The 52,049-nt window shown below is 64.2% G+C and carries 67 protein-coding genes and 1 tRNA gene (1 of these 68 only partly in view); 36 read left to right on the top strand and 32 right to left on the bottom strand.

The annotated features are described in order from the left end of the window. Both WN72_RS23810 and WN72_RS23805 read right to left on the bottom strand, forming a co-directional pair. A protein-coding gene (locus WN72_RS23810; RefSeq protein WP_027557955.1) for an HU family DNA-binding protein crosses the window boundary here: on the bottom strand, positions 1 to 278 show its 5' portion. Its footprint begins 19 nt before the window's first position; 278 of the gene's 297 nt are visible here — the first part of the coding sequence; it begins with the start codon at positions 276 to 278; the stop codon falls past the left edge of the window. A 292-nt stretch (positions 279 to 570) separates the two neighbouring features. Continuing rightward, positions 571 to 864, bottom strand: coding sequence for a hypothetical protein (locus tag WN72_RS23805; protein WP_143130602.1), 294 nt, complete (start codon positions 862 to 864; stop codon positions 571 to 573). A 190-nt stretch (positions 865 to 1,054) separates the two neighbouring features. Between WN72_RS23805 and WN72_RS23800 the strand changes: the two genes are divergently transcribed. Continuing rightward, on the top strand, positions 1,055 to 1,357 hold the full coding sequence (locus WN72_RS23800) for a hypothetical protein (protein ID WP_027557953.1): 303 nt from the start codon (positions 1,055 to 1,057) through the stop codon (positions 1,355 to 1,357). A gap of 67 nt (positions 1,358 to 1,424) precedes the next feature. On the opposite strand, the gene WN72_RS23795 is transcribed toward WN72_RS23800, so the two are convergent. Continuing rightward, a complete protein-coding gene (locus WN72_RS23795; protein ID WP_027557952.1) occupies positions 1,425 to 1,760 on the bottom strand; it encodes a GYD domain-containing protein in 336 nt (111 codons plus the stop codon). Between the two features lie 392 nt (positions 1,761 to 2,152). Here WN72_RS23795 and WN72_RS23790 point away from each other — a divergent pair, with 392 nt between their 5' ends. Continuing rightward, positions 2,153 to 2,425, top strand: a complete 273-nt coding sequence (locus WN72_RS23790; protein ID WP_027557951.1) for a hypothetical protein — start codon at positions 2,153 to 2,155, stop codon at positions 2,423 to 2,425. A gap of 174 nt (positions 2,426 to 2,599) precedes the next feature. Beyond that, positions 2,600 to 2,776 carry a hypothetical protein gene (locus tag WN72_RS23785; RefSeq protein ID WP_167336509.1) on the top strand — a complete coding sequence of 59 codons (177 nt, stop codon included), beginning with the start codon at positions 2,600 to 2,602 and terminating at the stop codon, positions 2,774 to 2,776. A gap of 87 nt (positions 2,777 to 2,863) precedes the next feature. Here WN72_RS23785 and WN72_RS23780 read toward each other — a convergent pair whose 3' ends face one another. Genes WN72_RS23780 through WN72_RS23760 form a run of 5 tightly spaced genes read right to left on the bottom strand, consistent with a single transcriptional unit; the run spans position 2,864 to position 4,251 of the window. Then, a complete protein-coding gene (locus tag WN72_RS23780) occupies positions 2,864 to 3,301 on the bottom strand; it encodes a hypothetical protein (RefSeq protein ID WP_092216293.1) in 438 nt (145 codons plus the stop codon). A gap of 12 nt (positions 3,302 to 3,313) precedes the next feature. Next, on the bottom strand, positions 3,314 to 3,478 hold the full coding sequence (locus WN72_RS23775; protein ID WP_167380827.1) for a hypothetical protein: 165 nt from the start codon (positions 3,476 to 3,478) through the stop codon (positions 3,314 to 3,316). 11 nt (positions 3,479 to 3,489) lie between these two features. Next, a complete protein-coding gene (locus WN72_RS23770; protein ID WP_092216292.1) occupies positions 3,490 to 3,753 on the bottom strand; it encodes a hypothetical protein in 264 nt (87 codons plus the stop codon). A 28-nt stretch (positions 3,754 to 3,781) separates the two neighbouring features. Then, positions 3,782 to 4,051 carry a hypothetical protein gene (locus WN72_RS23765; protein ID WP_027557948.1) on the bottom strand — a complete coding sequence of 90 codons (270 nt, stop codon included), beginning with the start codon at positions 4,049 to 4,051 and terminating at the stop codon, positions 3,782 to 3,784. Next, positions 4,051 to 4,251, bottom strand: a complete 201-nt coding sequence (locus WN72_RS23760; protein ID WP_027557947.1) for a hypothetical protein — start codon at positions 4,249 to 4,251, stop codon at positions 4,051 to 4,053. The genes WN72_RS23765 and WN72_RS23760 overlap by 1 nt, the downstream gene beginning before the upstream one ends. A gap of 193 nt (positions 4,252 to 4,444) precedes the next feature. Here WN72_RS23760 and WN72_RS23755 point away from each other — a divergent pair, with 193 nt between their 5' ends. Beyond that, positions 4,445 to 4,912 carry a cupin domain-containing protein gene (locus tag WN72_RS23755; RefSeq protein ID WP_244553755.1) on the top strand — a complete coding sequence of 156 codons (468 nt, stop codon included), beginning with the start codon at positions 4,445 to 4,447 and terminating at the stop codon, positions 4,910 to 4,912. Between the two features lie 403 nt (positions 4,913 to 5,315). Beyond that, the gene (locus WN72_RS23750; RefSeq protein WP_092216291.1) at positions 5,316 to 6,002 is read left to right on the top strand and encodes a hypothetical protein; all 687 of its coding nucleotides are present in this window, start codon (positions 5,316 to 5,318) and stop codon (positions 6,000 to 6,002) included. 223 nt (positions 6,003 to 6,225) lie between these two features. Here the strand turns inward: WN72_RS23750 and WN72_RS23745 are convergent, their stop codons facing one another. Both WN72_RS23745 and WN72_RS23740 read right to left on the bottom strand, forming a co-directional pair. Next, positions 6,226 to 6,999: a hypothetical protein gene (locus WN72_RS23745; protein WP_143130601.1), complete on the bottom strand. Its 774-nt coding sequence runs from the start codon at positions 6,997 to 6,999 to the stop codon at positions 6,226 to 6,228. A 282-nt stretch (positions 7,000 to 7,281) separates the two neighbouring features. Further along, complete coding sequence (locus tag WN72_RS23740) at positions 7,282 to 7,512, bottom strand: hypothetical protein (RefSeq protein ID WP_092216289.1); 231 nt, start codon at positions 7,510 to 7,512, stop codon at positions 7,282 to 7,284. 200 nt (positions 7,513 to 7,712) lie between these two features. On the opposite strand from WN72_RS23740, the gene WN72_RS23735 reads away from it, so the two are divergent. The 4 genes from WN72_RS23735 to WN72_RS23720 all read left to right on the top strand — a co-directional run bounded on the left by WN72_RS23735 (position 7,713) and on the right by WN72_RS23720 (position 9,704). Then, positions 7,713 to 7,931 carry a hypothetical protein gene (locus WN72_RS23735; RefSeq protein ID WP_027557943.1) on the top strand — a complete coding sequence of 73 codons (219 nt, stop codon included), beginning with the start codon at positions 7,713 to 7,715 and terminating at the stop codon, positions 7,929 to 7,931. 62 nt (positions 7,932 to 7,993) lie between these two features. Next, on the top strand, positions 7,994 to 8,224 hold the full coding sequence (locus WN72_RS23730) for a hypothetical protein (RefSeq protein ID WP_036055544.1): 231 nt from the start codon (positions 7,994 to 7,996) through the stop codon (positions 8,222 to 8,224). Between the two features lie 96 nt (positions 8,225 to 8,320). Then, complete coding sequence (locus tag WN72_RS23725) at positions 8,321 to 8,773, top strand: VOC family protein (protein ID WP_027557941.1); 453 nt, start codon at positions 8,321 to 8,323, stop codon at positions 8,771 to 8,773. A gap of 292 nt (positions 8,774 to 9,065) precedes the next feature. After that, positions 9,066 to 9,704, top strand: coding sequence for a glutathione S-transferase family protein (locus tag WN72_RS23720; protein WP_027557940.1), 639 nt, complete (start codon positions 9,066 to 9,068; stop codon positions 9,702 to 9,704). 128 nt (positions 9,705 to 9,832) lie between these two features. Here WN72_RS23720 and WN72_RS23715 read toward each other — a convergent pair whose 3' ends face one another. The 3 genes from WN72_RS23715 to WN72_RS23705 are packed head-to-tail and all read right to left on the bottom strand — an operon-like array spanning position 9,833 to position 10,553. Beyond that, positions 9,833 to 10,000, bottom strand: coding sequence for a hypothetical protein (locus WN72_RS23715; protein WP_035729766.1), 168 nt, complete (start codon positions 9,998 to 10,000; stop codon positions 9,833 to 9,835). Between the two features lie 5 nt (positions 10,001 to 10,005). Continuing rightward, the gene (locus WN72_RS23710; protein ID WP_027557939.1) at positions 10,006 to 10,251 is read right to left on the bottom strand and encodes a hypothetical protein; all 246 of its coding nucleotides are present in this window, start codon (positions 10,249 to 10,251) and stop codon (positions 10,006 to 10,008) included. A 47-nt stretch (positions 10,252 to 10,298) separates the two neighbouring features. Further along, positions 10,299 to 10,553, bottom strand: a complete 255-nt coding sequence (locus WN72_RS23705; RefSeq protein WP_092216288.1) for a PilZ domain-containing protein — start codon at positions 10,551 to 10,553, stop codon at positions 10,299 to 10,301. A 223-nt stretch (positions 10,554 to 10,776) separates the two neighbouring features. Between WN72_RS23705 and WN72_RS23700 the strand changes: the two genes are divergently transcribed. From WN72_RS23700 to WN72_RS23660, 10 genes are all read left to right on the top strand, one after another. Then, positions 10,777 to 10,851 (top strand) — tRNA-Glu (locus WN72_RS23700). Between the two features lie 107 nt (positions 10,852 to 10,958). Beyond that, positions 10,959 to 11,435, top strand: coding sequence for an FkbM family methyltransferase (locus WN72_RS47000; protein ID WP_244553754.1), 477 nt, complete (start codon positions 10,959 to 10,961; stop codon positions 11,433 to 11,435). After that, on the top strand, positions 11,342 to 11,752 hold the full coding sequence (locus WN72_RS46995) for an FkbM family methyltransferase (protein WP_244553759.1): 411 nt from the start codon (positions 11,342 to 11,344) through the stop codon (positions 11,750 to 11,752). Before WN72_RS47000 ends, WN72_RS46995 begins: the two co-directional genes overlap by 94 nt. A 141-nt stretch (positions 11,753 to 11,893) precedes the next feature. Continuing rightward, on the top strand, positions 11,894 to 12,556 hold the full coding sequence (locus tag WN72_RS23690) for a hypothetical protein (protein ID WP_092216372.1): 663 nt from the start codon (positions 11,894 to 11,896) through the stop codon (positions 12,554 to 12,556). A 152-nt stretch (positions 12,557 to 12,708) separates the two neighbouring features. Beyond that, positions 12,709 to 13,335, top strand: a complete 627-nt coding sequence (locus WN72_RS23685; RefSeq protein WP_092216287.1) for a pilus assembly protein PilZ — start codon at positions 12,709 to 12,711, stop codon at positions 13,333 to 13,335. Between the two features lie 112 nt (positions 13,336 to 13,447). Beyond that, positions 13,448 to 13,687 (top strand): hypothetical protein, encoded by a 240-nt coding sequence (locus WN72_RS23680; protein WP_092216286.1) that lies wholly within the window; start codon positions 13,448 to 13,450, stop codon positions 13,685 to 13,687. Positions 13,688 to 13,776: 89 nt separating this feature from the next. Then, positions 13,777 to 13,932 carry a hypothetical protein gene (locus WN72_RS23675; RefSeq protein WP_167380816.1) on the top strand — a complete coding sequence of 52 codons (156 nt, stop codon included), beginning with the start codon at positions 13,777 to 13,779 and terminating at the stop codon, positions 13,930 to 13,932. Positions 13,933 to 14,162: 230 nt separating this feature from the next. After that, complete coding sequence (locus WN72_RS23670; protein WP_027557934.1) at positions 14,163 to 15,203, top strand: PrsW family glutamic-type intramembrane protease; 1,041 nt, start codon at positions 14,163 to 14,165, stop codon at positions 15,201 to 15,203. A 69-nt stretch (positions 15,204 to 15,272) separates the two neighbouring features. Next, positions 15,273 to 15,851 (top strand): HdeD family acid-resistance protein, encoded by a 579-nt coding sequence (locus WN72_RS23665; protein ID WP_092216285.1) that lies wholly within the window; start codon positions 15,273 to 15,275, stop codon positions 15,849 to 15,851. 234 nt (positions 15,852 to 16,085) lie between these two features. Then, the gene (locus WN72_RS23660) at positions 16,086 to 17,171 is read left to right on the top strand and encodes a 3-deoxy-7-phosphoheptulonate synthase (RefSeq protein WP_092216284.1); all 1,086 of its coding nucleotides are present in this window, start codon (positions 16,086 to 16,088) and stop codon (positions 17,169 to 17,171) included. 52 nt (positions 17,172 to 17,223) lie between these two features. Here WN72_RS23660 and WN72_RS23655 read toward each other — a convergent pair whose 3' ends face one another. Genes WN72_RS23655 through epmA form a run of 3 tightly spaced genes read right to left on the bottom strand, consistent with a single transcriptional unit; the run spans position 17,224 to position 19,680 of the window. Continuing rightward, complete coding sequence (locus WN72_RS23655) at positions 17,224 to 17,478, bottom strand: hypothetical protein (protein WP_027557931.1); 255 nt, start codon at positions 17,476 to 17,478, stop codon at positions 17,224 to 17,226. A gap of 46 nt (positions 17,479 to 17,524) precedes the next feature. Beyond that, positions 17,525 to 18,619 carry a lysine-2,3-aminomutase-like protein gene (locus tag WN72_RS23650; protein ID WP_027557930.1) on the bottom strand — a complete coding sequence of 365 codons (1,095 nt, stop codon included), beginning with the start codon at positions 18,617 to 18,619 and terminating at the stop codon, positions 17,525 to 17,527. After that, positions 18,616 to 19,680 carry an EF-P lysine aminoacylase EpmA gene (epmA, locus tag WN72_RS23645; protein WP_027557929.1) on the bottom strand — a complete coding sequence of 355 codons (1,065 nt, stop codon included), beginning with the start codon at positions 19,678 to 19,680 and terminating at the stop codon, positions 18,616 to 18,618. Before epmA ends, WN72_RS23650 begins: the two co-directional genes overlap by 4 nt. A gap of 162 nt (positions 19,681 to 19,842) precedes the next feature. On the opposite strand from epmA, the gene efp reads away from it, so the two are divergent. Beyond that, positions 19,843 to 20,409, top strand: coding sequence for an elongation factor P (gene efp, locus WN72_RS23640; protein ID WP_027557928.1), 567 nt, complete (start codon positions 19,843 to 19,845; stop codon positions 20,407 to 20,409). Between the two features lie 45 nt (positions 20,410 to 20,454). Then, positions 20,455 to 22,056: a peptidase M23 gene (locus WN72_RS23635; protein ID WP_092216283.1), complete on the top strand. Its 1,602-nt coding sequence runs from the start codon at positions 20,455 to 20,457 to the stop codon at positions 22,054 to 22,056. A 19-nt stretch (positions 22,057 to 22,075) separates the two neighbouring features. On the opposite strand, the gene WN72_RS23630 is transcribed toward WN72_RS23635, so the two are convergent. Together WN72_RS23630 and WN72_RS23625 are read right to left on the bottom strand one after the other, a co-directional pair. Next, positions 22,076 to 22,579 (bottom strand): cupin domain-containing protein, encoded by a 504-nt coding sequence (locus WN72_RS23630; RefSeq protein ID WP_027557926.1) that lies wholly within the window; start codon positions 22,577 to 22,579, stop codon positions 22,076 to 22,078. A 21-nt stretch (positions 22,580 to 22,600) separates the two neighbouring features. Further along, positions 22,601 to 23,080: a carboxymuconolactone decarboxylase family protein gene (locus WN72_RS23625; protein ID WP_027557925.1), complete on the bottom strand. Its 480-nt coding sequence runs from the start codon at positions 23,078 to 23,080 to the stop codon at positions 22,601 to 22,603. A gap of 54 nt (positions 23,081 to 23,134) precedes the next feature. On the opposite strand from WN72_RS23625, the gene WN72_RS23620 reads away from it, so the two are divergent. Then, on the top strand, positions 23,135 to 23,665 hold the full coding sequence (locus WN72_RS23620; protein WP_027557924.1) for a MarR family winged helix-turn-helix transcriptional regulator: 531 nt from the start codon (positions 23,135 to 23,137) through the stop codon (positions 23,663 to 23,665). A gap of 33 nt (positions 23,666 to 23,698) precedes the next feature. Here the strand turns inward: WN72_RS23620 and WN72_RS23615 are convergent, their stop codons facing one another. The 3 genes from WN72_RS23615 to WN72_RS23605 all read right to left on the bottom strand — a co-directional run bounded on the left by WN72_RS23615 (position 23,699) and on the right by WN72_RS23605 (position 24,539). Further along, positions 23,699 to 23,887 carry a hypothetical protein gene (locus WN72_RS23615; RefSeq protein ID WP_027557923.1) on the bottom strand — a complete coding sequence of 63 codons (189 nt, stop codon included), beginning with the start codon at positions 23,885 to 23,887 and terminating at the stop codon, positions 23,699 to 23,701. Between the two features lie 84 nt (positions 23,888 to 23,971). After that, the gene (locus tag WN72_RS23610) at positions 23,972 to 24,223 is read right to left on the bottom strand and encodes a hypothetical protein (RefSeq protein WP_027557922.1); all 252 of its coding nucleotides are present in this window, start codon (positions 24,221 to 24,223) and stop codon (positions 23,972 to 23,974) included. Positions 24,224 to 24,284: 61 nt separating this feature from the next. Continuing rightward, positions 24,285 to 24,539: a hypothetical protein gene (locus WN72_RS23605; RefSeq protein ID WP_027557921.1), complete on the bottom strand. Its 255-nt coding sequence runs from the start codon at positions 24,537 to 24,539 to the stop codon at positions 24,285 to 24,287. A gap of 124 nt (positions 24,540 to 24,663) precedes the next feature. On the opposite strand from WN72_RS23605, the gene WN72_RS23600 reads away from it, so the two are divergent. Then, entirely contained in the window at positions 24,664 to 25,893 is a 1,230-nt protein-coding gene (locus WN72_RS23600; protein ID WP_092216282.1) for a lytic murein transglycosylase, read from the top strand. Between the two features lie 6 nt (positions 25,894 to 25,899). Here WN72_RS23600 and WN72_RS23595 read toward each other — a convergent pair whose 3' ends face one another. The 3 genes from WN72_RS23595 to recJ form a co-directional block, all read right to left on the bottom strand. Continuing rightward, entirely contained in the window at positions 25,900 to 26,697 is a 798-nt protein-coding gene (locus tag WN72_RS23595) for an aldolase (RefSeq protein WP_027557919.1), read from the bottom strand. Between the two features lie 96 nt (positions 26,698 to 26,793). After that, positions 26,794 to 27,603, bottom strand: coding sequence for an SDR family NAD(P)-dependent oxidoreductase (locus WN72_RS23590; RefSeq protein WP_167380826.1), 810 nt, complete (start codon positions 27,601 to 27,603; stop codon positions 26,794 to 26,796). 64 nt (positions 27,604 to 27,667) lie between these two features. Beyond that, entirely contained in the window at positions 27,668 to 29,509 is a 1,842-nt protein-coding gene (gene recJ / locus WN72_RS23585; protein WP_027557917.1) for a single-stranded-DNA-specific exonuclease RecJ, read from the bottom strand. A gap of 283 nt (positions 29,510 to 29,792) precedes the next feature. Here recJ and WN72_RS23580 point away from each other — a divergent pair, with 283 nt between their 5' ends. Both WN72_RS23580 and WN72_RS23575 read left to right on the top strand, forming a co-directional pair. Next, complete coding sequence (locus WN72_RS23580) at positions 29,793 to 30,869, top strand: methyl-accepting chemotaxis protein (RefSeq protein WP_028146299.1); 1,077 nt, start codon at positions 29,793 to 29,795, stop codon at positions 30,867 to 30,869. Between the two features lie 260 nt (positions 30,870 to 31,129). Next, positions 31,130 to 31,273, top strand: a complete 144-nt coding sequence (locus tag WN72_RS23575) for a VOC family protein (RefSeq protein ID WP_244553753.1) — start codon at positions 31,130 to 31,132, stop codon at positions 31,271 to 31,273. A gap of 52 nt (positions 31,274 to 31,325) precedes the next feature. On the opposite strand, the gene WN72_RS23570 is transcribed toward WN72_RS23575, so the two are convergent. After that, on the bottom strand, positions 31,326 to 32,312 hold the full coding sequence (locus tag WN72_RS23570) for a helix-turn-helix domain-containing protein (protein ID WP_092216281.1): 987 nt from the start codon (positions 32,310 to 32,312) through the stop codon (positions 31,326 to 31,328). 480 nt (positions 32,313 to 32,792) lie between these two features. Between WN72_RS23570 and WN72_RS23565 the strand changes: the two genes are divergently transcribed. The 11 genes from WN72_RS23565 to WN72_RS23520 all read left to right on the top strand — a co-directional run bounded on the left by WN72_RS23565 (position 32,793) and on the right by WN72_RS23520 (position 44,507). Next, on the top strand, positions 32,793 to 33,806 hold the full coding sequence (locus tag WN72_RS23565; RefSeq protein ID WP_092216280.1) for a formylglycine-generating enzyme family protein: 1,014 nt from the start codon (positions 32,793 to 32,795) through the stop codon (positions 33,804 to 33,806). A gap of 10 nt (positions 33,807 to 33,816) precedes the next feature. Then, on the top strand, positions 33,817 to 35,523 hold the full coding sequence (locus WN72_RS23560) for an arylsulfatase (protein WP_027557914.1): 1,707 nt from the start codon (positions 33,817 to 33,819) through the stop codon (positions 35,521 to 35,523). Positions 35,524 to 35,642: 119 nt separating this feature from the next. Beyond that, positions 35,643 to 36,626: an HAD family hydrolase gene (locus WN72_RS23555; protein ID WP_092216370.1), complete on the top strand. Its 984-nt coding sequence runs from the start codon at positions 35,643 to 35,645 to the stop codon at positions 36,624 to 36,626. A gap of 13 nt (positions 36,627 to 36,639) precedes the next feature. Then, positions 36,640 to 36,879, top strand: coding sequence for a DUF3302 domain-containing protein (locus WN72_RS23550; protein WP_092216279.1), 240 nt, complete (start codon positions 36,640 to 36,642; stop codon positions 36,877 to 36,879). Continuing rightward, complete coding sequence (locus WN72_RS23545; protein WP_092216278.1) at positions 36,879 to 37,820, top strand: HlyD family secretion protein; 942 nt, start codon at positions 36,879 to 36,881, stop codon at positions 37,818 to 37,820. Before WN72_RS23550 ends, WN72_RS23545 begins: the two co-directional genes overlap by 1 nt. 12 nt (positions 37,821 to 37,832) lie before the next feature. After that, positions 37,833 to 38,858, top strand: coding sequence for a DUF1254 domain-containing protein (locus tag WN72_RS23540; protein WP_092216277.1), 1,026 nt, complete (start codon positions 37,833 to 37,835; stop codon positions 38,856 to 38,858). Positions 38,859 to 38,887: 29 nt separating this feature from the next. After that, positions 38,888 to 40,318, top strand: a complete 1,431-nt coding sequence (locus tag WN72_RS23535) for a DUF1254 domain-containing protein (RefSeq protein WP_092216369.1) — start codon at positions 38,888 to 38,890, stop codon at positions 40,316 to 40,318. Between the two features lie 51 nt (positions 40,319 to 40,369). After that, positions 40,370 to 41,386, top strand: a complete 1,017-nt coding sequence (locus WN72_RS23530) for a SphA family protein (RefSeq protein WP_244553752.1) — start codon at positions 40,370 to 40,372, stop codon at positions 41,384 to 41,386. A gap of 21 nt (positions 41,387 to 41,407) precedes the next feature. Beyond that, entirely contained in the window at positions 41,408 to 42,715 is a 1,308-nt protein-coding gene (locus tag WN72_RS46990; RefSeq protein WP_244553751.1) for a cache domain-containing protein, read from the top strand. Continuing rightward, positions 42,655 to 43,503 (top strand): adenylate/guanylate cyclase domain-containing protein, encoded by an 849-nt coding sequence (locus WN72_RS46985; RefSeq protein ID WP_244553750.1) that lies wholly within the window; start codon positions 42,655 to 42,657, stop codon positions 43,501 to 43,503. The genes WN72_RS46990 and WN72_RS46985 overlap by 61 nt, the downstream gene beginning before the upstream one ends. Beyond that, positions 43,500 to 44,507: an ABC transporter substrate-binding protein gene (locus tag WN72_RS23520; protein WP_092216276.1), complete on the top strand. Its 1,008-nt coding sequence runs from the start codon at positions 43,500 to 43,502 to the stop codon at positions 44,505 to 44,507. The genes WN72_RS46985 and WN72_RS23520 overlap by 4 nt, the downstream gene beginning before the upstream one ends. On the opposite strand, the gene WN72_RS23515 is transcribed toward WN72_RS23520, so the two are convergent. The 7 genes from WN72_RS23515 to WN72_RS23485 all read right to left on the bottom strand — a co-directional run bounded on the left by WN72_RS23515 (position 44,486) and on the right by WN72_RS23485 (position 52,036). Further along, entirely contained in the window at positions 44,486 to 45,508 is a 1,023-nt protein-coding gene (locus tag WN72_RS23515) for a L,D-transpeptidase family protein (RefSeq protein ID WP_167380837.1), read from the bottom strand. The genes WN72_RS23520 and WN72_RS23515 overlap by 22 nt on opposite strands. 186 nt (positions 45,509 to 45,694) lie before the next feature. Continuing rightward, positions 45,695 to 46,702 carry a 4-hydroxythreonine-4-phosphate dehydrogenase PdxA gene (locus tag WN72_RS23510; protein ID WP_092216274.1) on the bottom strand — a complete coding sequence of 336 codons (1,008 nt, stop codon included), beginning with the start codon at positions 46,700 to 46,702 and terminating at the stop codon, positions 45,695 to 45,697. Beyond that, positions 46,699 to 48,240 carry a tripartite tricarboxylate transporter permease gene (locus tag WN72_RS23505; RefSeq protein WP_092216273.1) on the bottom strand — a complete coding sequence of 514 codons (1,542 nt, stop codon included), beginning with the start codon at positions 48,238 to 48,240 and terminating at the stop codon, positions 46,699 to 46,701. Before WN72_RS23505 ends, WN72_RS23510 begins: the two co-directional genes overlap by 4 nt. Before the next feature lie 11 nt (positions 48,241 to 48,251). Beyond that, the gene (locus WN72_RS23500) at positions 48,252 to 48,734 is read right to left on the bottom strand and encodes a tripartite tricarboxylate transporter TctB family protein (protein ID WP_028146300.1); all 483 of its coding nucleotides are present in this window, start codon (positions 48,732 to 48,734) and stop codon (positions 48,252 to 48,254) included. A 200-nt stretch (positions 48,735 to 48,934) separates the two neighbouring features. Next, on the bottom strand, positions 48,935 to 49,927 hold the full coding sequence (locus WN72_RS23495) for a Bug family tripartite tricarboxylate transporter substrate binding protein (protein WP_092216272.1): 993 nt from the start codon (positions 49,925 to 49,927) through the stop codon (positions 48,935 to 48,937). A gap of 51 nt (positions 49,928 to 49,978) precedes the next feature. Beyond that, complete coding sequence (locus tag WN72_RS23490; RefSeq protein ID WP_092216271.1) at positions 49,979 to 51,232, bottom strand: CaiB/BaiF CoA transferase family protein; 1,254 nt, start codon at positions 51,230 to 51,232, stop codon at positions 49,979 to 49,981. 9 nt (positions 51,233 to 51,241) lie between these two features. Further along, positions 51,242 to 52,036: an enoyl-CoA hydratase/isomerase family protein gene (locus WN72_RS23485; protein WP_027557900.1), complete on the bottom strand. Its 795-nt coding sequence runs from the start codon at positions 52,034 to 52,036 to the stop codon at positions 51,242 to 51,244. Between the last annotated feature and the right edge of the window lie 13 nt (positions 52,037 to 52,049).

Genomic DNA, 52,049 nt, shown 5'->3' with positions numbered 1-52,049 from the left:
ACCTTCAGCGGCGAGGCCTTCACCGACTTGCTGGCCGGCTTGGCGGCAAACTGCATCGGCTCCTTGGTGAAGGGATTGATGCCCATCCGCGCTTCGGTGGCGGGCTTGTTCACGACCGACATCTTGACGAAGCCGGGAATGACGAACTCGCCGGACTCGTTGAGCTCCTTGTAGCCGACCGTCGCCATGAACTCGATCACCGACTTCACGTCGTTCTTCGAGATCTGCGTGCCTTCCGCAATTGCATCAATCAATTGGGTCTTCGTCATCTTCGCCATGTCTGAATTCCTTTATCTGCGCGCGAGCAACTCTGCTGAGGACGCGGTCGAACCCGCGGCGCGCGCTTCTGATTCATGCCGTTGGTCATGAAGTGACGCGGCTTAGACCCCATCGAGGCCCAAAACGCAAGCCGGGCCTCCCGGGATGAGGCCTCGCTTTGCGGCAAAATCTAGGCTTTCAGGAGGGTGTCAAATGCGCGAGCACGTCAAAAGCGGCCGCATCGCGCCATGACGGCCGCGCACGATCCTGCCTGAAAGGCCGCATCTGCGAAGATCGCGCCGTCAGAGCCCACTACTCTCGTTCGTCGTAGCGGTCGCAGCGTGCATCGCCTCGCTTGACGTCGCTCGCGAGCTCGTCGAGCGGCGGGGTACATCGAAGCAGCGAATATTTGTCGTTGTAAGGCGCGGGCTGACGCCGACACACACTCGCGCCGATCGGGACCTGGATGGCCTGGGTCCCGACGGTGTAGAAGCAATTGTCCGTTTTTGGATCAAGCTTTTTATCATCAGGCGCTTTCGCAGCGTCCTGCGCCAATGCCGGCGTCAGACCGAGCGCCAGGAACGCAACCACGACAACTTTTCGCACGGCCGCCCTCCGCTATTTGCCAGTCGAAAGCATAGCCCAAGATGTATGGGCGAGATATTCAATTCGCACGCTGCCCCCGCGACGCGTCACCTCATCGTGAAACCTGTGACTCGAATAAAATTGTTCAGACTTCAGTAACCTAACGCCTCCAAGCTCCGCGTCAGTATCGTTGCGTTGGAGTACCCCCAAAGTGCTGGATTTTCACGAGCTGCGTGAACTCGCGGCTGACGTTCGCATTTTCGTCGACGTCGCCGAAGACAAGGCCGAAGCGCTCAGAGCCGTCATCGCCGCCTATGACGTGGTGCTGGCGATCTTCCCCACCCGGGAGGGCATGGGCCTGCACGTCATCAAGGGCAAGGAGATCCTCGACAGGATCGCGACATCGCGGACCACCGCGATGTACAGCCACACGGCCATTGCGGTCCCCGACCTCGAGCACGCCGAAGTGCTGAAGCAGCTGACCGCTCCCGCCGAGCAGCGGATTGCGGCGTAACTTCGCAAGGCCGCCGCTCGATGCGACGAACGGCGGTCTCGCATTTGCTAGCGGTAAGCTCGAAAGATCAGCCGCCCGGCGGCTTGTAGGACGAGCGCAGCTTGGCGGCGTTCTGCCGCACCTGCTTGATCTCGTCTTGGGTGAACAGCCGCATCAGCTTGACGTTCTGCAGCGTGCCCGCCGTGACGGTCAGGCCGGAGATGGCCGGTGCCGCACTCGGATCAGGCACATCGAAAATCACGAGAACGCCGGGACCGTCGGCGGCGACGCTGTACATCGAGACCAGCTTGCCGCCGGCCGCTTCGATCAGCTTGGCTGCCGCCTCCTGACGATTGGTCGTCGGGTTTTCCAGAATGGCATTGAGAGCGCGTTGCGTGTATTGCCCCGTAAGACAGAAATGCATGGCTGTCGTCCTTCTGAAATCATGAGAATGCACATCGTGACGAGTTGAACGTCACGACGGTGGAGTCTGAAAATGATGAAGTCATTGCCCGCCGTGGGCACAAACGCCGTCAGGTACTGACGCGGTTTCGGCACACCGCGTTGGCGGCTCGCGCGCAAGCTACATCAGGGTGCGGGCGTGTAAAAGCCGGTTTCGCTCATCGGCCGGTTGCAACGCGGCACCATCGCACCTTCGCATATGTCAACGACGAGGTTCGCAAGACGCCGGTTCTGCAGACGCGCACTCAAATGGTTTCAGAAACTCACCGGTATTTTCTTTCGTGTCGAACGTATCGTTGAGGAACGGGGCTTCCCCGCTCCCGTTGGCCCATGCAAACCAACCAGGAGCTTGAGATGAAGAAGATGATGATCGCCGCTGCTGCGCTCGGTCTGATGTGCGGCTCCGCACTTGCCCAGACCCAGACCGGCCCCGCTGCGCAATCCGACAACATGCAAAAGCCGGGCATGAACAAGATGGACCGCGGTTCGACCAGCACCGGCACGACCGGCATGAGCCGCGACGATATGCGCAGCGGCAGAATGGTGCGGCCTGACGCATCCGGCCAGGGCGGCTCTGGCCCCGGCAGCGATCAGGGCGGCACGAAGACTCGCAGCAACATGAAGTAAGCCGGGTTCCCTGTACGGCTTGCTTCGCGGCCGCGCCGCTTCCCACAAGGTGGCGCGGCCATTCTATTGGCCTGTCGCCGATCGAGTTCCTCGCAAGCGCATTGCTGCAATGAACTGTTCGCGGGAACGCTGAGTTCTCGCGCGAATTGACTCCTCATAGATGAGGAGAATGCGATGAGCGTTGAAGGTAAAGCGAAGGAAGCGGCCGGTTACGTCAAGGAAGAGCTGCACGAGCACGGCAAGTCCCCCGAGAGCCAGAAGAAGGCGCAGGAGGGTCGTGACCTCAGGAATGAAGGCCGCGTCGAGGACGGAAAGCCGCCGAAGACGACGAAGCCAGGCACCGGTCACTAAAGCATGATCCGGAAAAGTGCGAAGCGGTTTTCCGGAAAGTTCATGCGTAAACAACAACCCAAAGCGCGATGACGTTTCATCCAAATCTCATCGCGCTTTAGACTGATTTTCGAAAGCCGCCCCTGGCAATCCCGGGGGCGGATTTTCTTTGGCAAACCTTCTCGTCGCTCGCAGCGGGATCCATGATCCCAGCACGACAAGGATCGCAGTGACTGCGACCAGGACATACTTCACCGGATGCTCCGACGAGTCGATCGAGCCTTCGATTGGAAGGTAGGGAAGCATCATGTCGATGGCAAACGAGATGAAGGTCAGCGCAGCCAGGCCGCCGATAACCGAGGCGATGATGCTGACGATCCAGTTCACCACACCGCGCGGGCCCGACCTCGCCTCGTGAGCCGCCACGGCCCACACGATCAGGACCAGGATCGCCATGACGGTCGTCACGCCGCCGACGCCGGACGCCGGCCCGAAGCGCTCCTCCAGCAGCATGGCCGCAATCGCGTGCAGGATGATCGACGTCACGGCGCTCCCTCTTCAGTGACCAAGCAAATAGGCCGTGAAGCCGATCGCGATGAAGCCGAGGCCGATGACCACCGTCGCGATTTCGACGGCGTTTTCCAGACCGAAGAATTTGACGACGGCGCTCGCTGCGGCAGACAGGAGCATTTCCAGGATCGCGCTGATCAGGCTTTGGATCATTCTGAGCGCCGCTACATCCCGCCGCGCCTGTCGCTGGCCGCCAAGTGGCAACCGAGCGCCACCAGGGCCAGCATGAAGTTCGAGCCGAGCAGGATTTGGAGCGCCAGGTCCGTCCCCGCGCTCACATACCGGACCGAGTGCCGGTGCGCGTAACGTTCGGGATGGGCGGCATCGGGCTGCTGAGGAGAGCTCGCCAAAAGCACCAGCCACGCGACGGTCCCGCAAATCCCCGCGACCGTCGCAATCCTGCCGAGCCTTTCAAGCCAGCGCTTCATGCCGCCCTCGTCATGGCCTCAATCTCCGCTACGCCTTTGCCGGGATCAGCAGCTTGAGAACACTCAGAATGGCGAAAGCACCGAGACCATAGCAGAGCGCATTCACGAGCCAGGAAATGGCGATGCCTGCAGAGGCGGAGCCTCCGACCGCTCCCCAGAACAAATAGGCTGCGGAGACGCCGGGCCACTCCAGCGACAGCAACGCGTAATCGGTGGGCTGCTCGAGAGCAAGGAGCGTCGCCGAGATCAGCGCCCCGACCGCCAATGCGATGATGAGATTCGTCTTCGCGGAGGGCATCACAATCCCAATAGCCCGGTGACAACAGGAATGAGGAAATAAGCGGCGATCCCGAGAAGGACTCCCACGACGACGCGTGCCGTGCGGCCCTGAATTTTCGTCTCGAGCCAGGCACCAACAGCCAGTACGGCCTGTCTCAGCCAGTCACCAATGAGGCTTCTGGCGAGATCAAACAGGAGTTCTGCAACGAGCGCGGCCATGGCGTTTGGTCGCCACCACCTCCGGCGGGGTTCAACCGGCCCGCCATCGTCGGCGAGACATCAGCAAGACCTCTGGACGCGATTGCAGACGATCACGCATGCGCGCTGTGCGCTTGCCTTGACGGCCGGACAGGCTAGCATCCCCTGCAACCACAAGGCGTCAATCCAACCGACGCCGATCAAGGGGGGCCCCATGACGACACGCCGCGCCTTGCGCCTTCTGCTGCTGCCGCTCGCCTTCGTCACCACGCTGAGCATCGGCTCCGCCACCGAGCTAAATCCCGCCGCCGTCACCTATAAAATGCCGGACCAGATCCCCTGGGGCCCGGTCGACGCGCGCGGCGCGCAGACGGCGGTGGTGGTCGGCGACCCCAGCAAGGCGGGCTTCTACATGGTCTACAACAAATGGACCAAGGGCAATCACTTCAGCCGCCCGCACTTCCATCCCAACGACCGCTACATCGTGGTGCTGCAAGGCACCTGGTGGGTCGGCTCAGGCCCGAAATTCGACCCCGACCACGGCACCGTGCCGATGCCACCCGGCAGCTTCGTCACCCACACCGGCAAGCAGGTGCATTGGGACGGCGCCAAGGACGAGGACGCCGTGCTGCTGATCATGGGCGAAGGCCCGGCGACCGCGACTGGGGCGGAGGAAAGGTAGACCCCGTCAATCCGGTCGCGTCGCGTTTCAGCTCCTGAAAAATCCGGAGAGATGAAGCATGGCAATGGCTTCGGCAGCAGCTAAAGTGACGGCGCACTCAACGCGCGCCCTTTGCTGCCATTCGAACCCGTTGTGGCTACACTTCCTTAAGTCGCCAGATTATTGCGCCGGAGATAATTTCCGGCCGAGTGCAGGACTTAGCGCGCTCCATAAGGCGGCGCGCGCAACAGGGCGCCCGGTTCTTTCCGGGTGCGGCGGCAGGTCATCCTTGCAGTGCAGTCGAGCACTGTCACCGTAAATTCGCTAGAGCCTGGGACCGAATGTCGTAAGAGGCTTCTTGGAAATCGGTTGACTAATCTCTACTCAGAGTTGCTATCCTCAACAATAGCTGGGGGAGGACACAATGATGGACTTTTTTTTCGGTACCACTAGTGGGTTGCTGCTTATCGTCGCGGTATATCTCTTTATGTTCTACTCGGCGACGACGATCTTGATGGAGAGACACGCGCACGAGATTAGCCTGATCTGGTACATCAACTCATTCTTCTTCCTGCTTTTCTACGGCCTAGAGGTAATTGCGCTGAAGAAGAATACTCCCCTCGCCAAGCTGTGCGGATCGAGTGAGGTGACGTGCGTAGCCCTTTACGACTATTTGACCAACATGGGCGACGAATTCCGTTTGGTCATCGTCGTTGTGGTGCTCGCGATTGCGCCACAACTGCTGAGCTATGGCCTCAGTGGGATATCGGGTACTGCGTCGTCGCCGAAGTTCGTGTCCCAGATCGGAAAGTTTGCCTTGTGGAGCCTGGCAAAATTCATGGTCACGCTTGGCGGCATCTCAATTGCCCATCCGTTTGCACAATTGACCCTTGGTCAGGCGCCAAACGCCAAGGATTTTGTCCTAGGTTTTGCAATGACGGGTATCGGTTTCGTTTATGCAGGATTCGAAGTCCTGATCAATGAGAAGCTGCCGAAACTATTGAAGGCATATCTTGCGAAAAACACATCAGTTAGCGCGCTCCTGATGAAAGCGCACAAGATAGCTACAAGAAACCTTCCGCGCGGCGAGATTGCTCCGGAATTACAGTGACAGTCCACTAGACTGTGCCGAATACCATGGCTCATGGCCCGTGTTCTCATTCCCGGTCATCCGCACCATGTCACGCCGCGCGGTAATGGCCGGACACGCACGTTCTTCGGCGAGGACGACTATGGCTCTATCGCGGCCGGCTCGCGGCCAAATGCGAGGCGGTGCATTATCCCGTTTGAGCAGCGTCATTCAAGCTCATCGCCCCTCAATGCGATCCTGGCTGTCACCAATCCACTGTTTTGAGATTGTCCATAGCCGAGGCAATCAAGCGGTCGGCGATAGAGTTTACCGCAGCGTCGTCGAGCGTGAATAGATTCGGCCATTGGATTGGCCCTCTGACGGGCCAGAGGCGCATCATCCCCGGCGGATCGTTGGCATGATCAAACTGCCAAATGGACGCAACCGTCGAGCTTGTGACATGCATGAACAATTCGCCGATCTGGAGCGAGCTGACCTGGTGATTGGGCGGATGAGGACCAGCGGCGAGATAGTCCGTCGAGAATAGCTCCCTCGTCACAGCGTGGGCGCCATGATGCCGATACCGCGTTTGCCATTCGGTGCCCCGATAGTTCCCGATCCACATCGACCACTGCGGCGGAGCTTGCCGCAGACCATGTATGTATTTCCTGTCTGCTTCTGGGATGGCCCTGGTGGAATCATCGCTATATTCAAAAACAGTGCAGGCAATTGCGAGCCATAGCGCGAACTTTTGCTGCGCTTCCTCGGTGAGCGTGAAGAATTCGCCATTGATAAGCGGAATCAGAAACTCCTTCGTCTGATTTTCAGCGCGGCTGATCCACCCATTGTTGCAGTGGTACTCGCAGACAATACGCAGCTGGCGGGTCTTGATGTCGCCCTGGTGCACCTTCTCATATGGGCGGAGCTCGACCCCTTTGCCCGGAAGCAAATTGTGCCTGAGTCGAGATTGGACGTGGGTGTCATTTGTTTTCGGAAACGGCGTCTGCATCCATTTCGGCCAAAGATGTTGACGGCTCATGGAGACAGTAACGCTTCCATCCTTTGTGCCTGCAACCCGGCCGCAGAAGATGCATACTCCCGGACCCTTCAAGTTTAACCGCCTCGGCGATTTAGTCATCAATTTCCCCCATCCTACGGCGCACCAGCGGCGCCAGCAGCTTCACCATCGCCGCTCCCTGCGCTTCCCCATTGAGCGCGCCATGGTCGGGACCGGATTGCCGTGACAGTGCACTCAACTCGCTGTCGTTTGCGGTTGAACGCGCCGTCACCGCAATCCCGCCGCTGAACCTTTCAAGTTTTGTCAGAATGACGGCCTGCCGATTGGCGCTTCCGGATCAAGGCAGCTGTGCATGATGACAGCAAATACCGACACGATCCAAAAGTGCACGATGAAGTAGACGACGCGATAGGCAATCTCGATCAGATAGTATCCTGCCAAAAGAATTGCACCGAAAACGATCTGCAGGAGATCCACTCTGTCGCTCCCTTCGAGTTCGAAATGGGATGATAGCAGGCGGATGTTCTCGCTCAAGTAGCCCCTCACTCACACTACCCGCGCAATTGCAGTCCAGTGCACTAAACTCGCAGCATCGCCGCCATACTGCGCGTCGCGGAAAGCGCCAATCGAGTGCACCCGCGATCACAAACAGAAGAGGCGAGCCCCCCATCGACCACCCGCTCGGGAACACCAACGCCCGTGCGGGCGTTTCCCCTGATCGGAAAGGCACTCCCATGCTTCGATCAATCCTCGCGATCTCTCTCCTGCTGTACGCGACCTCCGCCTTCGCCCAGCAGCAGCAACGACGCCCCCGCCCTGCGCAGGGCGGGCACTGCTGCGCCGTGGCGACGCAGCCCAGCAACAATCCGTTCAGCAATCCGATCGGGCAAGGCGTGCCTCCGGCCGCCTCGGCTCAACCCTATTGGAACGGGCAGCCGCAGCGACGGCGCTAGCCCTTCAACGGACCGCACCAAACTAAATCGGACAGCGTGGGCTGAACGTGTTAACGGCAGGGATGAAAATATCCCTCACGATGCTACTCGTCGTCTGGTCGGCGGCCGTCACGGCGCAGACCGCGGCTCCTCCGCAAAGCGACCTGTCCGTTCGCGACCAGATCAAGGCCGCGCGCGCAAAGGACAAGGCCGACGAGGAAGCCGACCAGACCAAACGCGCCTGGGACCGCAACGGCGATGGGCGGCGGCCGTGGGAGACGTCGGTTGCGCCCGAGCGGAAGCCGAAGCCCTGAGAGCGGCCCCCTGCCCTTTGTCGCATTTTGCTGCTAATTGATGCTCCCGCCGGTCCGGCCCAAAGCAAAACCCTCCAACGTCAGGGAGCAACAACCATGCGATACCTCCACACCATGCTGCGCGTGCGCAATCTCGATGTCGCGCTGAAGTTCTACCAGGATGCGCTGGGGCTGAAGGAGGTGCGGCGGATCGAGAACGACAAGGGCCGCTTCACGCTGGTGTTCCTGTGCTCGGCAGACGATCTCGACGCGCTGAACAACCAGCCCAAGACGCGCGGCGCGCCGCTGGTCGAGCTCACCTACAATTGGGACGAGGAGACTTACGGCGAGGACCGCTTCTTCGGCCACCTCGCCTATGAGGTCGATGATATCTACGCGACCTGCGAGAAGCTGCAGAAGGCCGGCGTCACCATCAACCGTCCACCGCGCGACGGCAACATGGCCTTCGTCCGCTCGCCCGACCTACACTCGATCGAGCTCTTGCAGAAGGGCGAGCCGAAGCCGCCGCAGGAACCCTGGGCCTCGATGCCCAACACCGGCCATTGGTAAGGCGCCTCTCCCAGGAACAAGCCCTCGCGCCCGGGATTGTCCCTCCGACAAAGCAATCGGAGGAGAACGCGATGGGACGAGGAATCCTGCTGTGGCTGCTGGGCGTGCCGATCCCGGTGATCATTCTGTTATGGCTGTTCTTCGGCCATTAAAGCGCGATGAGACTTTGCCAACGAAAGCTCCGCCTCAGGCGGAGCTTTTTGCATGAGGGGCGCGCCGCAATCGCCGTGCTCCGCGATCCGAAATTCCGCTATCACCCGCGCAAATCGACCACGCCGCGGGAGGAAGCCTGATGCCCGACCAACAATTGACGATCTGGGGCCGCGCCAATTCGGTCAACGTGCAGAAGGTGCTGTGGGGCCTCGCCGAACTCGGCCTGCCCTTCGAGCGCATCGACGCCGGCATGGCGTTCGGCAAGACCCGCGAGGCCGACTATCTCGCGATGAATCCCAATGCGCGGATCCCGACGCTGGTCGAGGGTGACTTCGTGCTGTGGGAGTCCAACTCGATCCTGCGCTATCTCTGTCTCGCGCATGGGCGCGGCACGCCTCTCTACCCCGAGGCACCGAAGAGCCGCGCCAGCGTCGACCGCTGGCTCGACTGGACGCTGTCGACCGTGCAGCCGGTCGATCGCCCGGTGTTCTGGGGTATCGTGCGCACGCCGCCCGCCGAGCGGGACATGATCCAGGTGCAGCGGGATGCCGATGCCGCCGCCGAGGTCTGGGTGATCGCCGACCGCCACCTCGCCACGCGCCGCTTCATGGAGGGCGACCAGTTCACGATCGCCGATATCGCGATCGGCTGCTATGCGCGGCGCTGGCTCGGCGTCGAGGGCATCACCCGCCCGGCCCAGCCGCACCTGACCCGCTGGCTCGCCGAGCTCGGCAAGCGCAGCGGATTTGCACAATTCGTCGCACCGCCGATGTCGTGAGGCGGCAGCGCAGCTCAAAGCCTGCTGGCGCCGCGCTGAATCGGCATTCCCGCGCGTGCCGAAGGGAGTCACGCTGAGGCTTGACGGCTACTGTGCGTGGGGTTGTTTTCGCCGGTTTTGTTTGACGCCTAGCGCCAGCCGCGCTCGACCAGCACCACGCAGATGATCAGCGCCAGCGTCACCACGGCGGTGGCAAGCTTCGCCGGCCAGCTCAGGCCGCGTCCGACCCACCACAAGAGCGCGCAATACATCACGAACGGGAAGATGATCTCGGGCCGCAGCAGATCCGGCACCATGCGAGCTACCGCCGGACCGTTGTCTCGACGCTGACCGCGCCGCCGATCTTCACGCAGGTCCCGGTCGCCTCGACCATATGGAAGCCACGGCCATAGGAGGCGCACGAGCCCGCCTTCGCGGTCCCGCCGTTGCTCTTCAGAGGCAAGGTCTTGCCAGCCTGCGGCGGCTCGGCGGTCGGCAGGCGCAAGCCCTCCGCCGCGGCTGCGGACGAGATTAGGGCCGAGATCAGGACGAGGAGCGGCGTGCGCATGGCACCGTTCTAGCCCGGACCGGCGCCGCGCGCCATCCGGGCGGGGGTCAGAGGAACCGGACGCCGGCCGACTTGCCGCGGCGCCAGACCACCTGGCAGCTCCGCCCGGTGCGCGCATCACGTGCGAACGCCATTCGGATCACGCCCGGCAGCTGGCTCGCATCGTCGTCCATCGTGATCTTCGCGCCCGACTCCGAGATGTCCTGGACCAGGCAGTGCCGCGCGGCGAATCCACCGTCGAGCGTGATCCAGGCATGCTGCGACAGCAGCTTGCGGGCGGCGCGCTTCTTCGGCTGAGGCATCGGCTTTAAGATCTCCCATTCCAGCGCTATCTCAGGGAACCTTAAGAAACCGTTGAAATCGGTCCCGAATGATCCCGGGGCGGCGCTATCCACCGCCCCCGAGATCCCGTTCCCGAACGGCTTGCCCGGAGGCTCAAAGGCCACTATACGTTCGCCCGCTGCACGCCGCCGGGCCTGACTCGGGCGGCCAGCGGCCGTGCCGCGAAAAGCGGCGGGGCACTTTGCTCCCTTCGTCTATCGGTTAGGACGCCACCCTTTCACGGTGGAGAGAGCGGTTCGATTCCGCTAGGGAGCGCCACCGGGCCACCGCCCGGGACATCCGATTGCTGCATCGCATCCCAAAATAGCACTTTGAGCGCGACGATCGCGAAGCGTAGCCTCGCCTCGTTTCAGAGGCTGCGCGCAATGAATTTTGAAGACGTGCATTTCCTGGTCCGGTGCCTGCGCTACCGCTGGCGCACCGAGAAGCTTCCCCTGAAGACCCTGATGCGCCTCGACCTCAAGGGAGCGACCGTCATCGATATCGGCGCCAACAAGGGCATCTACAGCTTCTGGCTGGCGCGCGCCGTCGGCCCGTCCGGCAAGGTCTTGGCGTTCGAGCCTCAGCCCGAGATGATCCGCTATATCCAGCGGCGCAAGCAGTGCTTTGGCCTTGCCAATGTCGAGACCATCGAAGCCGCCTTGTCCGATAGCTGCGGCACCGCGCAGCTGACGCGCCAGCGCGCAGCGCCTCCTTGTGCATGGCGCGCGACAGATCAGGCAATGAGACGGTCGCGGTCCCTCTCGCCATTCTCGACGATCTCGCGCTGGCAAATCCGCGCTTCATCAAATGCGATGTCGAAGGCCATGAGCTCAGCGTCTTCACCGGCGCAAGGCGGCTGATCGAGCGCTGTCGCCCCGTGGTGCAGTTCGAAAGCGTGTCGGCGGACGCCGGCCAGCTGTTCGCGTTTTTCGAAGAGCTCGGCTATCTCGGCACGATGTTCCTGGGAAACGACTATCGTCCGTACACCATGGGCTGGCAGGTCCCCCACCCGAAATTCGGCCTCGGCGGACACCGCGACTTCCTGTTCTTCCCCGAGAGCGCGATCGGATCCACCATCCCGCTGCCGCTATACGAGCGGATCAGGACCTCCGCGGCGGCGTCGGCAGTTGCGGGCTGCCCGGCCTCCTCCATGCCTCGCGCGCGGCCTGCCGGCTAAAGCATGATCCGGAAAAGTGCGAAGCGGTTTTCCGAAGAGATCATGCTCAAACAATAACCTAATGTGATTTCGGCCCGTACCGCATGAACCTGCCTACGGCTCGCGAACGACCAATGCCGGAACCGCGAGACGATGCAGGTCATGGAGTTCCCCAAAACCACGCCGGAAGACCAGTCCGGCCCCGCCCCGACAAAGTCGGTGCCACGCTGGATGCACCGCGCGAGGCCATACGCGCCGGAGCGGCGCGCCAGGATGCTGGAGCACATGGCCCGCGCCAGATCGCTGCCGCAGCGCCAGGCCGCCACTGCGCCGGAACGGTCAGCCAAGAGCGGTCAGGACCTCCTCCACGATCTCCTCGGCCATATCGTCCTGTCCGGCTTGCTCGCGCTCATCTTCATGTCGCGCGTTCCCCTCTATATCGGCGCCTTTCTGTTCCTCACCGACGGCGAGCGCATCGAGGCCCTGCTCGGAACGCTCGGCATTCGGCTCGAGCCGGACACGATCGGCCCTGACATCATCAAGGGCTCGGCATCCTGGTTCGGTTGGTTCGCATTGCTTGCCGTCCTGAAGGGCTCGGCTCCGGCATGGCTCGTGCCGTGGATGCCACCATCCGAGTCATGGTCGTTCATCGCCGGCATCGCCCTTGCGCTCGCGACGGTCGAAGCCTGTGGAGCGTTCGCGATGCGGCGCGCCTCGCAATGGTTCGGATGGGGAAGCTGGCCGGATAGCCTGACCTGGGCAACGATCAAATTCGTGATCGTCATCGCCGTCCTCGCGCTGCTGGTGCTGCTCGGATCGCCCTGAGCGATGACGCGGTTGTGAATTCACCCACAGCCTCGGCGGCCCCGCGCATTTACCGGAAATTTACCCCTGCTCGCGAGTGCCGGTATCATTTGCTTAGAATCTGATTGCTACCGTGAATCTACGGAAGCCCTCCCAAATCCCGATCATCGCTCATGTCCGTCGCAGAGTTCCTCAGGCAGCGCGCAGTGGAAGTTGCCGTGAGCGGCAGCTACTCGCTGTCGCGCTGGTATGATTGCGAGGGGCAGCTCCGCACCTTCGCCTGCCGCACCAAGCGCGTCTCGCCGTTCCGCATGATCGTGGACGTGCCGGTCGTCGGCAAGATCGGCGAGCGCGTGACCTCCTATTTCCAGGATTTCGGCGAATTCCAGTGCACGATCAGCGCGACGCTGAAGTCGGGCTTCCTGATGGAGCTCGACATGCCGCGGGCGCGGCGCGCCTGGATGTCGGAAAAGCTGACCTGGCTGGAGAAGAAGCAGAAGGACGCCAGCATTCAGGAACTGCGGAATGACGCGCGCTTCGTCCCGCAGGTCTCGCACACCTTCCTGACGCTCGCCGACGGCAGCATCCACCCCTGCTTCATCATCGACGTCTCCACGGCCGGCGTTGCGATATCCTGCGAGTACGACCCGCCGGTCGGAACCGCGCTGGCGGTCGGCGCCTGCGTCGGGCGCGTGATCCGCAAATTCGACCACGGCTTTGCGGTCAAGTTCGCCGAGAAGCAGCAGCGGGACGACCTGGTCCGGCTGATCGTCCGTTCGCCCTTGCAGCAATCGGCCTGAGCGCCGGTTTACGGCTACGGCTTGCCCTAGAGCGGCCCCAATGCGGGATCAGCTTTTTGGAGGTCTGCGCCTTGGGCGGACGACATTTGCGGACTTGCGATCGGGGGACCGGATGGCAGTCAACAAGATCACCTGGGACAGGGTCGGCCGGGTCACCGAGCCGGGCCGCTACATGTACACCTTCGGCTGGCTCACCATCACCGCCGGCGATCTCGCGATCTGGCAGCAATATCCGCAGGCCGCGTTCACGCTGCTCGCGCAACCGTCCGGGCCGCCCGAGGCGGTTGGCGAGGAATTCCATCTCGGCGCCTTCGACATAGCGCCCGAGGCGCCGCCGTTCACCACGCATTGAGCGCGGGGAACGTCGGTCGCCGCGGATTAGCGCATCTGCAAGCGCACGCGGACGGCAGCGGGAACGCGTGGCACGGGCGTTGCTTTATTATGGTCATGATCCAGATCCCCGCCGTCGACCAGGCCTTCCTGCTGCTGCTCATCGTCTCCTGCCTCGGCACGTGCCTCGTGCGCGCCTTCTGGGAGCTGGAGCAGGTGCGGGCCCGCCGGATTGCGTCGCCCTCCCGCAAGCGCGACGAAGCGTGAATGGGCCGGCCTGCCGGGCCGCCCGTCCTCCGAAAGAGGACCAACCTCTTGCCGCAGCTGACGAACAGGCTCTGTCATGCAATTGATTACGCTTGCATTCTAAACCCTCGCGGCGGCACGTATGAACGTAAGTTGCAGCTGTCGTTAAGCGAGGCGACAGCAAACGCATGACACATGGTCGCATCGGTGGACGTAGCTAAGCGGATCAAGGGAACCTATTTTCGGCGCCGATGTACCTGATTGAAGCGTTACCCACCGTCATCGGAACGGCCGCCATTGCCCCGGCGCTGCTGATGCTATGGCTCGTCATTGCCGCCGAGGAGCGGCCGGGACCGCCGGCCCAGGTCTGGACCGCGTTCCTGCTTGGCGCGGCCAGCATTTCGCTGCTCGGCGTTGCCCGCGCGCCCTTCGCCAAGATGGTCGCGGCGCCCGACAATCCCTGGGCGGCGCTGGCCATGCATTCGGTGTTCGGCGTGGCGTTGCCCGAGGAGGCCGTCAAGGTCATCGCCATCGTGCTGGTATCCTCGACCAAGCGGCGGACCTTTGCCAATCCGATGGACACGGTGGTCTATGGTGCCGCGGTCGGTCTCGGCTTCGCCGCCTACGAGAACCTCGCTTACCTCGTGCAGCACGCCGAGATGTGGCGCTCGCTCGCAGCCTTGCGCAGTGTCCTGACCGTGCCGTTCCACGGCGCGCTCGGCATCATCGCCGGCGCCTATCTCACCATCGCCCGCGCCGGCACGGCGCTGGGCGCGAACCGCCATCATCGCGACTGGGCCCGCCTCTCCAGCCGCCTCTTGATCTTCGCCGGGCCCCTGGCGCTGCATTCGGCTTTCGACTTTCCGCTGCTCACGCTCCAGCGCATGCCCGACCTTGATCCCACCTTGCGGATGTGGCTGGGCGGCGCGAGCCTTCTGATCGGCTTCAGCTCGATCGCCTTTGCCATCCGCCTCGTCCGCCGGGTTGCACGCCATCATGCGCCCCGAACCGACATCGCGCGGGAGCGGCTCAGCCAGTTGCGGCGGATGTGGGCGCTGCTGCTCGCCGGCGGCGGCGTGGGCTTCCTTGGCCTCGCCTTCGTGCTGACCTCGATCCACCACTGGCTGATCAACCCCGAGCGCAATCTGACGCTGGCGCTGATCCCGATCGGCTTCGTCTCGATCCTGCTCGGCCTTGCGCTTCTGGTTGTCACAACGGCGATCTACATTCTCGGCCGCAACCGCATCCGCACCAGCGGCGAGGGCTTTTCGTCAGCGCACGGCGGCGGGTAAGCCGCGGGATGGCAAGCACGGTGTGCGCATCCTAGATTGTGCGCACAGCTTTCAGTCTGGAGCCTGCCGATGACATCGCCCGAAGACCTTTCACGGCTGCAATCCGCCATGAGCCGGACGGTGAAGGCGCATTGGAAGGCCTTCCTGTTCGAAGGCATCCTGCTCGCCGTCCTCGGTATCGCCGCGCTGATCGTCCCGCCGCTCGCGAGCCTTGCGATCGCGATTGTCCTCGGCTGGATGTTCCTGATCAGCGGCATCGGCGGGCTGATCGTGACCTATTGGGCGCGCAGCTCGCCGGGCTTCTGGTGGTCGCTGATCTCGGCCGCACTCGCCGTGCTCGCCGGCATGCTGCTCTTGGCGCGCCCGATGCAGGCGGTGCTGACGCTGACCATCGTGCTCGGCGCCTATTTCCTCGCCGAAGGCGTCGCCACCATCATGTACGCGTTGGAGCACCGCCGCGAACCCGGCGGCCGCTGGTCGTGGCTGCTGATCTCCGGCCTCGTCGACATCGCGATCTCGTTCATGGTGATCACGGGACTGCCGAGCTCGGCGGAATGGGCCATCGGCATCCTTGTCGGTATCAATTTGCTGTTCGGCGGCGCCACCCTGATCGGCATGGCGCTGGCGGCACGCAAGAGCAACACCTGAGACGCCTCGTTGCGCCAGCGCCGTTTTGGGGGGTGACAACCCGCCGGTGGCGCGCTATATGCCGATACATGATCACCGTCGCCACCAGCTATTTTTGGTACTTTAGCTACGACAGCTCGCTGGCGGCAGGAGGATCGCGCTCAATCTGAATATTGAAGCAAACGTCCGAACAAGCCGCCAGACCTGGCGGCTTTTTTATTGGCCGGCAGGTTCTAGAACAGACAGGAGCCTGCCGTGCTGAGCACGACTGACGATCTTCGTATCCGCGAACTGAAAGAGCTGAGCACGCCGGAAGAGGTGATGCGGGAAGTCCCGCGCACGCTCACCGCAACGCGTGTGGTGATGGCGGCGCGCAACGCCATCCATGCCATCCTCACCGGCCAGGACGACCGCCTGCTGGTCGTGGTCGGCCCCTGCTCCGTCCACGATCCCAAGGCCGCGCTCGAATATGCCGAGCGGCTTGCAGCCTTGCGCGAGGATCTCGCCGACCAGCTCGAGATCGTGATGCGGGTCTATTTCGAGAAGCCGCGCACCACCGTCGGCTGGAAGGGCCTGATCAACGACCCTGACCTCGACGGCAGCTTCGACATCAACAAGGGCCTGCGGCTGGCGCGCAACGTGCTGTCGGCGGTCAACAATCTCGGCCTGCCCGCCGGCGCCGAATTCCTCGACATGACGACGCCGCAATACATCGCGGACCTCGTGTCCTGGGCCGCGATCGGCGCGCGCACCACCGAGAGCCAGATCCACCGCGAGCTGGCCTCGGGGCTATCCTGCCCGGTCGGCTTCAAGAACGGCACCGACGGCAATGTGCGCATCGCGGCGGACGCCGTGAAGTCGGCCTCGCATCCGCATCATTTCATGGCGGTGACGAAGCTCGGCCGCTCGGCGATCGCCTCGACCGCAGGCAACGAGGACTGCCACATCATCCTGCGCGGCGGAGCTAAGCCGAACTATGACGCCGCAAGCGTCGCGGCCGCCTGCAACGAACTGGCGAAATCCGGCGTCGCGCCGCTGGTGATGGTGGATGCGAGCCACGCCAATTCGAGCAAGAAGCCGGAGAACCAGCCGCTGGTGATGGCCGACATTGCCGGCCAGATTTCCGGCGGCGAAAACCGCATCATGGGCGTGATGATCGAGAGCAATCTCGTCGCCGGCCGTCAGGACGTGGTGCCGGGCAAGCCGCTCACCTACGGCCAGAGCATCACCGATGGCTGCATCGACTGGGAGACCACGGCAACCGTGCTCGAGCAGCTCGCCGACGCGGTCGAGATCCGCCGCAACACCCAGCGCGCGGGCCTGCACGAACGGACGGCGTAAGGGCCAAAGCAAATGCGGGCGGGGCGAGCTGTCGCGCCCCGCCTGCAACGGCTCAGCAGCCGCGGCAGATGCTCTTGATCTTCTTGTCGAGCGCTGCGTCTTCCTTGTTCACGGGATTGTTCGGATCGCTCAGATTCTTCTCGCTCGGCACGTCGCTCGCGCGCGGCTGCCTGTGACCGACCGGCGCGGGCAGTACGCCGGATCCTGCCGATTGTCCCGACGTCCCGGTACCCTTGCTCCCGGTCTGCGCAAAGCCTGCGCTGCCGAACGCCACCAGGAGCGACATTGCCACGACGATCTTTCTCATTTCCGCCTCCAATCCTAAAGTCCCGCGCGGCTCGCATCTCACCTGCTCAGGTTTCGGGCGGATAGAGATGAACGTCGCCACAATAGTCCACGATACGATAGCGCGTTTCGGCTCCCGCATCACCCGCGTCGGGTGCGGTATTTTGTGCCGCCAACACGTAATTCGGTCCGACCGGAGACTTACCCGCGCCGCCGGGAATATCGATGACATAGTCGGGCTGACACAGTCCCGACACCCGTCCGCGCAACTGCCGCATCAAAGCCTGCCCCTCTGCCAGCGTCGTTCGCAAATGCACGGTGCCCGGCGCGAGATCGCCGTGATGCAGGTAGTAGGGCTTGATCCGGCATTCGACGAAAGCTCGCATCAAATCCGACAAAGCGGCCACGTTGTCGTTGACGCCGCGCAAGAGCACGGACTGGCTGACCATGGGAATGCCGGCGTCGACGAGCCGCGCGCAGGCGGCACGGGCGTCTTCCGTGAGCTCGCGCGCATGATTGGCATGGAGCGCGACCCAGGTGATCGCCCCCGGAACCTTCAGCGCTGCGACCATCTCCTCGCTGATGCGTGCGGGATCAGCCACCGGCACGCGGGTGTGGAGGCGGATGATCTTGACGTGATCGATGGCGGCAAGATCCGCCATGATCTCACTCATCCGGCGCGGCGACAGCATCAAGGGGTCGCCGCCGGTCAGGATCACTTCCCAGATATCGTTATGCGCGCGGATGTAATCGATTGCCGCGCGATAGGCGCTGTCCGACAGCGCGTTCTCCTTGCCGGGCCCGACCATCTCGCGGCGGAAACAGAAGCGACAATAGACCGCGCAGACATGGACGAGCTTGAACAGCACGCGATCGGGATAGCGATGCACGATGCCGGGAACCGGCGAGTGCGGGTGATCGCCGATCGGATCGGCGTTCTCGCCCGGCTGCACTTCGAGCTCTGCGGCGGTCGGCACGAACTGCCGCGCAATGGGATCGTCGGGATCGGCCGGGTCGATCAACTCGACCAACGCCGGCGTGATTGCGACCGCATAGCGCGCGGCAACGCGCTCGAGCGCTGGCAGCGCGGCTGCGGGCGCGAGGCCCTCGGCCACGAGCTCGGCCGGCTCGCGCAAGGTACGTGCAAGACTGGTCTTCGTCATCTCTCGCTTAACGCTTCTTCTGCAGGCGGCGTCCACACCACCTGATCAATCCGTGTTGCGCCGCTCGCCAGCATCACCAGCCGGTCGAAGCCGAGCGCGACGCCGCTCGCCTCCGGCATTGCGGCAACCGCAGCCAGAAAATCCTCATCCAGCGGATAGGCCTCGCCGTAGCGGCGCTGCTTCTCCGCCATCGATTCCGTGAAGCGCTTGCGCTGCTCCTCGGCATCGGTCAGCTCGCCAAAACCGTTGGCGAGCTCGACGCCGCAGGCATAGACCTCGAACCGCTCCGCGACCCTCGGATCTTCCGCTTTCACCCGCGCCAGCGCCGCTTCTGGAGATGGGTATTCGAACAGGATGGTCAAACGCCCCTGCCCCAGATGCGGCTCGACGTGCTCGACCAGGACCTTGCTGAAGATGTCCGACCAGGTGTCGTCCTCGGCTATGCGGACCTTGCCGGCCGCCGCCTGGGCGAGCGTGGCACGGTTACCCTCTGCGCCCGAGATTGTCGACAGCAGGTCGATGCCGGCGAAACGCTCGAAAGCGGCCGCAACCGTCAGCAACTCAGGCTCGGAAAACGGATCGGCGGTCCGCCCCCGGAACGAGAAGGTCCCGATCCCGGTGGCCTGGGCCGCGCGGTCGATAACGACAACGGTGTCGGCCATGATGGCGTCATAGGGGGCACTGGCCCGGTACCATTCCAGCATGGTGAATTCGGGCAAATGGAGGTCGCCGCGCTCCCGGTCGCGGAATACCCGGGCGAGCTCGAAGATTCGGGGCTCCCCGGCCGCCAGGAGCTTCTTGCAGGCAAATTCCGGCGAGGTCCGCAAATACCGGCTGGCCCGGCTGCCGTCGGGGCGCATGATCTCGGTCCGGGGGGCATGCAGATGGGTCTCATTGCCCGGCGAGACCTGGAGGACGGAGGTTTCGACCTCGACGAAGCCCTGCTCGGCGAAAAAGCCCCGTATTGCTCCGGTAATGGCGCCCCGTGCCTGGAGGAAGGGCCGTCGGTCGAGGTGCCGCTCGGGCGACCAAAACGGCGAGATCGGCTTGTCCCCAGCCATCAGCCGGCCACCTTGGCCGCCAGCAAAAGGCTGGCATCGAACGGCAAAATCAGTATGTTGCGGCCCGAAACGGGCGCCGAGGTCCGATTTGAGGCCCCAAGTCCCCCATCGATTTGACCACGTCCTGGCCGATGCCGGGCCAAGCAAGCAGGAAATACAGCTTTGAGAGTCATCGCCAGTTCTATTCGCAAGGGCAACGTGATCGAGCAAGACGGCAAGCTTTATGTCGTCGTCAGCGCCGAGAACATCCATCCCGGCAAGGGCACCCCGGTCAGCCAGATCGAAATGCGCCGAATCTCGGACGGGGTAAAGATCTCCGAACGGTACAAGACCACCGACCAGGTCGAAAAGGCCACCATCGAAGAGCGCAACTACACGTTCCTCTATGAAGATGGCGACGGCTTCCACTTCATGAACCCCGAGACCTACGATCAGGTCCAGGTTTCCAAGGACGTCGTCGGCGACGCGGCCGCGTATCTTCAGCCGGATATGACCGTCAAGCTGTCGACCCACGACGTCAACGTGGTCTCGCTCGCGCTGCCGCAGCGCGTGACGCTGGAAGTGGTCGAGACCGAGCCCGTGACCAAGGGCCAGACCGCTTCGTCCTCCTACAAGCCCGCGGTGCTGTCCAACGGCGTCCGCACCACCGTGCCGCCGCACATCTCGGTCGGCACCCGCATCGTGGTGATGACCGAAGACGGCTCCTACTCCGAGCGCGCCAAGGACTAAGCGACGGGCCGGGGATCGGAATGGGTACCGCCGGGGGGCGAGGCAGTGGGTAGGAAGAGCTTCCGCTTCGTCTCGCTTCTTCTGGCGCCGCTTTCGCTCCCCATCGCCTCTCCGCTGGCGGCGGACGAATTCCGGAGCCCCTCGCTCACGGCCCTGCGCGTCGACTGGCGCGCAACGCTCGACCAGCTCCGCACCGAGATCAACAGTCGCCCCCAGATCGCGGGCGACTTCATCTTCGCACCTCGCCGCTCGGTGCCGCGCTATGACCCGCGCGCGATGCCGGCGCTGGTGCAGCTCAACGCGGTCTCCTCGCAGTTCTTCACCGGCATCGCCCGCAGCTCCGTGCCAGTGCTGCTGCCGTTCGATACAGCGGCTTATCTCGAGACGCAGCGGAGCGGCGCGCCTGCGAGCCTGTCGCTGTCGCGCTTCCAGGCCGATTTCAATTCCGTCGACCTGTTCGATGCCGGCCCCGCCGGTTACAGCGCGACGTTCTCGCTTGAGCCCGGCGCCGGCGACGGCATGCCCAGCCGCGTGTTTGCAAGGCCCGTCGAGGTGCAGATCACGGGCTCGGCCCTAATCTACGACATCGCCGATCCCTCAGGCGGCAAGGGCGAGCCGGTCAAGCCGCTCGCAGCAACCTATCCGGACCTGCGCAGGTTCATCCGGGAAGGTTACGTGCGTTACGCCTTCACGCGCTTCGGCGTCGCCTATGTGGTGTCGATCCAGTGCCTGGACAGCGTCGCCAAGCCGCGGCGGCTGGCCTGCAAGGAAGCCTATCCGGTCGCCGAGCGTTTCCTGAAGGCGCTGCGGATCGCCGGCGGCCAGCGCATGCGGCCGCTGACGGACATGGCCTCAGGCATCATTGATCGTCCCTCGGAGCGTTCGGCGGACTTCAGCTATCGGCCGAGCGGCGACATCATCCCGAACACAGGCTATCGCAACAGGGGTGGCCATCCCGACGTGATGGCCTATGCCCAGATCCGTTTTCCGCTGGAGAAGGCGCCCGCCTTCGTGCGCTCGCAATCCTACGCCAAGCGCGACAGGAACGAAGGTCCGATCGGTTATCCCTGGCGTGACAATTTCTGCGAGTCCCGCAGTTTCGAGGTCTGGCAATGCGCCGGCGGTTACGGCCACCAGGGCGAGGACATCCGCGCGGCCGACTGCCCGCCTCCCGGCGAAGGCCGCGCGCCCTGCGATCCCAAACAGCGCGGCGTCGTCGCGGTGCGCGACGCCATCGTGATCCGCGGCGCCAAGGATCAGGCGGTAACGCTCGAGGTCAACAGCCGCACTGAGCACATCCGCTTCCGCTACATGCACATGAACCCGCAGGTGCTGACCGCCGACGGCGTTCTCAATGGCCGCACGGTCACGGAAGGCGAGAAGATCGGTGTGGTCTCGAACTATCTCGACCATCCCGCCGGCACCTCGATGCATTTGCATTTCGACGTGCAGCTATTCACCCGCGACGGCTGGATCTGGGTCAGCCCCTACGTCACGCTGGTCTCAGCGTATGAACGCCTGATCCACGCCCGCGGCCGCGAGGTCGGCCCGGAGATCGCGGGTACGCCGCAGCCCGTGGCCCATGCGCTGCCGGAGGACGTGGTCAAGCCTGATTTGCGCGAGGGCTCGAGCGGCGAGGAGAATTGAGCGGCCGAGCCCTTACCAATCACTCCAGATACGTCGTCAGCTGCGCGCCCTCGTCCGCGACGAACACCGCGATCAACTCCGCCGGCTCCGTTGCGCTGGCATTGGCCGAGACCAGGTGCGTGGAGCCCGGCGGCTCGAAGAAGGACTGGCCGACGCCGAACGTCTCGACCGGGCCGCCGCCGAGCTGGGAGCGGATCTCTCCCTTGGTGATGTAGGCCGTGACGGACCCCGCGTGGCGATGCGGCCGCGAGAACCCGCCGGGGCCGTAGAACACGCGCACGATCGTCACACGCTTGCCCGGCACGTTGGGCAGCGCGTAGGAGCCGATCGGCTCGACCTTGTCGAGCGGCGAGCTCCCCGCGGCGGTGGCGCAGAGCGGCGCCAGGGCGCTGGAAACGGTGTCCATCGTCACCGGCAGCGCCTTGCCGATCGCAAGCGCGCAGGCAAGTCCGCCGACGACGGCCAGCGCCGTCGCGCGCGATGGCACCGGGCGCAGCGTGGTGGCCAAATCCATTGCTGACATGACAGTCTCTCCTCGTTGCGTTCAGGATGCCGCGGCATGCGCCGCGACCGGCCGCTTCGCCGGCGTCCAGCGAAATGCCGCGCCAAAACGGTTCCAGACGTTGATCGAGGCGACCGCCGAGGTGAGATACGTCAACTCCGTCTCGGAGAACTCGCGGCTCGCCTCCGCGTAGACGTCTTCGCCGACGCCGTCCGGCAGCAGGGTCAGCGCCTCAGCCCAGGCGAGCGCCGCCCGCTCACGCGCGGAAAAGATAGGTGCCTCGCGCCAGACCGCGACCAGATGGAGCTTGTCGGCGGGCACGCCGATCCGCTCCGACAACAAGACATGATGCTGCACGCAGAAGGCACAGCCATTGATCTGTGAGGCGCGCAGCTTGACCAGCTCGAGCAGCTGTTTGTCGAGGCCAGCCTTGGCCGCCACCTGGCCCAGTGCGAGCACCAGATCATACGCATCGGGCGCGATCCGCTTGAAATCCTCGTATTCACTGCGGGCGTGAGACATTGCCGTTCACCTCGTGTTATTGTAATAGCACTTACATCTTATAAGAGCTCTTACATGTCACGCAAGTCTGCCGGCATCACAAGATCGAAAACCGCGCGCAAGACGCCCATGTCTGCCGACGAAGGCACCGTTCGCGTGCCCGCTCCCGGCGAGGGCAAGCGCGGCGAGCAAGGCTATCTCGGTTATCTCCTGCGCCAGGCTCACGCCGCGGTCCGCCTGACGATGGAGCGGACGCTGGCGGACCTCGGCGTGACATCGCCCCAATTTGCGGTGCTGACGATGCTCAACGCGTACCCGGGCCTGTCGGGGGCAGACGTCGCCCGCCTCACCTTCCTGACCCCGCAGACGGTCGGCGTGATCATTCGCAACCTGGAACGCGACGGCGCCATTGAGATGACGCCGCATCCCGTCCACGGCCGTATCCAGCAGTGGATGCTGACGTCGCGCGGCGCGACGCTGCTGAAGGCGTGTCGGGAACGCGTGATCGCGCTGGAGAAGCGCCTTGCCGGCGGCCTCGATGCCAAGACCGAGGCAAGCATTCGCCGGTGGCTCGCAGGGATCGCAGCGGATTTGCAGGAGGGCTAGCTGCGCAATGCTCACAGCATCACGGGGCGAGACCTAGTCGCCGCCTCCTCCATCGCCACCGCCGCCGTCACATCCGCCGGCATCCGAAAAATCGCCGCCGATGCCGCCATCACCCTGAATGCCGCGGCCAAAGTTCTCGGCAATGATCATCAGGACCACGACCAGCAGCCCGGCGCCGAATGGCCAGGGGGTGGCGTAGATGATGCTGAACAGCTCCCGCATGCGGGTATCTTGCACAGACGGAAACGAACCGACCGTAAAGCGACAGTCCAAAAGTTGGGGGTATCCTGACCGCGCAAGGACGGCCTAGTCGCCCTTCAACACTTTCTTAACCTCGCCGTCGGGCCAGGTCTCGTGCGCCGCGATCACCCGCACGCGGCTTTGGTCGGCGCCATTCACCAGCACATGCGAACTCACCCGGTCGCGGCATCGCTCCAGGTGCAAATCCGTCTCGGGCTTCCAGCTCAGCGTCGTCGCGAGATCGCCGGGGAAAATCTGCCACTGCGATCCGTCATCCAGTTCGACGACATGGCTTTCCGCATGCGCGCGTATCTTCATTCCACCCCGAATGCTCGATGAACAGATTGTGGCCCCGGCGTTGCGCCGGGGCCTTGCGCCGTCAGTCGTTGTCGTGATGAATCACGGTCTTGCTGCGATTGCCGAATTCATCTTCCTTCTTGATCACAGTGGTGCGATCGGCGGGCGCACGCTCCTTGATGACGGTTGTACGGTCGCGATCACGGTCGCGGTATTCATGGGACTGGCCCACCGTCACACCGGCGCCAACCGGACCGACGTGAACGCCGACTTCATCGGCGAATGCGGGGGCCGCGATCGCAGTGACCATGGCGGCAGCAAACAGATACTTCCTCATCTTCTCCTCCTCATTATCGTGCGGAGGGAATGCGGTAGTGCGACAGTTTGTTCCGGGCCAATGGGCTGTTCCCGGCGTTCCAGGAACCGACTCACCTGCGCGATTTTCCGGCTAGAATGGCACCATGAAACAAGCTGATTCCTCGTCCCTTCGTAGCCGCCGCACCCTGCTGAAATCCGCGCTCGGAGCAGCCGCTCTGCTCGCCTCGCCCGCGGATGTGCTTGCGGCACCTCCGGGCTTCGACGAGTGGCGCGAGAGCTTTCGCGCTCGCGCCATGGCCAAGGGCATTTCGGCCACGACATGGCAGCGCGCGATGGGACGCGTCGAGCCTGACATGAGCGTGTTCAAGCAGATGCGCAACCAGCCTGAATTTCACGAGCAGGTCTGGCAATACATCAACCGCCGCGTCTCGGACTGGCGCATCATCAACGGCAAGATCGCGCTGAAGAACAACGAGGCGCTGCTCGCGCGGATCGAGCGCGATTTCGGCGTCGAGCGCGGCACGCTGCTGGCGCTGTGGGGCGTCGAGTCCGCCTATGGCGATCCGCTGGTGCAGCAGAACCACATGACGCCGGTGTTTCCCTCCCTCGCCGCGCTCGCCTGGAACGAGCCACGCCGCAAGGCCTATTGGGAGACCGAGCTGATCAACGCCCTGCGCATCGTCGACAAGGGCTGGAGCACGCCCGAGGAGATGAAGGGCTCATGGGCCGGCGCGATGGGACATTCGCAATGGATGCCGGAGGTCTGGCTCAATGTCGGCATCGACTATGACGGCGACGGCAAGGTCTCGCCGTTCGGCAAGCCCGACGACGCGCTGGGCTCGACCGCAAAATATCTGGTCAATCGCGGCAAATGGCATCGCGGCGAGCACTGGGGCTACGAGGTGCGCGCGTCCGGCGAGGCAAGCGGCAGCCGCACCTACGCGGCGTGGCAGTCGGCCGGCGTCACCCGCGCCGACGGCCAGCCGTTCCCGCAGCCGAACGCCTCCGCACAGATGTGGACGCCGGTCGCGGGCGGGCCAACGTTCCTGCTCGGACCGAACTTCTATTCGGTGAAGAGCTACAATCCCTCGATGAACTACGCGCTGGCGATCTGCCATCTCGGCGACCGCTGTCTCGGCGCGCCGCCCTTCATCCAGCCCTTCCCCGGTTCCGAGCGCGCGCTGACGCTCGCCGAGGTGCAGGAGATGCAGACGCGCCTGACCAAGGCCGGTTTCGATACCGGCGGCACTGACGGCCGCGTCGGCAACGACACCATGAAGGCGATCAAGGATTTTCAGCAGCGCGCGGGGATCACGCCGGCAGATGGCTATGGCGGGCTGAAGGTGCTGGCCAAGTTGCGGCAGGGGTCGTAGGCGACCTCAGTGCCGGTACTGCGGCTCCTCCGCATCCAGCTGCCGCCGGATCGCGGCGAGGTGCAGCCGCGCGGATTCGGAATCGCCCTCGCGCATCTGCCTGTAGGTCTCGGCCGCAATCGCGGGATCGACCGGCAGCACCTTGCGTCCGGTCGACATCGCGAGCACCTGCACTTCGGCAGCGCGCTCGAGATAATAGAGATCGTCCCAGGCTTCCGCGATGGTCGGCGCCAACACCATCACGCCGTGATGCTTCATGAAGACGATGTCAGCATCGCCAACTGCGGACGCGATGCGCGCGCCCTCGCGGTTATCGAGGGCAAGGCCGTTATAGTCGCGGTCGACCGCGGTGCGGCCGTAGAATTTCAGCGCGGTCTGGCCGGCCCAGATCAGCGGATCGCCCTCGGTCATCGAGAGCGCGGTGGCGTAGGGCATGTGGGTGTGGAAGGCGACCTTGGCGCGCGGTAGGCGCTTGTGCATCTCGGCGTGGATGTAGAAGGCGGTCGCCTCGGGAACGCCTTCACCGTCGAGCACGTTGCCGTGGAAGTCGCAGATCAGCAGCTTCGAGGCGCTCAGCTCGCGGAACGCGTAGCCATAGGGGTTGACGAGGAAGAGATCGTCATGGCCCGGCACGACGGCCGAGAAGTGGTTGCAGATGCCCTCCTCAAAGCCGTTGCGGGCGGCCATGCGGAAACAGGCGGCGAGATCCTCGCGCGCGGTGCGGATCGCATCGGTGGCAAGGTCCGGCCGGTTCGAGCGGACGGGCTCGGGCGCGGAAGACGGCGAATGAAGGCTGTGCGCCATGGCGAAGGACACCTCTGTCGGTCGGAAGCTGTCAGCGTTCTACAGGGGCCGCGCCTGCACGTCAGCCCCCGCGACCGCCACCCTGCCCTGCGCGTCTCACGCTCGACGCGGCACTCCGCCGGCATTCATGCCGCCGTCGATGACGAGCTCGCTGCCGGTGACGTAGCGCGAGGCATCGGAAGCCAGATACAACACGCCGGAGGCGATCTCCGCGGCCTGGCCGGCGCGCCCGAGCGGAGTTGCGACCTTGGCACGCTCCTCCGGATCGATCGGCGCATTCTGGCCGGCGCCGGCCGCACCGGTCGGAATCTTGCCCCAGATCGGCGTGTCGATGATGCCGGGATGCACGGAGTTGACGCGGATGCCGTCACCTGCTGCCGCGCACTCCATCGCGATCGACTTGGCGAACAGCCGCACGCCGCCCTTGGTCAGCGAATAGGCCGAGAGCCCCGGCGCACCGCGCAAGCCCGCGAGCGAAGACATCATCACGATCGAGCCGCCGCCGGTCTTGCGCATCAAGGGCAGGCAGTGCTTGACCGAGAGAAACACCCCATCGAGGTTGATCGCGTTCTGCTTGCGCCAGTCGGAGAGCGTCATGTCGACGATCGAGGGCACGGCAATGCCGATGCCCGCATTGGAGACCATGATGTCGAGCCGGCCGTAGCGCTTCGCGATCTCGGCGACGATCTCGATCCAGCGCTCCTCGCTGGTGACGTCCTGCTCCAGGAAGATCGCCTTGCCGGCTGCCTTGGTGACGCGCTTTTCGAGCTCGGGGCCTCGCAGCTCGTCGATATCGGTGATGACAACAGTGGCGCCCTCGCGCGCGAACAGCTCGACAATGGCCTCGCCAATACCTGACGCGCCGCCCGTCACCAGCGCGACCTTGCCCTCAACCTGCCCTGCCATGTTCACTCCCTTCATTTTTGTCGTTGCGGCATGATCTTGCCGGAAAATCGCGCCGGGTCTTGCGTTATCTGATCACGGATGGCCCCTGGTCCGGTAGCGCGACATCGAGGACGCGGAATTGCACGCGCTCGGCGCCCTGGTAGCGGTCGACCGACAATGATCCCGCGACATGTAGTTGCTGGCCGCGATTGGCGAGTAGCGCATTGCCGAGCTTCTGGCCGACTGCGCGGAATGCGATGCCGTTGACGATCGAACCGTCGCCCGACTTAAAACGCAGCCTCAAATGCGCCTGCCCGACCTCGTCGGCAAAGACGAGCTGATGCCCCGGCAGCGCCAGCACCGGCTCCGGGTTGCCGCTGCCGAACGGCCCCGCGCGATTGAGCGTCGTCGCCAGCTCCGTCGTTACCGCACGCGCGGAGACCGCGCCGTCGATATCGAGCTCATTGACGTGGCGCGCCTCGGCGACGTCCTGCGCCAGCGCGGTCTCGAGATAGGCACGGAATTCGGCGAGCTTCTCTTTCCGCAGCGTGACGCCGGCGGCCATCGCGTGGCCGCCGCCCTTCAGCAAGATGCCGTCGGCCACAGCCTGCCGCACCGCCTTGCCGAGATCGACGCCGGCGATCGAGCGGCCCGAGCCGGTGCCGATGCCGCCGGGCTCGAGCGCGATGGCGAAAGCGGGCCGCGAAAACTTCTCCTTCAGGCGCGAGGCGACGAGGCCGACCACGCCGGGATGCCACCCTTCAGACGCCGTGACGATGACGCCGAGCTTATCCTCCAGCCCGATCGAGGCCAGCGCCTCGGCTTCCGCCTGCGCTTCCGCGGCCTGCTCGATGATGCGGCGCTCGCTGTTGAGGCGATCGAGCTCGGCGGCGATCCGCGCGGCCTCGACGCTGTCGCCTTCCAGCAAAAGCCGCACGCCGAGATCGGCGCGGCCGATGCGGCCGCCAGCATTGACGCGCGGACCCAGCATGAAGCCGAGATGCCAAGCCTCCGGCGGGCCGTTGAGCCGCGCCACGTCCATCAGCGCGGTATGGCCGACATGGTCGCGACGTCGCATCGCGATCAGACCCTTGGCGACGAAGGCGCGATTGAGGCCGATCAGCGGCGCCACATCGGCGACCGTGCCCAGCGCGACGTGATGCAGCATGCCCAGCAGATCGGGCTCTGGCATCTCGGAATTCCAGAAGCCGCGCTGGCGCAGCTCGCGATTGACCGCGACCAGCGTCACCAGCACGAGGCCGACGGCGGCGAGATGGCCGAGACCCGAGAGATCATCGAGCCGGTTCGGATTGACTAGCGCATCGACCTCCGGCAGCTCGTCACCGGCCTGGTGATGGTCGATCACGACCACGGACATGCCGAGGCGTTTTGCTTCGGCGAGCGGCTCGATGCTGGTGGTGCCGCAATCGACAGTGACGAGCAGCGTGGCGCCCTTGGCCGCCAGTCCGCGAACCGCTTCGGTGTTGGGGCCGTAGCCCTCGAAAATGCGGTCAGGGATATGGATCAGCGGATCGAGCCCGCAATGGCGCAGATGCCAGGCCAGCAGCGCCGCCGAGGTGGCGCCATCGACGTCGTAGTCGCCGAAGATCGCGACCTTCTCGCCCCTCGCCGCCGCGTCCGCGATCCGCTTCGCCGCGGCCTCCATCTCAGTCACGGTGAACGGATCCGGCATCAGCTTCCGGATGGTCGGATCGAGAAAGTCGGCGACCGCGTCAATGTCGACGCCGCGGCCCGCCAGCACCCGCGCCAGCAGCTCCGGCAGTTGGTGCCGCTGCACGATGGCGAGCGCCTTGGCCGCCCCGCGCGCGTCCAGCCGGTCGCGCCAGAGCTTGTCGGTGAGCGAGCGCGCGACGCCCAGGAACGCCTGGGGCATCTCGGTCGGCAAGGTGGTGGCGGGCGGTGTCATGGATCGAAACTGGCTTGAGGAACGCGGACCCGATACAGGGCGATGCGGCGATCGGCCGACAATGACGATTGACCGGGAATCCCCTGGTGTTTGCAATGTCCCCGCCGCACAAAGCGGTGGATTGCCGCTTTGCTGCGCGGACTGACTATCATTTGGGCAATCCGCAAAACAGCAAATTAAGCAGGCGTTAGGCGGAATCCTCGAAAAAGAATCGTATTCGATCTGTGAGTTGTTGTTCCGGGTTCATTGCAGATCAGGCCTCATTGCCAAGGGAAGCTCCCCGATGTCTGCTGCGCTGGGTCTCAAAGCCAAGCCCGTTTCCAACGAACCCGCCGACGACGATTCCGACATTTCCGCGCTGATCAACCGCCTCACCGCGGAGGTCAACCAGATCGCGGTCGACAAGACCAAGGCGATCCAGCAGATCACCAACCAGATGAAGATGCTGGCGCTGAACGCGCTGATCGAGAGCTCGCGCGCCGGCGCGCAAGGCGCCGGCTTTGCCGTGGTGGCGCAGGAGGTGCGCGGCGTCGGCCAGCAGGTCGAGACCATCGCACGCGAGCTCGAGACCCAGTTGACGAAACGCACCGGCGATCTCGTCGCCTCGATCGACCGCATGAGCCAGCGCTCGCGCGGCGAGCGCATGGTCGATCTGTCGCTCAACGCGGTCGAGCTGATCGACCGCAACCTCTATGAGCGCACCTGCGACGTGCGCTGGTGGGCGACCGATTCCGCCGTGGTCGATTGCGCGGCCTCCCCTGCTCCGGCCGCGGTCACCTACGCCTCGCAGCGGCTCGGCGTCATCCTCGGCGCCTACACCGTCTATCTCGACCTCTGGCTTTGCGACCTCGACGGCAACGTCATCGCCAACGGCCGCACCGACCGCTTTCGTGTCGTCGGCCAGAACGTCGCCCACACCAAGTGGTTTCGCGAGGCGCGCACCCTTCGCTCCGGCGACGATTATGTCGCCGGCGATGTCGAGAACCAGCCGCTGCTCGGCAACGCGCAGGTCGCGACCTACTGCGCCAGCGTCCGTGCCGGCGGAGAGGCCCACGGCGCGCCGATCGGCGTGCTCGCCATCCATTTCGACTGGGAGCCGCAGGCCCGTGCGATCGTGCAAGGGGTCCGCGTCGGCGACAGCGACAAGGCCCGCGTGCTGCTGGTCGACTCCAATTTCCGCGTGATCGCCGCCTCCGACGGCCAGGGCATCCTCAGCGAGCGCATCTCGCTCTCGCTGAACGGCCAGCGCTCCGGCTTTTACCACGACCGGACCGGCACGATGATCGCCTTCCACGCGACGCCTGGCTATGAGACCTATCGCGGGCTCGGCTGGTACGGCGTGATCGTCTGCGGGGTGTGAGCCTGTTCAACCCAGATCGTGAAAACAACCCCATGCACAGTAGCGGAAGGGTCGTTTTCATGACGATTTTTCATTTGCCATTTGAGAGGTCGGGCAAGGCCGTTTGACACGTCGGGCAAAACACCGGCATGATGCGATGATGGCGCCGTTGGCAGCCGAGGCTGTTCGCGTCTGATGACCAAGCCACCCCTTCTCGACCCTGTCGCCCGCGCCACCTCCGAGAGCAAGGGAACGCACCTCGTGACGGCGTTGCCGATCTGGTGCCCGAACTCGGCATCTCGAACATTCACGTCAGCCTGTCGTTCTGGCAGGACCTGCTCGGGTTCGAGATCGCCTATGATCGGTCGGCAACGACGAAATCGGGCAGCGCGAATTCCTGGTCCAGGATCCCGATGGCTATTTGATCCGCCTCGTCGAACGCTTAGGCACGCGCGCGCCGAAGTAGCCGCGGCAGCGCTATGCCCTGGCGATCCCGGCTCGTTGTGCCCGCAACGCGGCAATTCCGAGCGTCTGCGACGGGCGCTCGCCAAACACTGCAAAGTAATATTGCGCGAACCGGCCGAGCTCGTAAAAGCCCTGCTCCATCGCGACGGCCGCCACGGTGGTTGAGCCGGGCGCGCTCTCGCGCAGGATGGAATGAACGGCGCATAGCCGCTTGTGCCGGAGGAAACTGACCGGACCGAGGCCGAATACCTCCTGAAAGGCACGGTGCAAGGTGCGCCGCGATACGCTCAATGCCGCGCAGATCTCCGACACATGCACCGGGCGCGTGCCGGCTTCGTCGAGATAATCCTCAACCCTGCGGATCAGCCGTCGCGCCGAAGGCAGCCAGCTGCTGTGGTCAGGCGGCAGTGACGACATGACATTGGCCGCCATGCATTCCACAATCGCCCGTTTCCAGAACTCGGCGGTCGAGGGCGTCAAGCCCTCCGTGTTCGTCCGCAGATGCGACATGATCCGGACCAGGCGACGCGAGGCAATCGCACCGCTCTCGGGATCCGCCTTAAAATGGCTGCGGCTGCGCCAGGTGTCGGGATCGCTCAGCCGCGCCTCGCCGCCGAACAGCGAGGCAACTCCATCGAGGTCGAAGCGCATCGCGGCGTAAGCGGACGCGCCATGGAAGACGCCGTCATGCTCGAGCAGCGGCGGGATCACGAGCACGTCGTTGAGCTGCATGTCGAACGACCAGTGCGCAACGCGCTCCTCAGCCGCGAGCAGCATCCCGATGATCAGCTTGTCGTCGCTGGAGACGCGCTGCGTGCGCATGCCGACGTTGAAGGTGCCGATGCTCAGCGAGAAGTCGCCGATACCAACATGCGACAACGTTCCCCGCAGCCGCCCGCGTCCGAGCTGCATCACGTCGACATGCGAGCCGTGGACGGCCTGGTGAAGTCCTTCGAAACCGTCGAGCTTACGCGAATCAACCAGAAGGAACTGCCCCATGGCTGCACTCTGTTACTCAAGCGCGACAATTCTGCGGCAGGCGGCCGCGAAATACCACCACAACGCGAGATGGGTGCGACAACCCGCCTGCGCGTTTTGATACAAACGCTATCGAAATCCGGCGAGCGAGATTGCCGTATTCAGCGCGAGTTGCTGCGATTTGTGACATGGGGCGTTAAGTCTCAGCCGCTGCTTCAGCGTACTGGCACAAACTGCACATCACAGCCTCCCATTCTTCGGATACCGTTTGCAACCTCAGCGATCTCAATCGGAAGCGCTCTGTCGATGGCAGGGCGCACGCGGTGGCGTTTTGCCGCGTGGTGGAAGCCCTGCGCGCAAAGGAAAGAGATCTTGACGCAATGACGCGTCTTCGTCTCCCCGAGCGTCGAGAAAGAGGGGACCAGACAATGCGTCCAGCGTACCGGACAACGCGCCGTCGTCGGCACCTGCCAAAACCTTCGCCGTAGCGTCAGCTCCACCATGTTGCGGGCGGACCTCGATCATCGCGAGTGGTTGCCGGACGATGCAAAGACCGGCGAGATGCTCTTCATTCCCGGCGGAACCTTTCGCATGGGATCCGACCATCATTACCCCGAGGAGGCGCCGAGCCATCGGGTCGCCGTCGACGGTTTCTGGATCGATCGCACGCCGGTCACCAACCGGCAGTTCAAGCAATTCGTCAACGCGACACGCCATGTCACTGAAGCCCAGATCGTTCCGGATCCGAAGGACTATCCAGGCGCCCTGAAGGAGATGCTCTACGCGGGATCACTGGTTTTCTCTCCGCTGCCGCGCATCACCGATCTCACCGACTGGAGCCAGTGGTGGTCATTCATGCGCGGCGCCAATTGGCGTCATCCTTACGGTCCCGGCAGCAACATCAGGGGCCTCGACGATCATCCGGTCGTGCACGTCTCCTACAGCGATGCGGCGGCCTATGCCCGTTGGGCCGGCAAGGAGCTGCCGACGGAAGCCGAATGGGAGTTTGCCGCGCGGGGCGGCCTTGAGGGCGAGGAATTCGCCTGGGGCGATGCGCTGATGCCGGGCGGTAAGCACATGGCCAATATCTGGCAGGGAAACTTCCCCGTCCAGAATCTCGGCGAGGATGGGTACGCACGTACCTCGCCGGTCATGGCCTTCCCGCCCAACGGCTACGGCCTCTACGACATGATCGGCAATGTCTGGGAGTGGACATCCGACTGGTGGTCGGCGCGGCACACGGCCGAGGCTGCAAAACCCTGCTGCATCCCAAGCAATCCGCGCGGCGGCCGCGAGGATGCGAGCTTTGATCCATGTCAACCGGACATCCGCATTCCGCGCAAGGTTCTGAAGGGCGGCTCGCATCTCTGCGCGCCGAACTATTGCCGCCGTTATCGTCCCGCCGCGCGGCATGCCGAGCCGATCGACACCTCGACCAGCCATGTCGGCTTCCGCTGCGTGGTGCGGATGCCTCCCGTCACTCACCGCGAACAAGAAGGATCTGCTGCAACATAGGGAGCATCGCATGAGCAGCGAGTTGAAGAACAAGAACAACCAGTCCAGTCAACCGATCGATCGCAGACATCTGCTGCTTGGAACATCCTCCATCGTCGCCGCCGCGGCCCTGACGTCCGAGGCCATGGCGCAGGCCCAGAAAGCAGCCCCAGCGCCCAACCCGTCGCAGACGTCGTCCGGCCGCAAGCCGAACATCCTCGTGATCTTCGGTGACGATATCGGCCAGACCAATATCTCCGCCTATTCTTTCGGCGTGATGGGATATCGCACCCCGAACATCGATCGCATCGCCAAAGAAGGCATGATGTTCACCGACTATTATGCCGAGCAGAGCTGCACCGCCGGGCGATCGTCGTTCATCACCGGCCAGTGCACGCTGCGGACGGGATTGTCGAAGGTCGGCATTCCCGGCGCCGCCGTCGGCCTCCAGTCACGCGACGTGACGATCGCCGAATTGCTCAAGCCGCTTGGCTACGCCACGGGCCAGTTCGGCAAGAACCATCTCGGCGACCGCAACGAGTACCTGCCGACCGTACACGGCTTCGACGAGTTCTACGGCAATCTGTATCACCTCAACGCCGAGGAAGATCCGGAGAACCGGTTCTATCCGCGCGATCCCGGCTTCCTGGAGAAATTCGGACCGCGCGGCGTCCTGCGCTGCAAGGCCAGCGACCGCGACGATCCGACCGAGCACCCACGCTTCGGACGGGTTGGCAAGCAGACCATCGAGGATACCGGCCCGCTGAACAAGAAGCGGATGGAGACGATCGACGACGAGACCTCGGCTGCCGCGATCGATTTCATCAAGCGGCAGACCCAGGCCAACACGCCGTTCTTCTGCTGGTTCAACTCCACCCGCATGCATTTCCGCACGCACGTCCGGCCCGAGCATCGCGACAAGCCCGGGCTGACGTCCCGGACAGAATATGCGGATGGAATGATCGAGCACGACGCGACGATCGGAACGATCCTGAAGGCGCTGGACGATCTCGGCATCGCCAACGACACCATCCTGATCTACACGACCGACAACGGACCGCACCAGAATTCCTGGCCGGATGCCGGCACGACCCCGTTCCGCAGCGAGAAGAACACCAATTGGGAAGGCGCGTTCCGCGTTCCCTGCATGATCCGATGGCCCGGCCGCATCGCTGCCGGCACCGTGTCGAACGAGATCGTCAGCGGTCTCGACTGGATGCCGACGCTGCTCGCCGCAGCAGGCGATGCCGACGTCAAGCAGAAGCTGCTGACCGGTTATCAGATCGGCGGCGAGACCTACAAGGTCCATCTCGACGGCTACAGCCAGCTCGCCTACCTCACCGGTCAACAGCCGAACAGCGCCCGCAAGGAATTCGTCTACTTCAACGATGACGGCGACCTCGTCGCGGCGCGCATCGAGAACTGGAAGGTCGTTTTCGAGGAACAGCGTGCGACGGGAACGATGCGAATCTGGGCCGAGCCGTTCACGAAGCTCCGTGTCCCGAAATTCTTTAACCTGCGGTCCGATCCTTACGAACGCGCCGATATCACGTCCAATACCTACTATGACTGGCTGATGTCGGACGCTGCCGGCGTCCTCATTGCCGGCCCTGCAATCGTCGGTCAATTCCTTGCAACCTTCAAGGAGTTTCCGCCCAGCCAGCGGCCTTCGAGCTTTAGCATCGATCAACTCCAGGAGAAGATGCAACGTAGCTTCGAAGCCGCGCAGAGTAACTGACGGTGGCGGAATGGCGGGAGATGCAACGGTCGGATCGTGAAGAGCGCATCCGGCCGTCTTGGTCGCAATGGCGCGCCATCGCGTCGCGAAAGTCATACCGCGTCGTCCTGGCCGTCGTCATGCTCGTCTCGGTCGGAGCATCGCGCGCATCGGCCCAGACCGATCCCTTGCCATCCTGGAACGACGGCGCGGCGAAGCAGGCCATCACCGATTTCGTCACGCGCGTGACGTTGCAAGGCGGCGCGGATTTCGTGCCACCTGCCGAGCGTATTGCTGTGTTCGACAATGACGGCACGTTGTGGTGCGAGCAGCCGGTTTACTTCCAGCTCGCCTTTGGCCTCGACAGTGTCAAGGCGTTGGCGCCGAAGCATCCTGAATGGAGGCATCAGCAACCGTTCAAGGCATTCCTCTCGGGTGACAAGGAAGGCCTCGCCTCGCAGGGCGAGAAGGGCTTGCTGGGGTTGATCGCGGCCGCACATAGCGGCATGACGACGGATGACTATGCCGTATCGGTAGCCGGCTGGCTCGCGCAGGCCAGGCACCCGCGCTTTGACCGTCCCTACAACGAACTGGTCTATCAGCCGATGGTCGAGCTGCTCGCCTATCTGCGCGCGAACGGTTTCAAGACTTTCATCGTCTCCGGCGGTGGTGTCGAATTCATGCGGGTGTGGGCCGAGAAAGCCTATGGCATTCCGCCGGAGCAAGTCGTCGGCTCGTCCGGCGTCACGCAATTCAAGATCGGCGCCGACGGACGTCCTCTCCTGACGAAGCTGCCCAAGGTCGAATTCATCGATGACGGCCCCGGCAAGCCGTCAGGCATCAACCGCTTCATTGGTCGTCGCCCGATCCTCGCCTTCGGCAATTCGGACGGCGACCAGCAGATGCTGCAATGGACCGCGGCCGAGCCTGGCGCTCGTTTCCTCGGCATCGTCCATCACACCGATTCAGCCCGCGAATATGCCTACGACCGGCGATCCAAAATCGGAAAGCTAGACAAGGCCTGGGATGAAGCGGTGCAGCGTGGCTGGACCGTGGTCGATATGGCCAAGGACTGGAAGACGGTGTTCGCGTTCGAGCATAGCAACACAGGGGCCTTGCAATGACGAGGCGGCCGTCATGAGCGGCTACGACATCTTCGCCTGGATCGTGCTGGTGATCCTGCTCGCCAGCGCCATCGGCGTCGTCTGCATCGCCGGCTGGCTGCCAGGGCACATTGCCAAGTCGCGCAACCATCCGCATGCGCAGGCCGTGACCGTCGCAGGCTGGATCACGCTGTTCTTCGGCTTCGCGCTGTGGCCGATCGCCTTCATCTGGGCCTATCTCGACGTGCCCGCGCGCAAGGCGGGAGATGCGTGATGGCCGTCGCGATCCTCAACACCTACCTGGTGCTGCTGTTTCTTCTGGTGCACTTCGGCGTCGTGCGCTTCAACCTGTTCTGGAAGGCGTCGCCCTTCATCGTCATGGCGATCGTGCTGATCTGTCTCTTCATCCCGATGGGATGGGGCGCGCCGCAAGGCAATGCGCTGGTCGTGCGCAATGCGGTCTCGATCGTGCCTGACGTCGCCGGCGAAGTGACCGACGTCCCTGTCGCCGCCAACGTGCCGCTCCGATCCGGCGACGTGCTGTTCAAGATCGATCCGACGCCCTACGCCGCCCAGGTCAAGGCGATCGACGCCCAGTTCAAGCTCGCCAAGACGCGGCTCGGCCAGATGACGCAACTTTACGAGCGCGACGCCGGCCGCGGCTTCGATGTCGAGCAGCGCCAGTCCGAGGCGGACCAGCTCTCCGGCCAACTCGAGGCCGCGCAGTGGAACCTCGACAAGACCGTGGTGCGTGCGCCCACCGACGGCTACGTCACCAACCTTGCGCTGCGCAAGGGCGCGCGCGTCGCCAATTTGCCGCTGTCGCCGGTGATGGCCTTCATCGACACCTCCTCCACCATCATCGGCGTCGAGATCAACCAGATCGATGCGCGTTACGTCGCGCCGGACCAGGAGGTCGAGGCGACCTTCAAATTCGCGCCCGGGCAGATTTTTGCCGGCAAGGTCGAGAGCGTGCTCCAGGCGATTGCGCCGGGACAGACCCAGACGTCGGGCACGGCCGTCATGCCGAAAGCGATCGAGGCCGCGCCTTTCGTCGTTCGCGTCAAGCTCGACGATGCCGATTTCGTCAGACGTTTGCCGGCCGGCAGCGCCGGCACGGCCGCGATCTATACCGACCACGTCAAGCCGACCCATGTCGTGCGTCGCGTGATCCTGCGGCAGGTCGCGATACTGAATTACGTCAATCCGTTCTGAGCGAGAGGCGCCATGAAAAGAGCATTGATGACGGCTTCATTCCTTCTCCTCACGCCTGCCGCGCATGCGCAATCGCAAGTCCCGGTGACGGTCGACAATTTTGGCCGCGCAGAGAGCGATCTCTATTTCGGCAACGGCGTCAAGGATGCCGGCGGGATCGGAAAGCTGTTTCACCATCGCGAACCGATTCAGATCAACAAGCAGATGGTGATCCGGTCCAACCGCGACACGTTGTACTCGACCGTCGTCCTCGACCTCGACGCCGGCCCCGCGACGATCACGTTACCGGATGCAGGCAAGCGATTCCGGTCGATGCAGGTGATCAACGAGGACAACTACGTCGTCGGCAAGGTCGAATATGGCGCGGGGAGCTACACATTCGACAAGAACAAGGTCGGCACGCGCTACGTCATGATCGCGCTGCGGACGCTGGTTGACCCCAACGATCCCAAGGACATCGAAAAAGTCCACGCCTTGCAGGACGCGGTTAGGATCAGCCAGAAGTCTCCGGGCAAATTCGACATTCCGAACTGGGATGCCGGCAGCCAGAAGAAGGTCCGGGATGCCCTTCTGGTGCTGGCTGCAACGACGGGTGGGTTCAAGAATGCGTTCGGATCGAAGGAGCAGGTCGATCCGGTCAAGCATCTGATCGGGACCGCAGCCGGATGGGGCGGCAATCCCGACAAGGAAGCCACCTATCTCAGCTTCAATCCGGAAAGGAACGACGGCACCACGGTCTACAAACTGACCGTTCCCGGCAACGTGCCGGTTGACGGTTTCTGGTCGATCAGCCTCTACAATGCCGAGGGCTACTTCGAGAAGAACCCATACGGCGCGTATTCGCTCAACAACATCACCGCGGCGAAATCTGCTGACGGCTCCGTCGCTGTGCAGTTCGGCGGCTGCGACGGCAAGATCCCGAACTGCCTGCCGATCATGAAGGGCTGGAACTACACGGTGCGGCTCTACCGGCCGCGGCCCGAAATCCTGAACAGCAAGTGGAAATTCCCCGAACCGCAGGCGGTGGGCGGATCATGAGCGACATTATGCATACCCTGGAGGCTGTCATGAAGCGTGCAATCGTTGCCGCTTTCGCCGTCATGTTGACCATGGGCACGAATGCGCAGTCGAACTCCTTGGATGAACTCACTGCGCACCGGGCTCAAGCCCGCGCCGTCGAGGCCGTCATCTGGGGAATGCCGATCGTCAACTACGACCTCATGCTTCAGGAGATGCTGACCAAGACGCCGGGCAAGGTGAACCAGGTGATCTATTGGGGCAAGCCGCTGGACTGGAAGAACCAGACGCTGACGCCGAACCCAGATACGCTCTACTTGATGGCGTTCCTCAACACGAAGGATGCTGGTCCGATCGTGATCGAGATTCCGCCGGCAGGCGCTGCGGGCTCCCTCAATGCCAACATCGTCAATGCCTGGCAGCAGCCGCTGGAAGACGCAGGCCTGCTCGGCGTCGACAAGGGGGCCGGCGTCAAGCTCGTGATGCTGCCGCCCGGCTTCACGGGCCAGGTGCCCGCAGGCTTCGAGCCGCTTCAGCCCAACACGTTTGGAAGCTACGCCCTGTTCCGCTCGAACATGAAAAGCCATGGCGATGCCGACGTGGCGAACTCCATCGCTTACGGCAAGCAGATCAAGATCTATCCGATTTCCCAGGCATCCAGCCCGCCACAGACGGTCTTTACCGATGTCAAGGACGTCGTGTTCGACTCGACGATCCGCTACGACGACAGCTTCTTCGTCAATCTCCACCGCGCTGTGCAGAGCGAGCCGTGGCTTCCACGCGACCGCGCGATGATCGATCAGTTGCGCGCGATCGGTATCGAGAAAGGCAAGGCGTTCGCGCCCGATGCGAAGGTGAAGCAGGCCCTCGCAGCCGGTATCGTCGAAGCGCGTGCATGGATGGCGGCGAAATACGACGCCGGTCTGCCTCCGTTCTTCGAGGGAACGCACTGGACCGTTCCGGCGCATCCCGACTTGCTCAAGGCGGCGGCGGCTGAATTCGAGGAGCCGGACGCCTATCCGGTCGATTGGCGGGGCATTACCTATACGTACGCCTATATCGGCATCAAACGGCTCGGTGCAGGCCAGTTCTACCTGATCAACATCAAGGACAGAGACGGCCAGAGCTACGACGGCGCGACGACGTATCGCCTGCACGTTCCGCCTGATGTGCCGGTCGAGCAGTATTGGTCGCTGACGGCCTATGATCGCGACACGCACGCGCTCATCAAGAACGTCGACCGCGCGAGTCGCGCTTCGAACAATGCCAACGTGAACAGAAATGCTGACGGGTCCGTCGATCTCTATCTCGGGCCGAAGCCGCCCGCCGGCCAGGAGGCTAACTGGATCCCGACCGACCCCGCCCGCAAGTTCGAGCTGATGTTCCGCCTTTACGGGCCGAAGCAGGAACTCTTCGCGAAGAGCTGGAAGCTACCTGACGTCGAACGGTTCGCGACGACCGTCGGAGGCGCCACGAAGTAGCGGGACCGTGGGACGTGGATTGGTGGCTACGACAAGCGTGAGGGGAATGACATGACGGGACAGCTTCGCAGCGCCACGCTTGGCATCGCAATGGCGTTCACCGGCTTCGCCGCCCAGCCTGCCCTCGCCGATTCCGGCGGCGTCAGCTTCTGGCTTCCAGGCATCTTCGGCAGCCTCGCCGCCGTGCCGGTGACGCCGGGATGGGCCTATTCGACGATGTACATTCACCTCAACGAAAAAGCCGGGGCCGGGCAGAACTTCGTCACCAGCGGCGGCATCCCGGGATCGGTGACCGCCGGCCTCAAGGCTCATGCCGACGTGCTCGTGATGGGTATCACCTACACCTCGGCGATGCCGGTGCTCGGCGGCCAGGCCGGCTTCACCGTGCTCACCGCGCCGGGAAACATCGGCGTCGGCATCGATGCGACGCTGACCGGGCCACGCGGCAATGCCATCTCGGGCAGCGCCACGGACAACCGCACCACGCTGACCGACGTGTTCTACCAGGGCACGCTGAAATGGAACCAGGGCGTCCACAACGAGCTGGTCTACATCACCGGCAACATCCCGAGCGGCACCTATGATTCCAGCCGGCTCGCGAATCTGAGTTTTGGCTTCCCGGCGATCGATGCGGGCGCCGGCTACACCTATCTCGATCCGAAGACCGGCCACGAATTCTCTGTCGTCGGCGGCCTCACCTATAGTTTCATGAACGGCGCGCTGCAGTACCAGAATGGCATCGACTTCCATCTCGACTGGGCCGCCTCGCAGTTCGTCAGCAAGAACGTCCATGTCGGGCTCACCGGCTACTACTTCCAGCAGATCACCGACGACAGCGGCCCCGGCGCCAAGCTCGGCGGTTTCAGGGGCATGTCGGTCGGCATCGGCCCGCAGATCGGCTTCATGATCCCGATGTCCGACGGCTATCAGGGCTATCTCAACATCCGCGGCTACAAGGACCTCGAGACCGAGAACCGGCCAAACAGCTGGTCGACCTGGGTCACCTTCTCGGTCTCGCCGGCAGCGCCCGCGCCGGCCGCGACGAAGCCGATCGTTCGAAAATACTGACGGAGGCGTCACGCAGCTCCGATGACGGGAGAGAAGACAAAGCGGCAGTTTCGCATCGGCTTCCAGACATCGATCATCACGGTGTTCGTGGGCGTGGTGCTGCTCGTGGGCCTGACGCTGGTCTATCTCAGCTTCGAGCGCGTGACCTCGATCACGCGGACGGCCGCCTCCGGCTTCATCGAGAAGGTGGCGCAGCTCGGTGCCGACCATGTCGACGAGCAGTTCAAGAATGTCCGCGACAATCTCGACGTCCTGTCCGGCATGCCGCCGATCCAGGAGGCCGACATCGCGGACAATTCGCGGCTATACAGCCTGATGGCGGCGATGCTGCGCAACAACCCGCAGCTCTTCAATCTCTATGTCGGCTACGAGGACGGCTCTTTCATCGAGATGGACGTGATCGACCGCGCCAAGCCGGCGTTCCGGGCGGGCCTGAAGGTCGATGAGGATGCGAAATTCCGGCTGGTCGTGATCTCGCGCACGGCCGGCAGCGCCCCGGTCACGCAATATCTGTCCGAAAACCTCATCGAGGTCGCGGAGGTCCCCGGCCCTGCCGGCTACGACCCACGGCAGCGGCCCTGGTATGTCGAGGCGTTCAGGAACGACAAGACGCTGCTGACGGGGCCTTACGTCTTCTACGCCACCGGCGAGCCCGGCTACACGCTGCGAACGCCGCTGAAGGAAGGCCGCCGCGGCGTCGTCGCGGGCGACGTGCTGCTGAACCGGTTCGAGGACATGCTGGCGGAGCAGAAGCTCGGCCAATCCGGGCTCGCCTTCCTGTTCAACGATGCCGACCGCATCGTCGGCCATCCCGAGATGAACCGCCTGATGGCGGAGATCCCGGAGCGTCAGGACGACCTGCCGCAGATCGGCGCGCTCAGGCTTCCTGCATTGGTGCCGATCATCCGCTCCTGGCGCGGCGGCGGGCCGGCCCAGCAATTCTTCACGGATGCCGCGGGCCGGACCTATATCGCTGCGGTTCACCGGCTCGATACGACCGGCTCGGCCAATGTGCGGCTCGCGATGTTCGCGCCGCTCGATGAATTCTACGCCCGGATCATCAATGAGCGGCGCACGCTGTTCGCGCTGGCGCTGGCTTTCGTCGGCGCGACGCTGCCGTTCGCGTTCTGGCTGGGGTCGCGGATGGCGCAGCCGCTGCGCAAGCTGGTCGAGGAGACCGATGCGATCCAGCGTTTCGACATCGCGGAACGGCCTCGCATCCACTCCGCCATTGCCGAGTCGAGGAGCTCGGCCGCTCGGTCTTCACCATGCGCAGCGTGGTCCGCAGCTTTGCGAGCTTCATTCCGCGGCCGATCGTGCGGCAGCTGATCGAGACCGGCTCATCACTCCGCCTCGGCGGCTCCAGGCGCGAGGTCACCGTGCTGTTCACTGACGTCGCCGACTTCACGGCCAAGACCGAACGCGCGGACCCGTCGCAGGTGATGATCTACACCTCGCGCTATTTCGCGGTGCTGTCGGACGAGATCATGCGGCACCAGGGCACGGTCGACAAATATATCGGCGATGCCGTGATGGCGTTCTGGAATGCGCCCGCGGATGATCCTGATCATACCGCCAATGCCTGCCGCGCGGTTCTCGCCTGCCTCGCGGCGAACGAGGCCCTCAACAAGGACTTTAGGCGCGAGGGCTGGCCGCCCTATGACACGCGCTTCGGCCTGCATGTCGGCGATGCCGTGGTCGGCAATGTCGGCTCGAGCGACCGGATGAACTATACCGCGCTCGGCGCCACCGTGAACCTGGCGTCACGGCTGGAAGGCCTCAACAAGAGCTACGGCACGCGCGTGCTGGTCAGCTCGGCTGTTCGTGCCCGCGTGGGCCATGCGTTCCTGTTCCGCAGCGTCGACAACATCACCCCGAAGGGGTTTGCCGAACCGATCGAGGTCAGCGAGCTGCGCGGGGAGCTGGCGCAGGCGGGCGAGGCCGAGATTGCGATGTGCCGCCGCTGGGACGAGGTGTTCGCGTCAATCGCCCAGGACGGTTCGGCCGAGACGGCCCGGGTCCGGCTCTCCGGATTCCTGCACGACTATCCCAAGGACTCCGTCGCGCTGCTTCATGCCCAGCGAATACGGTCCTCGGCCCAGGGGGCGGCGGCATGAGCATTCGCGAGCCCAGTCGCCGGCAATTGTTGCGCCGGGGCGCCGCGCTGGCGGTCGCGTCGGTCGGGCTCGCGGCACCGGCCATTGCGCAGGCCCGCACGAAACTCCGGCTCGGCTATCTCCACGTGGTCGCGGTGGACGGTCATATCTGGACCGGCCTCGATCGCGGCTCGTTCGACCGCGAGGGCATCGATTTCGAGCTGCACGAGTTCAACACCGGCCCCGAGGTCTTCGAGGCGATGATGCGCGGAGAGCTCGAGGTCGTCTCGGCCGGCGGTGTCATCTCCAATTATCTTGCGCTCGGTCGCGGCCGGGGTTTTCTCATCAACGACATCGAGGTTGCGACCGCGCAGCTCTGGGGCCGGCCGTCGCTCGGGGTGACCAAGCTCGCCGATCTCAGGGGCAAGCGGATCGCGACGACCATGAAGACCACGGCGCACATCTTCCTCGACCGGGCGCTGCGCGCCAACAGCATCAATCCGTCCGAGGTGGAGATCGTCAATTCGAGCATGCCGGATGCGGTCGGGGCGTTCATCGCCGGCGAGGTGCCAGCCGTCGCGCTCTGGGTGCCGTTCAACGTCGCCGTGCGCGAAGCGCTGCCCGAGGCGGTCAAGCTGGTGGATGCCTCTGCGTTCTATCCACAATCGGCCGTGCTCGGCGGCTGGGCGGCGCGGACCGATTATTATGCCGGAAACAAGGAGGTCCTGAGCCGGATCATCCGTGGCTGGGTCGATGCGAACGACCACATGGTGCGCAACCCGGCCGCCGCGGCCGAAGCGCTCCAGGCCCACTACAGGCGGTCGCGTCCGGCCGATCTCACCGAGGCCTTCAAGGCGCAAAAACTCTACTCCGCGCGTGAATGGCGGCGGCTCTACGCGGACGGAACCGTCGCGAAATGGTTGCAGCAGGTCAGCGACTTCTTCATGACGGACGCCGGTGTCACCAATGCCGTGCGCGCGTCGGATTATTTCGATACGCAGCTCTACCTGGCAGCGGTCGGATAGTGATCATCCACGAACGCGACCGGCGTTCCTTTCGCGACGCGCCCGGCAACGCGTTCGGCATCCCAATTGGTGAGGCGCACGCAGCCGTGGGATTCGGCCTTGGAGATCTTGTCCGGCGACGGCGTGCCGTGAATGCCGTAGCCTTCGGCGGAGAGGTTGATCCAGACCGTGCCGACCGGGTTGTTCGGGCCGGGCTTGATGGTGAAGGGCTTACTGGAATGGACGCCCTTGAAGCGGTAAGCGGGATTGTAGCGATAGAACGGATTCTTGCTGACTTCCGTGACCTTGAGCGTACCTGAAGGCGACGGCTTCTCCTCGCTCCCGACGGTTGCCGGATAGAACCCGATCAGCGCATTCGACTTGTCGAACAGCTTGACGGTCTGCCTGACCTTGTCGATCTCGACCCTGTCGGCCTTGGCGGGTGCCTCCTCGCTTGCGCTCGCAGTGTCGACGACGACGATGGTGTCGCCGGCCCGGTCGAACTGTCGCCCGGGGTTGAGCGCGGCAAGGAGCCGCTCGCTCATGTGGAACTTCTCGGCGAGGGCTTCGCGCGGACTGGTGTAGCCAAGCTTCGGGATGTCCTTCATGTCCTCCATCTTCGACGGCAGCTTGTTCAGGAACGGGCCCGCCATGTCCTGCTCGGTGATGGTGTAGGTCAGCGTCACCGGCCGGTCGTCCGCCCGCAGTGCCTTCCAGACCTCCTCGGTCGGGTTGTCCGAGCTCGGCAGTTGCCGGGCTTCGGCATAGGCCCGCAGCGCCTTCTTCGCGTTCTCGCCGAACCTGCCGTCGATCTCGCCTGGCGAGAAATGCGCCCTGTCGAGCAGGACCTGCAGACGCACGCCCGCCGGCGTCGGCTTCTCGTTCGAGAGACTCTTCTTCGAGGGCTCGGCAGAATCGATGGCGGCGGGGTTGATCTCGGCCGCGAATGCAGGCGCCGTGCTCAGCGCAAGGGCCAGAACAAGGCAGATTTCGCGGGCGCGGCCGGCCGACCAGGCGCCCATCACTGTCCTTCGCAACACGCGACCGCCCATCTGCCAGCTCCGGGATGGAGACACTCACCGAAATGGCAACTCGGCGCGAGGGCAGAAGTTTCCGGTTTTTCCCGGGCGGAGTTATCTGCGGCGCATCCTTCGAGACGCCCGCCCACGGCGGGCCCTCAGGATGAGGTCGCGTCCTGCGGCGAGATATCAGAGCGCCGCGCGGCGCGCCGCCATCTCGACCGCGAGCAGCAATGCGGCGCGGCTGGCGCCGATCGATGCGATGCCCTGGCCTGCGATGTCGTAGGCGGTGCCGTGCGCGGGCGTGCAGATCGGGAATGGGAAGCCGCCGAGCAGGGTCACGCCGCGATCGAACCCCATCAGCTTCATCGCGATCTGGCCCTGGTCGTGATACATCGTCAGCACCGCGTCGAAGGCGCCGGCCTTGGCGCGCAGGAATACCGTATCGGCCGGGAACGGTCCCTCGGCGGCAATGCCCTCGGCCTGCCCGGCCGCGACCACGGGCGCGATCACATCGATCTCCTCGCGGCCGAAATTGCCGCCGTCGCCGGCGTGCGGATTGAGACCGGCGACCGCGATGCGCGGCCGCGCGAAACCGGCGTTGCGCATGCAGGCATCGGTCAGCTTGAGCGCACGGTGGATGCGCTCGCTGGACAGGTTTGCGGCGACGTCCTTCAGCGGAATGTGCGAGGTGACGCGTGCGTTCCAGAGCCGGTCCAGCACGTTGAATTCGCTTGCAGGCGTCCTGAGCCCGACAACCTCTGCGGAAAACGCGATCTCGTCGTCATACTCGGCGCGGGCAAGCCGCATCGCCTGCTTGTTGAAGGGAGTGAAGCAGACGGCATCGACATGGCCGTCGCGGCCAAGCTCGAGCGCGTGCCGGTAATTGGCGAGCGCGAATTTGCCGCCGGCAAGGGTCGCGGTCTTCGGCTCGACATTTCTGGGATCGAGATGGCGGAGGTCAAGGAACAGTGCATCGCCCTGTGTCGCGCGAAAGTTGGCGCCCTGCTCCACTCCGGTCAGCTCCGGTGTGACGCCCGCGACGCGCGCGCCCTCGTCGAAGATGCGGCGGTCGCCGATCACGACCAGGCGGCAGCGGGCGCGGATATCGTCCTGAGCCACCAGCTTCGCAGTCAGCTCTGGGCTGATGCCGGCGGGATCTCCCATTGCCAGCGCGATGAGCGGCTTTGCGGTCATATGATCACCTTCTCCTGAGCAGTCGTCGTCTCATTGGCGGATAGCGCAGGCTTGCGAAACAGGCGCGCGAGCTGCAAGGCAAGCGGAAGCAGGAGCAGCGCAATGCCGCCCACGATCAGGCAGGTCACCAGCTTGTTGGCGAAGAAGATCCCGAGCGATCCCTTCGACATCAGCATCGATTGCCGGAACGCATCCTCGGCCTTGTCGCCGATGACGATCGCGAGCACCAGCGGCGCCAAGGGATAGAACAGCTTCTTGAAGAGATAGCCGACAATGCCGAAGCCGAGCATCATGACTACGTCGAGATAGGAGTTCGACACCGAATAGGCGCCAACGACGCAGATGATGACGATCAGCGGCGCGATCACCACGAAGGGAATCCGCATCAAGGCGGCGAACACAGGCACGGTCAGCAGCACCAGCGCGACGGCGACGATGTTGCCGACATACATCGAGGCGATCAGGCCCCAGACGAAGTCTTTCTGGTCCACGAACAGCATCGGGCCGGGATTGAGGCCCCAGATCATCAGGCCGCCCATCATGACGGCGGCGGTGGCGGAGCCGGGAATGCCGAGCGAGAGCATCGGCAGCAGCGCGCTGGTGCCGGCGGCGTGGTCGGCCGTCTCCGGCGAGATGATGCCTTCGACCTCGCCGGTGCCGAAATATCGACCGCGGCGCGAGAAGCGGCGGGCGATGCCGTAGCTCATGAAGGACGCCGCGGTCGGGCCGCCCGGCGTGATCCCCATCCAGCAGCCGATCGCGGCGCTGCGCAGCAGCGCAACGCTGTGGCGCGGCAGCCGGCCGACCGCACGGAACACCTCGCGCCAGTCGATCTTGGAGGAGACCGCGCGGGCATGGAACTCCTCCTCGACCGCGACCAAGAGCTCGCCAATGCCGAACAGGCCCATCACCGCGACAACGAAGTTCACGCCCTTCACCAGCTCGTCCACGCCCATGGTGAGGCGCACGCTGCCGGAGACGGTGTCGATGCCGATCGCAGCGATGGCAAAGCCGATCGCCAGCGCCACGACGGTCTTGATCGGCGCCGCGCCGCCCATGCCGACGAAGCTGGCGAAGGCCAGGAAATAGACCGCGAAATATTCCGGCGGCCCGAAGGCGAGCGCGACCTGCGCCACCCAGGACGCGAGGAAGGTGATCAGGATGACGCCGATCAGCGCGCCGAACGCCGCCGAGCCGAAGGCGGTCGCGAGCGCCGTGGTCGGCCGGCCGTCGCGCGCCATGGGGTAGCCGTCGAAGGTGGTTGCGACGGAGGACGGCTCGCCGGGGATGTTGAACAGGATCGAGGTGACGGAGCCGCCGAACAGCGCGCCCCAATACATGCTGGAGAGCAGGATGATCGCCGACACCGGCTGCATGCCGAAGGTGAGCGGCAGCAGCAGTGACACACCGTTGGGCGCGCCCAGTCCCGGCAGCACACCGACGAGAATGCCGAGCAGCACGCCGACCGCCATCAGGAGCAGATGCGGCATGGTGACCGCGATGGTGAAGCCGTGGAGGAGCTCCTGGAGATTGTCCATCCGCCCCTCCGTCAGAAGCCGAGCGCGACGGCGAGCGCGCCGTGCGGCAGGCTGACCTGGAACATGCGCTCGAACACCACATAGAGCGCGAGCGCCGTGGCCGCCGCCATGGCGAGCGCGCGCGGCAGGGATTGGTGTCTTGGGATCGCCAGCACTGCGAAGACATACCCCGCCGAGGCGAGATACATGCCGAGCAGCGGGATCGCGGCCACGAAGATCGCAGCCGGCACGAACAGCCCGGCGAGCCGGCGCAGCTCGATTCCCGTGATCGCGATGGGGACGTTGGCGAGCGAGGCGACCGGCAGCACGCCTCGCACCAGATTGTAGAGGCTGCCAGCGACGATGATGATGCCGGTCAGGAACGGGAACGTGCCGGCGTCCACGCCCGCGCTCGACCAGCCGATGCCGTTGTCGAGGCTGGAGATGACGACGGCGACACCGAAGCTGCCGGTGAGAGCGGCGGTCGCAAGCTCAAGCGCGCGGCGCGAGATCATCGAGGGCTCCAGTCGAATGGCGTGTTTTACCCACCACTAAGCGTCGTCCCGGCGAACGCCGGGACCCATAACCCCAGGGAGACGTTTGACGAAGACTCGAAGCCACGTCGGTACGACGACCAACCGTCCTCGATAGATCACGCGGTATGGGTCCCGGCGTTCGCCGGGACGACGGTGGAGATTGTGGCACGAGCCCCGCCTCACTTCACCAGCCAGCCCTGCTCGCCCGCGACCTGCTTGACGTGCTCGAGGTCCTCCTTGATGAACTTGTCGAACTCGGCGCCGGTCAGGAACGTGTCGACCTGGGAGGTCTTCTCGATGTAGTCCTTCCATTCTGGCGTCGCCTGCACCTTCTTCATGAGGTCGACATAGTACGCGGCCTGGTCCGGCGTGATCTTGCCGGGCAGCCACACCGTGCGCGGCTGCTCATATTGCTTGATGTCGAGGCCCTGCTCGACGCAGGTCGGAACATCGCTCCAGCCTTCGCTTGCCGTGACCTTCGGCCCCTGCGGCAGGCGCTTCGGGCTGAAGACGCAAAGTGGGCGCTGCGTGCCGCCGCGCCATTGCCCGACGCTTTCACTGGGATTGTTGACGTGGGAGTCGAGGTGTCCGCCGGCGAGTTGCACAGCGGTCTCGGCGCCGCTCTTGAAGGGGATGTAGGTCAGCTTGACCTTGCCGGCCTTCTCGATCATGCGCGTTAGCACCTCGTCGGTGTCCTTGGACTGCGCGCCGCCCATCTTGAACTCGCCCGACGCGGCCGCCTTTAGGTAGTCGCCCGCATTCTTGTAGGGCGCGTCCTGCTTGACCCAGAGCAGGAACTCGTCCTGCGCCATCGCCGCGATCGGGGTGAGGTCGGTGTAGTTGAAGGCGACCTTGGAGACGAGCGGCTGCTGCCAGGCGTTCGATGTGCCGAAGATCACCTTGTAGGGATCACCCGCGGAGGCCTTGCCGTAGACATAGCCCTCGGCCCCGCTGCCGCCGCCCTTATTGACGACGACGATCGGCTGCTCCGTCAGCTTGTACTTGGTGATGATGTTCTGCACCGCGCGGGCGAGATTGTCGGTGCCGCCGCCCGGCCCTGCCGTGGCCACGAACTCGATCGGCTTCTGCGGTTGCCACGCCGCAAACGCCGCCGGCGTGCCTGCGAGCGCGGCCACAGCCACAGAGAGCAGAAGCGTTGATGTCCGACCCATGATTTCCTCCAGCTTCTTTTGTTTTGTTTGATCCGTCGTATCGACGTCCGGTCAGGCGACGCGTTCCTCGCGCCTCCCTGATGCCAGAACGATCGCGCCTTCTTGCTCGAGCGCTTCAATCTGCTTGGGGTCGAACCCGTATTCAGCCAGCACATCGCGCGTATGCTCACCATAGACCGGTGCGCCCGACAGCACTTTGCCTGGGGTCTCCGAAAACTTCACGGGAAGACCGATCGTCTTGACGGGGCCGAGCGTGGAGTGCTCGACCTCGACCACCATCTCGCGCGCCAGCGTCTGCGGATCGCTCAGCGCCTCCAGCATGTCGTGCACGGGGCCGCACGGCACGCCCTTCTCGTCCAGCGCCGCCAACCAATGCGCCCGCGACTCGGTGCGGAAGCGCTCGCTCAGGACCGCTTCGAGCTCCTTCAAATTCGCCATGCGGTCCGAGCCGTTGACGAAGCGCGGATCGACGGCGAGCTCGCTCGCGCCGAGCGCTTCCAGCATCAGCAGCCAGTGCTTCTTGTTGGCGCCGCCGACAACGAGCCAGCCGTCGGAGGCTTCGAAGGCCTGATAAGGCGCGTTGAGCGGATGGGCCGAGCCCATCGCGCGCGGCGCGGTGCCGGCGGCGAGCGCGATCGTGGATTGCCAATAGGTCTGCACCAATGCGGCCTCATAGAGCGAGGTCTCGACCCACTGCCCTTCGCCGGTCTTGAGACGGTGCGTATAGGCAGCCAGAATGCCCATGCTCGCGAGCAGACCGGCGGTGATGTCGGACAGCGGCGGTCCGCACTTGACGGGCGGACCGTCGGGACGTTCGCCCGTAAAGCTCATGATGCCGCTCATGGCCTGCGCGACGAGGTCGAAGCCGCGGCGGTGCTTGTAGGGACCGGTACGGCCAAAACCCGAGAGCGAGCAATAGATCAGCGAGGGATGCTGCCTGTGCAGCTCCTCGTAACCGAAGCCGAGGCGCTCCATGGCGCCGGGCGCAAAGTTCTCGACCAGCACGTCGGCGGTGGCGATCAGTCGCCGCAGCACCTGCTTGCCGCCGTCGGTCTTGAGGTCCAGCACGATGCCGCGCTTGTTGCGGTTCATCATCAGGAAGGAAGCCGCCTCGTCGCCGATCTTCGGCGGCACCGAATGACGGGTGTCGTCACCGTTCGGCGATTTCTCGATCTTGATGACGTCGGCGCCCATGTCGGCGAGCATCAGCGTGCAGGTCGGCCCCGCCATGACGTGAGTGAGATCGATGACCTTGAGGCCGGCGAGCGGTCCGGAACGGCGGGCGGTGGATTGCGAGCTTTGCATCGGGGCGTCCTATTGCCCGCGCCATTGCGGCGCGCGCTTGTTGAGGAAAGCATCGAGCCCTTCGCGAAAGTCCTGGCTCGTGTAGCACATCAGGATGAGGTCTTCGCCCTCGTCCCGCGTCAGCCGCTTTTGCAGCCGGGCGACCGCCTGCTTGGTGGCAGTCAGCGTCAGCGGCGCGTGGCTGGCGAGCAGCAGGGCCACCTCGTCGGCGCGCTGGTCGAGCACTGCGATGTCATCAACGACCTCGCCGAGCAAGCCGACGCTCGCGGCCTCTGCGGCGTCGACGAGGCGCGCGGTGAAGATCAGATCCTTGACGCGGGCGGCGCCAATCAGCGCGGTGAGACGGCTGACATTGGACATCGACAGGCAATTGCCCAGCGTCCGCGCGATCGGAAATCCGATTTTCGTGCTGCGCGTCCCGATGCGAAGGTCGCAGGCCGCGGCAATGCCCGCTCCGCCGCCGGTGCAGAAGCCGTTGATCGCGGCGATGGTCGGCACGCGGCACTGCTCGAGCGTGGTGAGCACCCGGTCGATCCGGTTCTCGTAGTCGATGGCGTCCTGCGGCGTCTTGAATTCGCGGAACTGGTTGATGTCGGTGCCCGACGCGAAGGCCTTGTCGCCGGCCCCACGCAGCACCAGTACCTTGATCGATTGATCGCGGTTGGCCTCCTCGCAGATCGCCGCGAGGCGCTCGTACATGGCGAAGGTGAAGGCATTGCGCGCCTGCGGGCGGTTGAAGGTAATCCGCCCGATGCCGTCCTTGCATTCAAAAACGAGGTCGTTTGCCTCCACTGCCTGGTCCATTTCCTCATATCCT

Source organism: Bradyrhizobium arachidis (genome assembly GCF_015291705.1).
Lineage (GTDB): Bacteria > Pseudomonadota > Alphaproteobacteria > Rhizobiales > Xanthobacteraceae > Bradyrhizobium > Bradyrhizobium arachidis.
The sequence above is the reverse complement of the archived record's forward strand: the minus strand, read 5'-3'. Positions and strand labels throughout refer to the sequence as shown.

Excerpts from the sequence above, each read along its gene's own strand:
- WN72_RS23670 (WP_027557934.1), top strand. The coding sequence starts at position 14,163 with ATGTACCTGATTGAAGCGTTACCCACCGTCATCGGAACGGCCGCCATT.
- WN72_RS23520 (WP_092216276.1), top strand. The coding sequence starts at position 43,500 with ATGAGCATTCGCGAGCCCAGTCGCCGGCAATTGTTGCGCCGGGGCGCC.
- WN72_RS23750 (WP_092216291.1), top strand. The coding sequence starts at position 5,316 with ATGATGGACTTTTTTTTCGGTACCACTAGTGGGTTGCTGCTTATCGTC.
- WN72_RS23710 (WP_027557939.1), bottom strand. The coding sequence starts at position 10,251 with ATGCGCACGCCGCTCCTCGTCCTGATCTCGGCCCTAATCTCGTCCGCA.
- WN72_RS23495 (WP_092216272.1), bottom strand. The coding sequence starts at position 49,927 with ATGGGTCGGACATCAACGCTTCTGCTCTCTGTGGCTGTGGCCGCGCTC.
- WN72_RS23500 (WP_028146300.1), bottom strand. The coding sequence starts at position 48,734 with ATGATCTCGCGCCGCGCGCTTGAGCTTGCGACCGCCGCTCTCACCGGC.
- WN72_RS23570 (WP_092216281.1), bottom strand. The coding sequence starts at position 32,312 with ATGGGGCAGTTCCTTCTGGTTGATTCGCGTAAGCTCGACGGTTTCGAA.
- WN72_RS23505 (WP_092216273.1), bottom strand. The coding sequence starts at position 48,240 with ATGGACAATCTCCAGGAGCTCCTCCACGGCTTCACCATCGCGGTCACC.
- WN72_RS23720 (WP_027557940.1), top strand. The coding sequence starts at position 9,066 with ATGCCCGACCAACAATTGACGATCTGGGGCCGCGCCAATTCGGTCAAC.
- WN72_RS46990 (WP_244553751.1), top strand. The coding sequence starts at position 41,408 with ATGACGGGAGAGAAGACAAAGCGGCAGTTTCGCATCGGCTTCCAGACA.
- WN72_RS23755 (WP_244553755.1), top strand. The coding sequence starts at position 4,445 with ATGACGACACGCCGCGCCTTGCGCCTTCTGCTGCTGCCGCTCGCCTTC.
- WN72_RS23735 (WP_027557943.1), top strand. The coding sequence starts at position 7,713 with ATGCTTCGATCAATCCTCGCGATCTCTCTCCTGCTGTACGCGACCTCC.
- WN72_RS23650 (WP_027557930.1), bottom strand. The coding sequence starts at position 18,619 with ATGACGAAGACCAGTCTTGCACGTACCTTGCGCGAGCCGGCCGAGCTC.
- WN72_RS23685 (WP_092216287.1), top strand. The coding sequence starts at position 12,709 with ATGTCCGTCGCAGAGTTCCTCAGGCAGCGCGCAGTGGAAGTTGCCGTG.
- WN72_RS23730 (WP_036055544.1), top strand. The coding sequence starts at position 7,994 with ATGAAAATATCCCTCACGATGCTACTCGTCGTCTGGTCGGCGGCCGTC.
- WN72_RS23595 (WP_027557919.1), bottom strand. The coding sequence starts at position 26,697 with ATGGCGCACAGCCTTCATTCGCCGTCTTCCGCGCCCGAGCCCGTCCGC.
- WN72_RS23545 (WP_092216278.1), top strand. The coding sequence starts at position 36,879 with ATGGCCGTCGCGATCCTCAACACCTACCTGGTGCTGCTGTTTCTTCTG.
- WN72_RS23565 (WP_092216280.1), top strand. The coding sequence starts at position 32,793 with ATGTTGCGGGCGGACCTCGATCATCGCGAGTGGTTGCCGGACGATGCA.
- WN72_RS23665 (WP_092216285.1), top strand. The coding sequence starts at position 15,273 with ATGACATCGCCCGAAGACCTTTCACGGCTGCAATCCGCCATGAGCCGG.
- WN72_RS23630 (WP_027557926.1), bottom strand. The coding sequence starts at position 22,579 with ATGTCAGCAATGGATTTGGCCACCACGCTGCGCCCGGTGCCATCGCGC.
- WN72_RS23530 (WP_244553752.1), top strand. The coding sequence starts at position 40,370 with ATGACGGGACAGCTTCGCAGCGCCACGCTTGGCATCGCAATGGCGTTC.
- WN72_RS23655 (WP_027557931.1), bottom strand. The coding sequence starts at position 17,478 with ATGAGAAAGATCGTCGTGGCAATGTCGCTCCTGGTGGCGTTCGGCAGC.
- WN72_RS23625 (WP_027557925.1), bottom strand. The coding sequence starts at position 23,080 with ATGTCTCACGCCCGCAGTGAATACGAGGATTTCAAGCGGATCGCGCCC.
- WN72_RS23705 (WP_092216288.1), bottom strand. The coding sequence starts at position 10,553 with ATGCCTCAGCCGAAGAAGCGCGCCGCCCGCAAGCTGCTGTCGCAGCAT.
- WN72_RS23725 (WP_027557941.1), top strand. The coding sequence starts at position 8,321 with ATGCGATACCTCCACACCATGCTGCGCGTGCGCAATCTCGATGTCGCG.
- WN72_RS23485 (WP_027557900.1), bottom strand. The coding sequence starts at position 52,036 with ATGGACCAGGCAGTGGAGGCAAACGACCTCGTTTTTGAATGCAAGGAC.
- WN72_RS23680 (WP_092216286.1), top strand. The coding sequence starts at position 13,448 with ATGGCAGTCAACAAGATCACCTGGGACAGGGTCGGCCGGGTCACCGAG.
- WN72_RS46985 (WP_244553750.1), top strand. The coding sequence starts at position 42,655 with ATGCGCAGCGTGGTCCGCAGCTTTGCGAGCTTCATTCCGCGGCCGATC.
- WN72_RS23555 (WP_092216370.1), top strand. The coding sequence starts at position 35,643 with ATGCTCGTCTCGGTCGGAGCATCGCGCGCATCGGCCCAGACCGATCCC.
- WN72_RS23510 (WP_092216274.1), bottom strand. The coding sequence starts at position 46,702 with ATGACCGCAAAGCCGCTCATCGCGCTGGCAATGGGAGATCCCGCCGGC.
- WN72_RS47000 (WP_244553754.1), top strand. The coding sequence starts at position 10,959 with ATGAATTTTGAAGACGTGCATTTCCTGGTCCGGTGCCTGCGCTACCGC.
- WN72_RS23590 (WP_167380826.1), bottom strand. The coding sequence starts at position 27,603 with ATGGCAGGGCAGGTTGAGGGCAAGGTCGCGCTGGTGACGGGCGGCGCG.
- WN72_RS23765 (WP_027557948.1), bottom strand. The coding sequence starts at position 4,051 with ATGCCCTCCGCGAAGACGAATCTCATCATCGCATTGGCGGTCGGGGCG.
- epmA (WP_027557929.1), bottom strand. The coding sequence starts at position 19,680 with ATGGCTGGGGACAAGCCGATCTCGCCGTTTTGGTCGCCCGAGCGGCAC.
- WN72_RS23600 (WP_092216282.1), top strand. The coding sequence starts at position 24,664 with ATGAAACAAGCTGATTCCTCGTCCCTTCGTAGCCGCCGCACCCTGCTG.
- WN72_RS23775 (WP_167380827.1), bottom strand. The coding sequence starts at position 3,478 with ATGATCCAAAGCCTGATCAGCGCGATCCTGGAAATGCTCCTGTCTGCC.
- WN72_RS23795 (WP_027557952.1), bottom strand. The coding sequence starts at position 1,760 with ATGCATTTCTGTCTTACGGGGCAATACACGCAACGCGCTCTCAATGCC.
- WN72_RS23550 (WP_092216279.1), top strand. The coding sequence starts at position 36,640 with ATGAGCGGCTACGACATCTTCGCCTGGATCGTGCTGGTGATCCTGCTC.
- WN72_RS23560 (WP_027557914.1), top strand. The coding sequence starts at position 33,817 with ATGAGCAGCGAGTTGAAGAACAAGAACAACCAGTCCAGTCAACCGATC.
- WN72_RS23760 (WP_027557947.1), bottom strand. The coding sequence starts at position 4,251 with ATGGCCGCGCTCGTTGCAGAACTCCTGTTTGATCTCGCCAGAAGCCTC.
- WN72_RS23785 (WP_167336509.1), top strand. The coding sequence starts at position 2,600 with ATGAGCGTTGAAGGTAAAGCGAAGGAAGCGGCCGGTTACGTCAAGGAA.
- WN72_RS23620 (WP_027557924.1), top strand. The coding sequence starts at position 23,135 with ATGTCACGCAAGTCTGCCGGCATCACAAGATCGAAAACCGCGCGCAAG.
- recJ (WP_027557917.1), bottom strand. The coding sequence starts at position 29,509 with ATGACACCGCCCGCCACCACCTTGCCGACCGAGATGCCCCAGGCGTTC.
- WN72_RS23605 (WP_027557921.1), bottom strand. The coding sequence starts at position 24,539 with ATGAGGAAGTATCTGTTTGCTGCCGCCATGGTCACTGCGATCGCGGCC.
- WN72_RS23715 (WP_035729766.1), bottom strand. The coding sequence starts at position 10,000 with ATGGTGCCGGATCTGCTGCGGCCCGAGATCATCTTCCCGTTCGTGATG.
- WN72_RS23675 (WP_167380816.1), top strand. The coding sequence starts at position 13,777 with ATGGTCATGATCCAGATCCCCGCCGTCGACCAGGCCTTCCTGCTGCTG.
- WN72_RS23535 (WP_092216369.1), top strand. The coding sequence starts at position 38,888 with ATGAAGCGTGCAATCGTTGCCGCTTTCGCCGTCATGTTGACCATGGGC.
- WN72_RS23580 (WP_028146299.1), top strand. The coding sequence starts at position 29,793 with ATGTCTGCTGCGCTGGGTCTCAAAGCCAAGCCCGTTTCCAACGAACCC.
- WN72_RS23690 (WP_092216372.1), top strand. The coding sequence starts at position 11,894 with ATGGAGTTCCCCAAAACCACGCCGGAAGACCAGTCCGGCCCCGCCCCG.
- WN72_RS23515 (WP_167380837.1), bottom strand. The coding sequence starts at position 45,508 with ATGGGCGCCTGGTCGGCCGGCCGCGCCCGCGAAATCTGCCTTGTTCTG.
- WN72_RS23745 (WP_143130601.1), bottom strand. The coding sequence starts at position 6,999 with ATGAGCCGTCAACATCTTTGGCCGAAATGGATGCAGACGCCGTTTCCG.
- WN72_RS23615 (WP_027557923.1), bottom strand. The coding sequence starts at position 23,887 with ATGCGGGAGCTGTTCAGCATCATCTACGCCACCCCCTGGCCATTCGGC.
- WN72_RS23490 (WP_092216271.1), bottom strand. The coding sequence starts at position 51,232 with ATGCAAAGCTCGCAATCCACCGCCCGCCGTTCCGGACCGCTCGCCGGC.
- WN72_RS23610 (WP_027557922.1), bottom strand. The coding sequence starts at position 24,223 with ATGAAGATACGCGCGCATGCGGAAAGCCATGTCGTCGAACTGGATGAC.
- WN72_RS23770 (WP_092216292.1), bottom strand. The coding sequence starts at position 3,753 with ATGAAGCGCTGGCTTGAAAGGCTCGGCAGGATTGCGACGGTCGCGGGG.
- WN72_RS23540 (WP_092216277.1), top strand. The coding sequence starts at position 37,833 with ATGAAAAGAGCATTGATGACGGCTTCATTCCTTCTCCTCACGCCTGCC.
- WN72_RS23790 (WP_027557951.1), top strand. The coding sequence starts at position 2,153 with ATGAAGAAGATGATGATCGCCGCTGCTGCGCTCGGTCTGATGTGCGGC.